The 56185-nt window shown below is 70.1% G+C and carries 53 protein-coding genes and 1 pseudogene (2 of these 54 only partly in view); 30 read left to right on the forward strand and 24 right to left on the reverse strand.

Going from position 1 to position 56185, the window contains the following annotated elements:
* Both ACFY1U_RS07875 and ACFY1U_RS07880 read left to right on the forward strand, forming a co-directional pair.
* Positions 1-603, forward strand: partial view of an NAD(P)H-quinone dehydrogenase gene (locus tag ACFY1U_RS07875; RefSeq protein ID WP_390693228.1) — the 3' portion only. The gene continues 846 nt to the left of window position 1, outside the view; 603 of the gene's 1449 nt are visible here — the last part of the coding sequence; its start codon lies off the left edge, out of view; the stop codon is at positions 601-603.
* Positions 604-769: 166 nt separating this feature from the next.
* Entirely contained in the window at positions 770-1720 is a 951-nt protein-coding gene (locus tag ACFY1U_RS07880) for a DeoR/GlpR family DNA-binding transcription regulator (protein WP_390693230.1), read from the forward strand.
* A 125-nt stretch (positions 1721-1845) separates the two neighbouring features.
* Here ACFY1U_RS07880 and ACFY1U_RS07885 read toward each other — a convergent pair whose 3' ends face one another.
* The gene (locus ACFY1U_RS07885) at positions 1846-2394 is read right to left on the reverse strand and encodes a TetR/AcrR family transcriptional regulator (RefSeq protein WP_390693670.1); all 549 of its coding nucleotides are present in this window, start codon (positions 2392-2394) and stop codon (positions 1846-1848) included.
* A gap of 335 nt (positions 2395-2729) precedes the next feature.
* Positions 2730-4502 carry an acetyl/propionyl/methylcrotonyl-CoA carboxylase subunit alpha gene (locus tag ACFY1U_RS07890; RefSeq protein WP_390693231.1) on the reverse strand — a complete coding sequence of 591 codons (1773 nt, stop codon included), beginning with the start codon at positions 4500-4502 and terminating at the stop codon, positions 2730-2732.
* 384 nt (positions 4503-4886) lie between these two features.
* Between ACFY1U_RS07890 and ACFY1U_RS07895 the strand changes: the two genes are divergently transcribed.
* Complete coding sequence (locus tag ACFY1U_RS07895) at positions 4887-5387, forward strand: hypothetical protein (protein WP_390693232.1); 501 nt, start codon at positions 4887-4889, stop codon at positions 5385-5387.
* Here ACFY1U_RS07895 and ACFY1U_RS07900 read toward each other — a convergent pair.
* The 4 genes from ACFY1U_RS07900 to ACFY1U_RS07915 form a co-directional block, all read right to left on the reverse strand.
* On the reverse strand, positions 5356-5976 hold the full coding sequence (locus ACFY1U_RS07900; RefSeq protein ID WP_390693233.1) for a Maf family protein: 621 nt from the start codon (positions 5974-5976) through the stop codon (positions 5356-5358). The genes ACFY1U_RS07895 and ACFY1U_RS07900 overlap by 32 nt on opposite strands.
* Before the next feature lie 31 nt (positions 5977-6007).
* The gene (gene mmpB / locus ACFY1U_RS07905) at positions 6008-6136 is read right to left on the reverse strand and encodes a morphogenic membrane protein MmpB (protein ID WP_390693234.1); all 129 of its coding nucleotides are present in this window, start codon (positions 6134-6136) and stop codon (positions 6008-6010) included.
* 213 nt (positions 6137-6349) lie between these two features.
* Positions 6350-6559, reverse strand: a complete 210-nt coding sequence (locus tag ACFY1U_RS07910; protein WP_390693235.1) for an acyl-CoA carboxylase epsilon subunit — start codon at positions 6557-6559, stop codon at positions 6350-6352.
* An 8-nt stretch (positions 6560-6567) separates the two neighbouring features.
* Positions 6568-8160 (reverse strand): acyl-CoA carboxylase subunit beta, encoded by a 1593-nt coding sequence (locus tag ACFY1U_RS07915; protein ID WP_390693236.1) that lies wholly within the window; start codon positions 8158-8160, stop codon positions 6568-6570.
* A 111-nt stretch (positions 8161-8271) separates the two neighbouring features.
* Between ACFY1U_RS07915 and ACFY1U_RS07920 the strand changes: the two genes are divergently transcribed.
* Together ACFY1U_RS07920 and ACFY1U_RS07925 are read left to right on the forward strand one after the other, a co-directional pair.
* Entirely contained in the window at positions 8272-9132 is an 861-nt protein-coding gene (locus tag ACFY1U_RS07920; protein WP_390693237.1) for a biotin--[acetyl-CoA-carboxylase] ligase, read from the forward strand.
* 122 nt (positions 9133-9254) lie between these two features.
* Positions 9255-10370, forward strand: a complete 1116-nt coding sequence (locus tag ACFY1U_RS07925; RefSeq protein ID WP_115906251.1) for an adenylate/guanylate cyclase domain-containing protein — start codon at positions 9255-9257, stop codon at positions 10368-10370.
* Positions 10371-10504: 134 nt separating this feature from the next.
* Here the strand turns inward: ACFY1U_RS07925 and ACFY1U_RS07930 are convergent, their stop codons facing one another.
* Entirely contained in the window at positions 10505-11047 is a 543-nt protein-coding gene (locus ACFY1U_RS07930) for a hypothetical protein (protein WP_390693238.1), read from the reverse strand.
* A gap of 174 nt (positions 11048-11221) precedes the next feature.
* Between ACFY1U_RS07930 and ACFY1U_RS07935 the strand changes: the two genes are divergently transcribed.
* From ACFY1U_RS07935 to hutH, 3 genes are all read left to right on the forward strand, one after another.
* Positions 11222-12040, forward strand: coding sequence for an enoyl-CoA hydratase/isomerase family protein (locus ACFY1U_RS07935; RefSeq protein ID WP_390693239.1), 819 nt, complete (start codon positions 11222-11224; stop codon positions 12038-12040).
* Positions 12041-12199: 159 nt separating this feature from the next.
* A complete protein-coding gene (locus tag ACFY1U_RS07940; protein ID WP_390693240.1) occupies positions 12200-13348 on the forward strand; it encodes a diguanylate cyclase domain-containing protein in 1149 nt (382 codons plus the stop codon).
* 145 nt (positions 13349-13493) lie between these two features.
* Positions 13494-15032 (forward strand): histidine ammonia-lyase, encoded by a 1539-nt coding sequence (gene hutH, locus ACFY1U_RS07945; RefSeq protein ID WP_390693671.1) that lies wholly within the window; start codon positions 13494-13496, stop codon positions 15030-15032.
* Between the two features lie 60 nt (positions 15033-15092).
* Here the strand turns inward: hutH and ACFY1U_RS07950 are convergent, their stop codons facing one another.
* Both ACFY1U_RS07950 and ACFY1U_RS07955 read right to left on the reverse strand, forming a co-directional pair.
* Positions 15093-15791, reverse strand: a complete 699-nt coding sequence (locus tag ACFY1U_RS07950; RefSeq protein ID WP_390693241.1) for a hypothetical protein — start codon at positions 15789-15791, stop codon at positions 15093-15095.
* Positions 15792-15875: 84 nt separating this feature from the next.
* Complete coding sequence (locus ACFY1U_RS07955) at positions 15876-16190, reverse strand: hypothetical protein (RefSeq protein WP_390693242.1); 315 nt, start codon at positions 16188-16190, stop codon at positions 15876-15878.
* Between the two features lie 109 nt (positions 16191-16299).
* Between ACFY1U_RS07955 and ACFY1U_RS07960 the strand changes: the two genes are divergently transcribed.
* From ACFY1U_RS07960 to ACFY1U_RS07985, 6 genes are all read left to right on the forward strand, one after another.
* Complete coding sequence (locus tag ACFY1U_RS07960) at positions 16300-16653, forward strand: hypothetical protein (RefSeq protein WP_390693243.1); 354 nt, start codon at positions 16300-16302, stop codon at positions 16651-16653.
* A gap of 165 nt (positions 16654-16818) precedes the next feature.
* Positions 16819-18093: an Ig-like domain-containing protein gene (locus ACFY1U_RS07965; RefSeq protein ID WP_390693244.1), complete on the forward strand. Its 1275-nt coding sequence runs from the start codon at positions 16819-16821 to the stop codon at positions 18091-18093.
* Between the two features lie 135 nt (positions 18094-18228).
* Entirely contained in the window at positions 18229-19683 is a 1455-nt protein-coding gene (locus ACFY1U_RS07970) for an ABC transporter permease (protein WP_390693245.1), read from the forward strand.
* A gap of 190 nt (positions 19684-19873) precedes the next feature.
* A complete protein-coding gene (locus ACFY1U_RS07975; protein WP_390693246.1) occupies positions 19874-20557 on the forward strand; it encodes an ABC transporter ATP-binding protein in 684 nt (227 codons plus the stop codon).
* Positions 20558-20769: 212 nt separating this feature from the next.
* Complete coding sequence (locus ACFY1U_RS07980; protein WP_390693247.1) at positions 20770-24057, forward strand: S8 family serine peptidase; 3288 nt, start codon at positions 20770-20772, stop codon at positions 24055-24057.
* Between the two features lie 80 nt (positions 24058-24137).
* Positions 24138-24908: a group II truncated hemoglobin gene (locus ACFY1U_RS07985; RefSeq protein ID WP_390693248.1), complete on the forward strand. Its 771-nt coding sequence runs from the start codon at positions 24138-24140 to the stop codon at positions 24906-24908.
* Positions 24909-25068: 160 nt separating this feature from the next.
* On the opposite strand, the gene ACFY1U_RS07990 is transcribed toward ACFY1U_RS07985, so the two are convergent.
* Positions 25069-25980 carry a helix-turn-helix domain-containing protein gene (locus ACFY1U_RS07990; protein ID WP_390693249.1) on the reverse strand — a complete coding sequence of 304 codons (912 nt, stop codon included), beginning with the start codon at positions 25978-25980 and terminating at the stop codon, positions 25069-25071.
* A gap of 171 nt (positions 25981-26151) precedes the next feature.
* Here ACFY1U_RS07990 and ACFY1U_RS07995 point away from each other — a divergent pair, with 171 nt between their 5' ends.
* On the forward strand, positions 26152-27192 hold the full coding sequence (locus tag ACFY1U_RS07995; RefSeq protein WP_390693250.1) for an NAD(P)-dependent alcohol dehydrogenase: 1041 nt from the start codon (positions 26152-26154) through the stop codon (positions 27190-27192).
* 115 nt (positions 27193-27307) lie between these two features.
* Positions 27308-27691, forward strand: a complete 384-nt coding sequence (locus tag ACFY1U_RS08000) for a VOC family protein (protein WP_390693251.1) — start codon at positions 27308-27310, stop codon at positions 27689-27691.
* Between the two features lie 69 nt (positions 27692-27760).
* Here ACFY1U_RS08000 and ACFY1U_RS08005 read toward each other — a convergent pair whose 3' ends face one another.
* The 3 genes from ACFY1U_RS08005 to ACFY1U_RS08015 form a co-directional block, all read right to left on the reverse strand.
* The gene (locus tag ACFY1U_RS08005) at positions 27761-28864 is read right to left on the reverse strand and encodes a serine hydrolase domain-containing protein (RefSeq protein ID WP_390693252.1); all 1104 of its coding nucleotides are present in this window, start codon (positions 28862-28864) and stop codon (positions 27761-27763) included.
* 8 nt (positions 28865-28872) lie between these two features.
* On the reverse strand, positions 28873-29382 hold the full coding sequence (locus ACFY1U_RS08010; protein ID WP_390693672.1) for a DUF4291 domain-containing protein: 510 nt from the start codon (positions 29380-29382) through the stop codon (positions 28873-28875).
* A 63-nt stretch (positions 29383-29445) separates the two neighbouring features.
* The gene (locus ACFY1U_RS08015) at positions 29446-30012 is read right to left on the reverse strand and encodes a hypothetical protein (RefSeq protein ID WP_390693253.1); all 567 of its coding nucleotides are present in this window, start codon (positions 30010-30012) and stop codon (positions 29446-29448) included.
* A 358-nt stretch (positions 30013-30370) separates the two neighbouring features.
* Between ACFY1U_RS08015 and ACFY1U_RS08020 the strand changes: the two genes are divergently transcribed.
* Together ACFY1U_RS08020 and ACFY1U_RS08025 are read left to right on the forward strand one after the other, a co-directional pair.
* Positions 30371-30994 carry a hypothetical protein gene (locus ACFY1U_RS08020; protein ID WP_390693254.1) on the forward strand — a complete coding sequence of 208 codons (624 nt, stop codon included), beginning with the start codon at positions 30371-30373 and terminating at the stop codon, positions 30992-30994.
* Positions 30995-31398: 404 nt separating this feature from the next.
* On the forward strand, positions 31399-31887 hold the full coding sequence (locus ACFY1U_RS08025; RefSeq protein ID WP_390693255.1) for a hypothetical protein: 489 nt from the start codon (positions 31399-31401) through the stop codon (positions 31885-31887).
* A 51-nt stretch (positions 31888-31938) separates the two neighbouring features.
* On the opposite strand, the pseudogene ACFY1U_RS08030 reads toward ACFY1U_RS08025, so the two are convergent.
* A pseudogene (locus ACFY1U_RS08030) lies at positions 31939-32094 on the reverse strand (DUF4291 family protein); the annotation flags it as partial.
* 178 nt (positions 32095-32272) lie between these two features.
* On the opposite strand from ACFY1U_RS08030, the gene msrA reads away from it, so the two are divergent.
* A complete protein-coding gene (gene msrA, locus ACFY1U_RS08035) occupies positions 32273-32785 on the forward strand; it encodes a peptide-methionine (S)-S-oxide reductase MsrA (RefSeq protein WP_351462256.1) in 513 nt (170 codons plus the stop codon).
* A gap of 16 nt (positions 32786-32801) precedes the next feature.
* Here the strand turns inward: msrA and ACFY1U_RS08040 are convergent, their stop codons facing one another.
* The gene (locus ACFY1U_RS08040; protein WP_390693256.1) at positions 32802-33920 is read right to left on the reverse strand and encodes a hypothetical protein; all 1119 of its coding nucleotides are present in this window, start codon (positions 33918-33920) and stop codon (positions 32802-32804) included.
* A gap of 162 nt (positions 33921-34082) precedes the next feature.
* On the opposite strand from ACFY1U_RS08040, the gene ACFY1U_RS08045 reads away from it, so the two are divergent.
* On the forward strand, positions 34083-35237 hold the full coding sequence (locus ACFY1U_RS08045) for a cystathionine gamma-synthase (RefSeq protein ID WP_390693257.1): 1155 nt from the start codon (positions 34083-34085) through the stop codon (positions 35235-35237).
* A 13-nt stretch (positions 35238-35250) separates the two neighbouring features.
* Here ACFY1U_RS08045 and ACFY1U_RS08050 read toward each other — a convergent pair whose 3' ends face one another.
* The 3 genes from ACFY1U_RS08050 to ACFY1U_RS08060 all read right to left on the reverse strand — a co-directional run bounded on the left by ACFY1U_RS08050 (position 35251) and on the right by ACFY1U_RS08060 (position 36706).
* Complete coding sequence (locus tag ACFY1U_RS08050; protein WP_390693258.1) at positions 35251-35499, reverse strand: hypothetical protein; 249 nt, start codon at positions 35497-35499, stop codon at positions 35251-35253.
* 25 nt (positions 35500-35524) lie between these two features.
* Positions 35525-36028 (reverse strand): sigma factor-like helix-turn-helix DNA-binding protein, encoded by a 504-nt coding sequence (locus tag ACFY1U_RS08055; protein ID WP_390693259.1) that lies wholly within the window; start codon positions 36026-36028, stop codon positions 35525-35527.
* Between the two features lie 171 nt (positions 36029-36199).
* Complete coding sequence (locus tag ACFY1U_RS08060) at positions 36200-36706, reverse strand: MarR family winged helix-turn-helix transcriptional regulator (RefSeq protein WP_390693673.1); 507 nt, start codon at positions 36704-36706, stop codon at positions 36200-36202.
* Positions 36707-36872: 166 nt separating this feature from the next.
* Between ACFY1U_RS08060 and ilvA the strand changes: the two genes are divergently transcribed.
* The 3 genes from ilvA (at position 36873) to ACFY1U_RS08075 (ending at position 40151) form a co-directional block, all read left to right on the forward strand.
* Positions 36873-38102, forward strand: coding sequence for a threonine ammonia-lyase (gene ilvA, locus ACFY1U_RS08065; protein ID WP_390693260.1), 1230 nt, complete (start codon positions 36873-36875; stop codon positions 38100-38102).
* Between the two features lie 196 nt (positions 38103-38298).
* Positions 38299-39309, forward strand: coding sequence for an ATP-binding cassette domain-containing protein (locus tag ACFY1U_RS08070; RefSeq protein WP_390693261.1), 1011 nt, complete (start codon positions 38299-38301; stop codon positions 39307-39309).
* Positions 39306-40151 carry an ABC transporter permease gene (locus ACFY1U_RS08075; RefSeq protein WP_390693262.1) on the forward strand — a complete coding sequence of 282 codons (846 nt, stop codon included), beginning with the start codon at positions 39306-39308 and terminating at the stop codon, positions 40149-40151. Before ACFY1U_RS08070 ends, ACFY1U_RS08075 begins: the two co-directional genes overlap by 4 nt.
* A gap of 67 nt (positions 40152-40218) precedes the next feature.
* Here ACFY1U_RS08075 and greA read toward each other — a convergent pair whose 3' ends face one another.
* Together greA and ACFY1U_RS08085 are read right to left on the reverse strand one after the other, a co-directional pair.
* On the reverse strand, positions 40219-40719 hold the full coding sequence (gene greA, locus ACFY1U_RS08080; RefSeq protein ID WP_390693263.1) for a transcription elongation factor GreA: 501 nt from the start codon (positions 40717-40719) through the stop codon (positions 40219-40221).
* Positions 40720-40888: 169 nt separating this feature from the next.
* Positions 40889-41287, reverse strand: a complete 399-nt coding sequence (locus ACFY1U_RS08085) for a DUF4307 domain-containing protein (protein ID WP_390693264.1) — start codon at positions 41285-41287, stop codon at positions 40889-40891.
* Between the two features lie 113 nt (positions 41288-41400).
* On the opposite strand from ACFY1U_RS08085, the gene mca reads away from it, so the two are divergent.
* Both mca and ACFY1U_RS08095 read left to right on the forward strand, forming a co-directional pair.
* On the forward strand, positions 41401-42282 hold the full coding sequence (gene mca / locus ACFY1U_RS08090; protein WP_390693265.1) for a mycothiol conjugate amidase Mca: 882 nt from the start codon (positions 41401-41403) through the stop codon (positions 42280-42282).
* Positions 42275-42523, forward strand: coding sequence for a hypothetical protein (locus tag ACFY1U_RS08095; RefSeq protein WP_344404406.1), 249 nt, complete (start codon positions 42275-42277; stop codon positions 42521-42523). Before mca ends, ACFY1U_RS08095 begins: the two co-directional genes overlap by 8 nt.
* Positions 42524-42550: 27 nt before the next feature.
* Here the strand turns inward: ACFY1U_RS08095 and ACFY1U_RS08100 are convergent, their stop codons facing one another.
* Positions 42551-45751, reverse strand: coding sequence for a tetratricopeptide repeat protein (locus ACFY1U_RS08100; RefSeq protein ID WP_390693266.1), 3201 nt, complete (start codon positions 45749-45751; stop codon positions 42551-42553).
* A gap of 139 nt (positions 45752-45890) precedes the next feature.
* Here ACFY1U_RS08100 and ACFY1U_RS08105 point away from each other — a divergent pair, with 139 nt between their 5' ends.
* The 5 genes from ACFY1U_RS08105 (at position 45891) to ACFY1U_RS08125 (ending at position 54629) form a co-directional block, all read left to right on the forward strand.
* Positions 45891-47924 (forward strand): thioredoxin domain-containing protein, encoded by a 2034-nt coding sequence (locus tag ACFY1U_RS08105; protein WP_390693267.1) that lies wholly within the window; start codon positions 45891-45893, stop codon positions 47922-47924.
* 190 nt (positions 47925-48114) lie between these two features.
* Positions 48115-49383 carry a glycosyltransferase gene (locus ACFY1U_RS08110; protein ID WP_390693268.1) on the forward strand — a complete coding sequence of 423 codons (1269 nt, stop codon included), beginning with the start codon at positions 48115-48117 and terminating at the stop codon, positions 49381-49383.
* Entirely contained in the window at positions 49380-51038 is a 1659-nt protein-coding gene (locus ACFY1U_RS08115; protein WP_390693270.1) for an ArnT family glycosyltransferase, read from the forward strand. The genes ACFY1U_RS08110 and ACFY1U_RS08115 overlap by 4 nt, the downstream gene beginning before the upstream one ends.
* Positions 51035-52213: a glycosyltransferase gene (locus ACFY1U_RS08120; RefSeq protein WP_390693271.1), complete on the forward strand. Its 1179-nt coding sequence runs from the start codon at positions 51035-51037 to the stop codon at positions 52211-52213. Before ACFY1U_RS08115 ends, ACFY1U_RS08120 begins: the two co-directional genes overlap by 4 nt.
* Positions 52214-52223: 10 nt before the next feature.
* A complete protein-coding gene (locus ACFY1U_RS08125; RefSeq protein ID WP_390693272.1) occupies positions 52224-54629 on the forward strand; it encodes a galactose oxidase-like domain-containing protein in 2406 nt (801 codons plus the stop codon).
* Positions 54630-54723: 94 nt separating this feature from the next.
* Here ACFY1U_RS08125 and ACFY1U_RS08130 read toward each other — a convergent pair whose 3' ends face one another.
* The 3 genes in view from ACFY1U_RS08130 to ACFY1U_RS08140 are tightly spaced (at most 33 nt apart) and all read right to left on the reverse strand, a layout consistent with a single transcriptional unit that may run on beyond the window.
* The gene (locus ACFY1U_RS08130; protein ID WP_390693273.1) at positions 54724-55455 is read right to left on the reverse strand and encodes a Mut7-C RNAse domain-containing protein; all 732 of its coding nucleotides are present in this window, start codon (positions 55453-55455) and stop codon (positions 54724-54726) included.
* A 33-nt stretch (positions 55456-55488) separates the two neighbouring features.
* Positions 55489-56133, reverse strand: coding sequence for a TetR/AcrR family transcriptional regulator (locus ACFY1U_RS08135; protein ID WP_390693274.1), 645 nt, complete (start codon positions 56131-56133; stop codon positions 55489-55491).
* A gap of 2 nt (positions 56134-56135) precedes the next feature.
* Positions 56136-56185 carry the final stretch of a DHA2 family efflux MFS transporter permease subunit gene (locus ACFY1U_RS08140; protein ID WP_390693275.1) on the reverse strand. 1492 nt of this gene lie beyond the right edge of the window, so only the last 50 of its 1542 coding nucleotides appear in the window; its start codon lies beyond the right edge, outside the window; the stop codon is at positions 56136-56138.

Here is a 56185-nt window from a genome sequence, read left to right on the forward strand (position 1 = left end):
GCGGTCGGCGCCATCCCCAACAGTGAGGGCATGGGCCTGGAGGAGGCCGGCGTCAAGCTGCGCGAGTCCGGGCACATCTGGACCGACAAGGTCTCCCGCACGACCGCTCCCGGTGTGTACGCCGCAGGTGACGTGACGGGCGTCTTCGCCCTCGCCTCCGTGGCCGCCATGCAGGGACGTATCGCCATGTACCACTTCCTCGGCGACGCGGTGGCCCCGCTCAATCTGAAGACCGTCTCGTCCAACGTCTTCACCGACCCGGAGATCGCCACCGTCGGCTACACACAGGCCGACGTCGACGCGGGCAAGATCGACGCCCGGGTGGTCAAACTCCCGCTCCTGCGCAACCCGCGCGCCAAGATGCAGGGCATCCGCGACGGCTTCGTGAAGCTTTTCTGCCGTCCGGGCACGGGCATCGTGGTCGGCGGTGTGGTCGTGTCCCCGCGCGCCTCGGAACTGATCCATCCGATCTCGATCGCCGTCGACAACAATCTGACGGTCGAACAGATCGCGAACGCGTTCACCGTGTATCCCTCCCTTTCGGGGTCGATCGCGGAGGTCGCCCGGCAGCTCCACACCCGCAAGACCGGCGGCGAGGTCTGACGGCCGAAACCGACTCCTCGCTGGTCACAGGGAGTTGTCGAGCATGCGTACGGCATAGGCGGGGCGGGTAGGCCCTATACCACTTCCCGTCCTCCTGTGCGAACAACTTCTGCTATTCGGCGCAAACAGCTGAAAGCAGACGGTCGTTGGGGTTACTGTCAGTTTCGTGTTCGCTGCAGAACGTCGCCAATTGATCCTCGAAATGGTGCGAGCGAATGGGGCCGTGTCGCTCCGTGAGCTCGCCCGCGTCGTCCAGACCTCCGAAGTGACCGTACGGCGGGACGTGCGCGCACTGGAGGCAGAAGGACTCCTCGACCGCCGGCACGGCGGTGCGGTACTGCCGGGCGGGTTCACGCGGGAGTCCGGCTTTCCGCAGAAGTCACATCTCGCGACCGCCGAGAAGACGGCCATCGCCGACCTCGCCGCCAACTTCGTGGAAGAGGGCGAGGCCATCGTGGTCGGGGCGGGTACCACCACCCAGGAGCTGGCCCGCCGGCTCGCCCGGATCCCCGGGCTGACCGTCGTCACCAACTCCCTGCTGGTCGCCCAGGCGTTGGCCCATGCCAACCGCGTGGAGGTCGTGATGACCGGCGGCACCCTGCGCGGCTCCAACTACGCCCTCGTGGGCAGCGGCGCCGAGCAGTCACTGCAGGGGCTCAGGGTGTCCCGCGCGTTCCTGTCCGGGAGCGGGCTCACCGCCGAGCGCGGGCTGTCCACGTCCAACATGCTGTCGGCGTCCGTGGACCGGGCGCTGGTGCAGGCGGCCGCGGAGGTCGTCGTGCTCGCCGATCACACCAAGCTCGGTACGGACACCATGTTCCAGACCGTGCCGACGGATGTGATCACCCGGCTGGTGACCGATGAGCCGCCGGTGCATGACGATCGGGCCGCCACCGAGTTGCAGGCGCTCGCCGATCAGGGCGTGCAGATCGCTGTGGCCGGGGCCTCGGGGAATGCGGGCGGTGATTCCGTCCCCCCGCGGCAGGCGCGCCGGGACGTGGCCCTGCCGGGGCCGCGGCGGGGGCAGCCGGCATCGGGCCTTCGGACGGCGGCGATGCTTGATCCCTCCGGGGGAGAGCGGGAACGGGCTCGGGTTGCCGATTTGCGGCGGCGTTAGGTTGTTTGCCTATTCGCCGTAGGGGCTCGTGTTGTTGGGCGGGTGCGGGTCATTCGTGGTTGCTCGCGCCCACGCGGCGGAGCCGCATATCGATACAGCCCCGCGCCCCTTAAAAGCCGCTGCCCTCACGTGGCTTTCAAGCCCCGCAGGGTGAGGGTCAGCAAGCGGTCTGCCAGGTCCGGGTCTCCCGGGGACTCCTCCGCTGCCAAGGCGATGGCGTTGGTGAGTTGGAGGAGGTCGGTGATGGTGACGTCCTCGCGGACCTTGGCTGCTTGCTGTGCGCGCTTCAGCAGGGCCGCGCCCGCCTCGTGCATCGGGGTGCTGCAGTTGGCCAGGGCCGAGGTGGTGTCGGAGGTCACGGACATGAGGGCCAGGGCCAGGCCGCGGTACTCGCCGGCGTGGGTGATGATCTCGCGCAGCCAGGTCACCAGGGCCGTGCACGGCTCGGGGGCGTTCAGGAGTTCGTGGGAGCGGTCCAGGAGGTCGCTCACCGCTTCCTCGAAGACGGCGCTCAACAGGGCGTGACGGTTGGGGAAGTGGCGGTACAGGGTGCCGATGCCGACGCCCGCGCGCCGGGCCACGTCCTCCAGGGACGCGTCCGTGCCGTGCGCGGCGAAGGCGGCACGAGCCTCGGTGAGCAGCCGCTCGTAGTTGCGGCGGGCGTCGGCACGCATGACGCGCGGTGGCGTCGGCGTCACCGCTGTGCCGCCGTTCGGCGCGGTCTCCGCCGACGTCGTGCCCACCACGCCTCCCACCTGCTCTCTCGCGCGCCCCCGTCTGCGTCCAGCATGCCATCACGGATGCGCGAGCGGGCCTCCCGGACGGGGCCGAGGCGGGGTGCCCTCGTCCCAGGCGGCAGTGCCCGTCTCAACGCGGCGGTCCGGCGAGGGCGTTCACCGTCTCAGGGAACCGGGGAAAGACGAGGCGCCCGGCGACTGACTGCTGCAGTCCGCCGGGCGCCTCGGGGTGTCGTACGGGACGACCGTGCCGTGTCAGGGCCTGCGCGCGGTCAGTCCTTGATCTCGCAGATCGCGGCGCCCGAGGTGAGGGAGGCGCCGACCTCCGCGCTCAGGCCCTTGATGGTGCCGGCCTTGTGAGCGTTGAGGGGCTGCTCCATCTTCATGGCTTCCAGGACGACGACCAGGTCGCCCTCCTTGACCTCCTGGCCCTCCTCCACGGCGACCTTGACGATCGTGCCCTGCATCGGCGAGGCGAGGGTGTCGCCGGAGGCGACCGGGCCGGACTTCTTGGCGGCGCGGCGCTTCGGCTTGGCGCCGGCCGCGAGGCCGGTGCGCGCCAGGGACATGCCCAGCGAGGACGGCAGGGAGACCTCCAGGCGCTTGCCGCCGACCTCGACGACGATCGTCTCGCGGTCCGTTTCCTCCTCGGCCTCGGCCTCGGCCGGGGCGGCGAACGCGGGGATCTCGTTGACGAACTCGGTCTCGATCCAGCGGGTGTGGACCGTGAACGGCTCGGCGGAGCCGGTGAGTTCGGGGGCGAACGCCGGGTCCTTGACCACCGCGCGGTGGAAGGGGATCGCCGTCGCCATGCCCTCGACCTGGAACTCCTCCAGGGCGCGGGCCGCGCGCTGCAGGGCCTGCTCACGGGTGGCGCCCGTGACGATCAGCTTGGCCAGCAGGGAGTCCCAGGCCGGGCCGATGACGCTGCCCGACTCGACGCCCGCGTCCAGGCGGACGCCCGGGCCCGACGGCGGGGCGAAGGTGGTGACGGTGCCGGGGGCCGGGAGGAAGTTGCGGCCCGGGTCCTCGCCGTTGATGCGGAACTCGAAGGAGTGGCCGCGCAGCTCGGGGTCGCCGTAGCCGAGTTCCTCGCCGTCGGCGATGCGGAACATCTCGCGGACCAGGTCGATGCCGGCGACCTCCTCGGTGACCGGGTGCTCGACCTGGAGGCGGGTGTTGACCTCGAGGAAGGAGATCGTCCCGTCGAGGCCGACGAGGAACTCCACGGTGCCCGCGCCGACGTAGCCCGCCTCCTTGAGGATGGCCTTGGAGGACGAGTACAGCTCGGCGACCTGTTCGTCGGAGAGGAACGGCGCGGGGGCCTCCTCGACCAGCTTCTGGTGGCGGCGCTGCAGCGAGCAGTCACGGGTGGAGACGACGACCACGTTGCCGTGCTGGTCGGCCAGGCACTGGGTCTCCACGTGCCGCGGCTTGTCCAGGTAGCGCTCGACGAAGCACTCGCCGCGGCCGAAGGCGGCCACCGCCTCACGGACCGCGGACTCGTAGAGCTCGGGCACCTCTTCGAGGGTGCGGGCGACCTTCAGACCGCGGCCGCCACCGCCGAAGGCGGCCTTGATGGCGATCGGCAGGCCGTGCTCCTCGGCGAAGGCGACGACCTCCTCCGCACCCGAGACCGGGTCGGGCGTGCCCGCGACCAGCGGGGCGCCGGCGCGCTGGGCGATGTGCCGGGCGGCCACCTTGTCGCCCAGGTCGCGGATGGCCTGCGGGGGCGGGCCGATCCAGATCAGCCCGGCGTCCAGGACGGCCTGCGCGAAGTCGGCGTTCTCGGAGAGGAAGCCGTATCCGGGGTGGACGGCGTCCGCGCCGGACTCGCGCGCCGCGTTCAGGATCTTGTCGATCACCAGGTAACTGGTCGCCGGGGTGTCACCGCCCAGGGCGAACGCCTCGTCCGCGGCGCGGACATGCAGAGCGTCGCGGTCCGGGTCCGCGTAGACGGCCACGCTCGCGATCCCGGCGTCCCGACAGGCCCGGGCCACGCGGACAGCGATTTCGCCACGGTTGGCGATGAGCACCTTGCGCACGATTGAGGCTCCCTCCTTGAAACAAGCCGAGTTTAGGGACTGGCTACACGGCACTACGACCCGTCCCCAGTGGTGAGCTTGCCCACACGGAGCGTGATGCGAGGCTTGCTCGACCTGCGAAATCCCTTGTCGCACCTCGGTACGCAGGACTCCTCCCGGAAACCCTAGCTCTCTCATGTGGTCAAGGTCTCTGTGAGAGCGTGCTGCGGGCCACTCGGTTTCTTTGTGGAGTCCCTACGAATGGCCCAACGATTCTTTGCCGCCCGCAGAACCCTTGTCCCGGGGTTTACCCGTTAGTAGCGTTCGCGATGTCTCGTACGTACTTGAGGTAACAACAGCCTGGGCCGATCCGCTCGGGCGGCAGTCGAAAGTGGGTGGGGACCGGTGGTGCGCAGACCGGTGGCGTGGGTCGTGGCGGTCGTGCTCTTCGTGGAGGCGTTCGGCATCGCGGCGCTGAACTGGTTCCTGGGGATCGTCGTCGACCGGCAGGACATGTCGCTGGCCGGCCTCGACCCCGACATGATGTCGGTGTCCTCGAAGATCGGCGGCATCGTCTTCGGCCTCTACTTCGCCCTGTGCGGCCTGGTCGCGCTCCTCGTGGCGGTCCGCAACCGCCCGCCGGCCGGCTTCGGGCGCATCCTGCTGATCAGCGCCGCGGTCGTGCACGGGCTGCTGGGGGCGTTCGTGTGGGGGCTGGTGGGCTGGACCGCGTTCCTGTTCATGGTGGTCGTGCTCGCCCTCATCGTGCTGCTCCTGATGACGTACGACAGCCCGGCCGAACCCACCGACGCGGTCCCGCCCGCGGCACCCGGTCCCGGGAACGACGGCGGCAAGGGTGAAGGGGGATCCCCCGTCAGCTCTCCGCCGGCGCCCACAACTCCGTGATGCCGACGCCCAGCTGGGCGAGGAGCCGGCGGACGAGGGGCAGGCTGATGCCGATCACATTGCCGTGGTCGCCGTCGATGCCCTCGATGAACGGCGCGCTGCGGCCGTCGAGCGTGAACGCTCCCGCGACGTGGAGGGGTTCGCCGGAGGCCACGTAGGCGGCGATCTCCTCGTCCGAGGGGTCGCCGAAGCGGACGACGGTGGAGGCGGTGCCGGACGCGTACCGCTTGTTCGCGGTGTCCCAGACGCAGTGCCCGGTCTGCAGGACGCCCGCCCGGCCGCGCATGGACTTCCAGCGGGCCGTCGCCTCCTCGGAGTCCGCGGGCTTGCCCAGGGCCTCGCCGTCCAGCTCCAGCACGGAGTCGCAGCCGATCACCAGGGCGCCGTGCGCCTCCGGCCTGGCGGCGACGACGGAGGCCTTTGCCTCCGCCAGAGCGAGCGCGAGTTCGGCCGGGGTGGGGGCGGTCACAGCGTCCTCGTCGACGCCGCTCACGATGACCTCGGGTGTCAGGCCTGCCTGGCGCAGGAGGTTCAGTCGGGCGGGGGACTGGGAGGCGAGGATGAGGCGGCGGCGGGGCGCGTCTGTCATGGGGTCAGGGTATCGGCGTGCCCGTCGCGGTTCACTTCAGGCCGATCACGATCATTGCCAGGAGCATGGCCAGTGCCATGAGAACGCCCAGGCGGCGCAACATGTCCTGCATGTCGCGGAGTTCCTTGGGGGGTTCGTTCTCAGGGTCGGACCACAGCATGCCACCAGCGTGGGGCTTGGGCCGGGGCGGTGCCTGAGTACGCGTACTCAAGTTTGGCCCGCAGACGTTGTTGTTCGTCTGCGGGCCGGTGGGGGCTTGTCGCGCCCACGCGGCGGAGCCGCATATCGATACAGTCCCGCGCCCCTAAAAACTGCAGTTCCCCGCGGCCCTGAAAGGCAGCGCAGTTCCGCGCGCCCCCCAAAGCAAAAGCCGTTACGCCGGCCAGTAGGTACGGCTCCATGCCGTCGGCCCCGGCTGGGGCAGGCGGTGGGAGGCGATCCTGGCCGGGTCGGACCAGGAGTCCCTGTCTCGTGTCGCGCCCGGCGGGACGGAGGCCTCCGCCGCGGCGCGGGCTCGGACCACCGCCAGGGCGGCGGCCAGCTCCTCCGGGGTCGGGTTGCCCCGTACGACCTTGATCGTCATGGCGGCTCCTAGAGGGGAATGTTGCCGTGCTTCTTCGGGGGCAGGGATTCCCGCTTGGTGCGCAGCTGACGCAGGCCGCGTACGACGTGCCGGCGGGTGTCGGACGGCATGATCACCGAGTCGATGTAGCCGCGCTCGGCCGCGATGTAGGGGTTGAGGAGGGCGTCCTCGTACTCCTGGATCAGCCGGGCGCGGGTCGCCTCCAGGTCTCCGGCGGTCTCCGCCTCCGCGATGGTGCGGCGGTGCAGGATGTTGACCGCGCCCTGGGCGCCCATGACGGCGATCTGGGCGGTCGGCCAGGCGAGGTTGAGGTCCGCGCCGAGGTGCTTGGAGCCCATGACGTCGTAGGCGCCGCCGAAGGCCTTGCGGGTGATGACCGTGATCAGCGGGACGGTCGCCTCGGCGTAGGCGTAGATCAGCTTGGCGCCGCGCCGGATGATGCCGGTGTGCTCCTGGTCGACGCCCGGCAGGAAGCCCGGCACGTCGACGAAGGTGATGACCGGGAGGTTGAAGGCGTCGCAGGTGCGCACGAAGCGCGCCGCCTTCTCGCTCGCGTCGATGTCGAGGCAGCCCGCGAACTGCATCGGCTGGTTGGCGACGATGCCGACCGGGTGGCCCTCCACCCGCCCGAAGCCGGTGAGGATGTTCGGCGCGAACAGCGGCTGTGTCTCGAAGAACTCGGCGTCGTCCAGGACGTGTTCGATCACCGTGTGCATGTCGTACGGCTGGTTCGCGCTGTCCGGCACGATCGCGTCCAGCTCGAGGTCCTCGGCGGTGACCGCCAGGTCCGCCTCCTCCGGGAAGACGGGGGCCTCGGAGAGGTTGTTGGACGGCAGGTACGACAGCAGCTGCTTGACGTACTCGATGGCGTCCTTCTCGTCGCCGGCCATGTGGTGGGCCACGCCGGACGTGGAGTTGTGGGTGCGGGCGCCGCCCAGTTCCTCGAAGCCGACGTCCTCGCCGGTGACCGTCTTGATGACGTCCGGGCCGGTGATGAACATGTGCGAGGTCTGGTCAACCATGACCGTGAAGTCGGTGATCGCGGGGGAGTAGACCGCGCCGCCCGCGCAGGGGCCGACGACCAGGCTGATCTGCGGGATGACACCGCTGGCGTGGGTGTTGCGGCGGAAGATCTCGCCGTACGCGCCCAGGGAGGCGACCCCCTCCTGGATGCGGGCGCCGCCGGAGTCGTTGATGCCGATGACCGGACAGCCGGTCTTCAGCGCGAAGTCCATGACCTTGACGATCTTCTGGCCGTAGACCTCGCCGAGAGCACCGCCGAAGACGGTGAAGTCCTGGGAGAAGACCGCGACGGGGCGGCCGTCGACGGTGCCGTAACCGGTCACCACGCCGTCCCCGTACGGGCGGTTGTTCTCCAGTCCGAAGTTCGTGGAGCGGTGCCGGGCGAACTCGTCCAGCTCGACGAAGGAGCCCTCGTCGAGGAGGAGCTCGATGCGCTCACGGGCCGTCAACTTGCCCTTGGCGTGCTGTTTTTCGACGGCGCGTGCGGAGCCGGCGTGCGTCGCTTCCTCGATACGACGCTGGAGATCCGCGAGCTTGCCCGCGGTGGTGTGGATATCGATCTCTTCCGGCTCGGACATCGGGATCGCGGCTCCCTGCCTGCTCAAAAGGGGGGACGGTTACTCATCCGTAGAGTAGTGGTGGCGCTACGAATCAGCAGTGCGGCGTTTCACACACCTAGGGTGGCTTGCATGACGCCGCGAGATGCTTCAGACGACAGCCGCTGGTCCGACCTGGACCGGCCTCCGCTCAACGCCGCCGCGCTGCGGCGCGGCCTGGTGCAGGAGGGCGGGCTGTGGCGCGAGGTGGAGGTGGTGCGCAGCACCGGCTCCACCAACTCCGACCTGGTCGCCCTGGCGGGCGCGGGCAAGGCGGGCGAGGGGCACGTCCTGGTCGCCGAGGAGCAGACCTCCGGGCGGGGCCGCCTGGACCGCCAGTGGACGGCACCGGCCCGCTCCGGCCTCTTCTTCTCCGTGCTGCTGAAACCGGCCGAGGTGCCGGTCGCCCGCTGGGGCTGGCTGCCACTGCTCACCGGGGTCGCCGTGGCGACGGGGCTGTCCCGCTCCGCGGGCGTGGACACGGCACTCAAGTGGCCCAACGACCTGCTTGTTTCCATCGGCGGCGAGGAACGCAAGGCCGGCGGCATCCTCGCCGAGCGGGCCGGGGACGACGGGGTCGTCATCGGGGTCGGCGTCAATGTCACGCTGCGGGAGGGCGAACTGCCGGTGCCGCAGGCGGGCTCGCTGGCCCTCGCCGGAGCGGTGAGCACCGACCGCGACCCCCTCCTGCGGGCCATGCTGCGCTCCCTGGAGGAGTGGTACGGGCGCTGGCGCGACGCGGGCGGCGATCCTTCGGTGAGCGGTCTGCAGGAGACGTACGCGGCGGGCTGCGCGACGCTGGGCAGGACGGTGCGCGCCGAGCTGCCGGGCGACCGGGCGATCACCGGGGAGGCGGTGGCGGTGGACGGCGACGGAAGGCTGGTGATCGCGACGCAGGACGGAGTGCAGGAGCCGGTGGGGGCCGGCGACATCGTGCACCTGAGGCCCGTCTGACCGAGGGTGGATGCACGGCTGCCTGCAGCTGTGCACGACTCCCGGGAGTGAGCTAGGGCACACCTGCCGTACAGTTGAGGCCGGTCGATACCTGACCGTGGCAGATCGGAAGGGCAGCAGGCGTGACCGTCGACGACACGGGCTCCGGCACGGGCGCGGACGGCCGGGTGGACCCCCACGCCGCCGATCCCGGCGAGGACCCGCTCGCCCTGCGTCTGGAACACCTGATCCTCGGCGCGGAGCGACGCTACACCCCCTTTCAGGCGGCCCGCAGCGCGGGCGTCTCGGTGGAGCTGGCCACCCGCTTCTGGCGGGCCATGGGCTTCGCCGACATCGGACAGGCCAAGGCGCTCACGGAGGCCGACGTACTGGCGCTGCGCCGCCTGTCCGGCCTCGTCGAGGCGGGGCTGCTGAGCGAGGCGATGGCCGTGCAGGTGGCCCGGTCCACCGGGCAGACCACCGCCCGGCTCGCCGAGTGGCAGATCGACTCCTTCCTGGAGGGCCTGACCGAGCCCCCGGAACCCGGGATGACGCGCACCGAGGTGACGTACCCGATCGTCGAACTGCTCCTGCCCGAACTGGAGGAGTTCCTCGTCTACGTGTGGCGGCGCCAGCTCGCCGCCTCGGCCGGGCGGGTCGTGCAGGCCGCCGACGACGAGGAGATGGTCGACCGGCGACTGGCCGTCGGCTTCGCGGACCTGGTCGGCTTCACCCGCCTGACCCGCCGTATGGAGGAGGAGGAACTCGGCGAACTCGTCGAGGCCTTCGAGACCACCGCCGCCGACCTGGTCGCCGCGCACGGCGGCCGGCTGGTCAAGACGCTGGGCGACGAAGTGCTCTACGCGGCCGACGACGCGGGCATCGCCGCCGAGATCGCGCTGCGTCTCATAGAGACCATGGCGAACGACGAGACGATGCCCGAGCTGCGCGTCGGCATCGCCTTCGGCACGGTGACCACCCGTATGGGCGATGTGTTCGGTACGACGGTGAACCTCGCCTCCCGGCTGACGTCGATAGCCCCGCGTGACGCCGTCCTGGTCGACGCCGACTTCGCCCAGGAGCTGATCCGCACCGGGGAGGCACCGGCCTCCGAGGCCGAGGCGGCCGAGGCGGCTGCCGCGGCGGAGAAGGAGGGGGAGGAGCCTCCGGTGTACCGGTTTGCCCTGCAGCCGATGTGGCAGCGGCCGGTGCGGGGGCTTGGTGTGGTGGAGCCGTGGCTCCTGACGCGGCGGGGTTGAGCACCCCGCCGGGTATGCCTGGGTTGCGGCTCCGCCGCGGGGTGCGTTTTTCGGATGCGGCTTCGTTGTGGCTGGTCGCGCCCACGCGGCGGAGCCGCATATTGGTACAGCCCCGCGCCCCCATGGGGCGCTCCTCAGCGCCTGGCGAGTGAGTCCACGCACAGGCCGATGACCGGTACGCACAGGTCGGACTCGTCTGGCTGTGGGGTGGGCGGGGGCGTCGTCCGGGCGGGTGTCGGAGTCGGGCGTGGGGCGGGAGTCTGTGTCTCAGGCGGCTGCTGAGTGGTCGTGGGCGTCGGGGTGTTCGGTGTGACCGGGATGGTTGTGGTGTCCGGGGTGGGCGGCAGGCTCGGTGACGGGGGCGCCGTTTGCATGGGTGCGAGGGTGGAAGGTGCCGTCGTGGTCGCCCCGCCCATTGCGTAGGTCGCCGACGGGCTCACCCGGGGTGCGGCCTCGACGGCGGCCACGGCCTTGCTCGACTGGTCGGTGCCCGGATCCTGGCCGGGATCCGCCTCCGTGGTTCCCAACCCCGCGCTTCCCGGATCCGGTGCCATACGGACGAGGCTCAGGGCGCCGGCCGCCAGTGCCAGACCGCTGACCGCGAACAGCAGTTTGCGGGGGCGGGGCCTGCGATGACGGCCGCGCCTCACCGATGTCTCCGCCGTCATCGTCATCATGTCCCCTCCCCCTTGCGCCCGCGCTCCCCTGTGCGCCGTGGCGGACGCACCGTATGCGCTCCCATGGGCGGTGTGGCGGGAGTTGGGCGGGATGTCACCCGAACGGGGACAACGGAACGAAACCCTGCAATGATCGGGCCGACGGTTGTTAACCCGCGTTAACCGGAGGGTGTCATGGGCGAGGAGCGGTTCGGGGAGTTCGTGGTGGTGCGGCGACACGGCGACGAGGGCGTCGGGGACGTCGGGCATGTCGCGGAGCTCGTCCTCGACCGGCCCAAGGCCATGAACGCGGTGTCGAGCGAGATGGCGCGGTCGATCGCCGGGGCCTGCGCGGCACTCGGTGCGGACCGTGACGTACGGGTGGTCGTGGTGACGTCCACGCACGAGCGGGCGTTCTGCGTCGGGGCCGACCTCAAGGAGCGGAACTCCTTCACCGACGCCGATCTGCTCCGGCAGCGGCCGGTGGCGCGGGCCGCCTACACCGGGGTCCTGGAGCTGCCGGTGCCGACGATCGCGGCAGTGCACGGGTTCGCCCTGGGCGGCGGCTTCGAGCTGGCCCTGTCGTGCGACCTGATCGTGGCCGACCGTACGGCGGTGGTGGGGCTGCCGGAGGTGTCCGTGGGCGTCATCCCGGGCGGCGGCGGTACGCAGCTGCTGCCGCGCCGGGTGGGGGCCGCCCGGGCGGCCGAGCTCATCTTCACCGCACGGCGTCTGCAGGCCGCGGAGGCACGGGAGTTGGGGCTCGTCGACGAGCTGGTGGAAGAGGGCCGCGACCGGGAGGCGGCGCTCGACCTGGCCGCCCGCATCGCCGCGAACTCCCCGGTCGGCCTGCGGGCCGCCAAGCGTGCGTTGAGGCTGGGGCACGGACTCGATCTGCGAGCCGGGCTTGAGGTCGAGGATGCGGCATGGCGGTCGGTGGCGTTCTCGGGGGACCGGGCGGAGGGGGTGGCGGCGTTCAACGAGAAGCGGAGGCCGGAGTGGCCGGGGGAGTAGTTGTTTCGTCCATCAGCCCGTCCGGGGGCACCCCCTCCGGGGGAGTGTGAGGACGAGGCCGTTCAGGCCGAACGGGGGCCCGGGGGCGGAGCCCCCAGCAGGTCACCCCACCGCCGCACCAATGTCCCGAAACCCTCAAAACCTCCCTAACCTGGAGTAATGGGTGAGGACAAACGGCTCGCAGCGGTCGTCGCGCTGGCGCAGGGCATGGCGGCGGCGCATGGCTCGCGCGAGGCGTGGCGGGCGGCGGCGGCCGGAGGGTGCCGTGCGCTCGGCGGGAGCTTCGCCGCGTTGTCGGTGTGGGAGCGGGAGCTCGGCCGGCTGCGGGTCCTCGCGAACGTGGGGGACCGGGCCGAAGGGGAGGAGGAGTTCCCCGAGGACGAGTCGTACCCCGTGCACCAGTTCCCCGAGATCACCGAGTTCCTGCACGAGCGGTGGGCCGGCGGCGGCGAGCCCGACGCCTGGGTCGAGACGGCGCAGGGGCCCACGGCAGGCGGCCGCCCCGGCTACCTCCACCAGCGCGTCGCCGCCCTGCGCCGCCGGGGCCGCGGCTGCTGTGTCGTCGCCCCGATCGTGCTGCACGGGCGCGCGTGGGGCGAGCTCTACGTGGCCCGCCCCGCCGGTGCTCCCGTCTTCGACCGGGGCGACGCCGACTTCGCGACCGTTCTGGCCGCCGTCGTCGCCGCCGGGATCGCCCAGGCGGAGCGGCTGGAGGAGGTGAGACGGCTCGCCTACACCGACGCCCTCACCGGTCTCGCCAACCGCCGTGCGGTCGATGCGAAGCTGGACGAAGCCGTCGAGCGGCACCGCGCGGACGGCACGGTCGTCAGCCTCGTCGTCTGCGACCTCAACGGCCTCAAGCGCGTCAACGACACCCAGGGGCACGCCGTCGGCGACCGCCTCCTGGAGCGTTTCGGCTCCGTCCTCTCCCTGTGCGGCGCGATGCTCCCCGGCACGCTCGCCGCCCGCCTCGGCGGCGACGAGTTCTGTCTGCTCTCCGTCGGCCCGCCCGCCGACGAGGCCGTCAAGGCGGCCGACGAACTGTGCCGCCGTGCCGCCGAGTTGGAACTGGGCGACGGGGTCGCCTGCGGGGTGGCTTCCACGGAGGATCCCATCGGGCCCGTGCGGTCGGCCCGGCGGCTGTTCCGGCTGGCGGACGCGGCCCAGTACCGGGCGAAGGCGCTCCGCTCGGGTGGGCCGGTGGTGGCTGGGCGGGCGGGGCCCGACGACCCCGTGGTGCGGTTGGCCGACGAGCCTTCGCCTCAGGTGCCGGCTGAGCGGCGGCGGTTCCGGGGGCGGCCGGGGTGACGTGCTGGGGGGCTCCGCCCCCAGGCCCCCGTATCGGCCTGAACGGCCTCGTCCTCAAACGCAAGAGTTACCCGCGTGTAAGGGGCGTACCCGCAACCCAGTAGTGACATCTTCGTCTTCACTGCGTACGCTCCTGAATATGGATATGCACACTGTGGTGGTGGGGACGTCCGGGGTGACCGCGTCCGACGTCCTTGCCGTGGCGCGCGGCGGTGCCCGGGTCGAGCTTTCCGCGGAGGCGGTGGCGGCCCTCGCCGCCGCCCGGGAGATCGTGGACGCGCTGGCGGCCAAGCCCGAGCCCGTCTACGGCGTCAGCACCGGCTTCGGCGCCCTGGCGACCCGGCACATCAGCCCGGAACTCCGCGCTCAGCTGCAGCGCAACATCGTCCGCTCGCACGCCGCCGGCCTCGGGCCGCGGGTGGAGCGGGAAGTCGTACGGGCCCTGATGTTCCTGCGGCTGAAGACCGTCTGCTCGGGGCACACGGGCGTGCGGCCCGAGGTCGCGCAGACCATGGCCGACGTGCTCAACGCCGGGATCACCCCGGTCGTCCACGAGTACGGCTCCCTCGGCTGCTCCGGCGACCTCGCACCCCTGTCCCACTGCGCCCTCACGCTGATGGGAGAGGGAGAGGCGGAAGGACCGGACGGGACCGTCCGCCCCGCCGGTGAGCTGCTCGCCGAGCACGGGATCGCCCCCGTCGAACTGCGGGAGAAGGAGGGCCTCGCCCTTCTCAACGGCACCGACGGCATGCTCGGCATGCTGGTCATGGCCCTCGCCGACCTGGACGCCCTCTACAAGTCCGCCGACATCACGGCCGCCCTGTCCCTTGAGGCGCTCCTCGGGACGGACAAGGTGCTCGCACCCGAGCTGCACGCCATCCGCCCGCACCCGGGGCAGAGTGCCTCCGCCGCCAACATGCTGGCCGTACTGAAGGGTTCGGAGCTCACCGGGCACCACCAGGACGACGCGCCGCGCGTCCAGGACGCCTACTCGGTGCGCTGCGCCCCGCAGGTCGCCGGCGCCGGACGGGACACCATGGCGCACGCACGGCTCGTCGCCGAGCGCGAGCTGGCCTCGGCCGTGGACAACCCGGTGGTCCTGCCCGACGGGCGCGTCGAGTCCAACGGCAACTTCCACGGCGCCCCGGTGGCGTACGTCCTGGACTTCCTCGCCATCGCCGCCGCTGACCTGGCGTCGATCGCCGAGCGCCGCACCGACCGGCTGCTCGACAAGAACCGCAGCCACGGCCTGCCGCCGTTCCTGGCCGACGACGCGGGTGTCGACTCGGGGCTGATGATCGCCCAGTACACGCAGGCGGCGCTGGTCAGCGAGATGAAGCGGCTGGCCGTACCGGCGTCCGCGGACTCGATCCCCTCCTCCGCCATGCAGGAGGACCACGTCTCCATGGGCTGGTCGGCCGCCCGCAAGCTGCGTACGGCCGTCGACAACCTCACACGCGTGGTCGCCATCGAGCTGTACGCCGCCACCCGCGCCATCGAACTGCGCGAGGGCCTGGCCCCGGCGCCCGCCTCGCAGGCGGCCATCGCGGCCGCACGGGCGGCGGGGGTCCAGGGCCCCGGCCCGGACCGGTTCCTGGCGCCCGATCTGGCCGCCGCGGACGCGTTCGTGCGCGACGGGCATCTGGTCGCCGCGGTGGAGCGGGTGACGGGACCGCTCGCCTGACCGCTCCGGTAGGTACGAGGGCCGCCGCTGTCTCCCCCCGGCGGCGGCCCTCCCCGCGGGTCAGCTCTGTGCGAGCTTGGCCGCCTGCGCCTTGACGATCTCGGCGGGCACGCCGTACTTGTCGTGCCGCACCACCTCGGCGTGCACCGTCGTCGTGTCGCCGTCGGCCTTGCCGGTCACGGCGAACGCCACCGACGCGTCATCGCTGCCGGAGGACTTCTCCTCGGCGACCTTCGTGAACTTCTGGGTGTCCTGGCCCTTGGCCGAGACCGTGAAGCCGTTCGCGCAGCCGCTCACCGCGTCCGACACGGACTTCATCGTGTCCTGGGCGCCCCCGCCGTCGTACGAGGACAGCGAGACGATCGTCAACTTGGACTCCTGGACGTCCTGGAGGCCGTTCATCGCGGCGTCGAGGTCCTTGTCCGAGGTGCCCGTCGGTGTGGGCTTGTCGCTCTTCTCCGTGGCCATCCGGTTGACGTACGCGCTCGTGTCGCCCGGCGCGAACCCGGTGAGGACGCAGGCGAGCGGTGCGCTCCCCCACTCTCGGCTTCGCTCGAGCGGGGGGACCCCGCCGGTGTCCGCCGACTTGACGTCGTAGCCGTCGAGGTCCGCCCCGCTGATGATGAGCTTCTTCAGCTCGGCCGCGCTGAGCGCCTTCGCGGCCGCAGTCGACGAGGAGGAGTCCTTGGAGCCGGAGCCCTTGGAGTCGTCCGAGTTCCCGCCGCAACCCGTGATGAGGGCGAGCGACAGCACGCTCACGGCAGCCGTGGCGCCCGCACGCACCCTCGATGATCTCTTGATGCGCGGACTACGAAGGTGGAGTCAAGGAAGCGTCAATCACATTCAAAAGCCGAGGCGCTCCCGGCGCACCGAATACGCCACGAATCCGGCGCCGACCCCGAGGAAGAGAGTGCCGCCGATGACGTAGGGAGTGGTGTCGGGGCTTCCCGTGTCGGCGAGTTGGGCCTGGGTGCCGGAGCTGTCCGTGGTCTCCGAGACGGCCCGCGCCTGCGCTGTGACCTGCGAGGCCGGGGCAGCCGACGACGCTGTTCTCGCCGGTTCTTCCCCGGTCGCCTTGGCGGAGGGAACGAACCACAGGGCGCACAGGACGGTGCCTGCGGCGGTGGCGGTCAGCAACGGACGTCGAGCGGATGACACGGAATATCGATCCCCTTGTGGCGCTGGCGAATTGGCCGTGTGGGGCGATGTTAGTGAAAGGCGCGGGTCACAGGAAAGTCACGGGAGCCCCGGGCCTTACGCTCCGGGCATGAACACTGAAGAGACATCACGTTTTGTCCGCCTTCGAGTGGAACTTGTCCTCGAAATCGAGGACGCCGGCGAACTGACCAAGGCTGCGCTGCGGCGCCTCGCCGCCGACACCGACTTGCCGGCCGACGAGCGGGCGCACGCCGAGGGCGTTGTGACGGAAGACACGGCGGAGGCCCTGGCTTCTCTGGTCGACCCGTTCGACCTGGTGAGCGACGTGCCGGGGGTCGACCTCGCGCAGGCCTCCTGGTCGAGCGAGCCCATCGACTACGACCCCGATTCGCCGGATTGGGACCTGGACGAGGATGATGTCGACGAGGACGACGAGGACGAGGGGGCTGCCGGCGTCTCCTGAGCGGCTTGGGAAAACGTGACCCCGGGTGGCAATCGCCGTCCGGGGTTTCTTCGTCTGAGACGTGGCGTGGCCCACACCTGCGGGATATGTGGAACGGGACGTACCGGCCGTAGCGTTGAAGTTCGTTAACGGGGGCTCTCGGGGCTTTTTGGGGATACGGCAACAATGGAGAAGCGTGTGATGACGAACAGTAAGCGGCGCAGGGGCCTGACGGTCGCGTCCGCACTGCTCGGCGGGGTTCTGGTGCTCTCGGCCTGTTCCGGTGGCGGCGGTGGCGGCGGCGACGCCTCCGGCAGCAAGGGCAAGGACACCTCGCAGGCCAAGGCCGACGAGGCGGCGGCCCAGAAGGCGTCCGAGGCGAACATCAAGATCACGCCGAAGGACGGCTCCGACAACGCCTCCATCAACAACTCCGCGGCCGTCACCGTCAGCAAGGGCACGCTCACGGGCGTGACCATGACGACCGAGAGCGGCACCGCCGTCGCCGGCACGCTCTCCGCCGACAAGACCAGCTGGAAGCCGAACGCCCAGCTGGAGCGCTCGACCACCTACAAGGTCGCGGCGGTGGCGAAGGACTCCGCCGGTCGTGTCGCGCACGAGAACGCCTCGTTCACCACGGTCGCCCCGGCCAACAGCTTCATAGGCACCTTCACGCCGGACAACGGCACCACCGTCGGCGTGGGCATGCCGGTGTCGATCAACTTCGACAAGGCGATCACCAACAAGGCCGCGGTCCAGAAGGGCATCACGGTCTCCTCCACCAGCGGCCAGGAGGTCGTCGGACACTGGTTCGGCGCCAACCGCCTCGACTTCCGCCCGGAGAACTACTGGAAGGAGAACTCCACCGTCACGCTGAAGCTCGCGCTTGACGGTGTCGAGGGCGCCTCCGGTGTCTACGGCGTGCAGCAGAAGACGGTCACCTTCCACATCGGCCGCAACCAGGTCTCGTACGTCGACGCCAAGACCAAGCAGATGAAGGTCACGCAGGACGGCAAGACGATCAAGACCATCCCGATCTCGGCCGGTTCTCCGGAGCACACGACGTACAACGGCATCATGGTGATGTCCGAGAAGTACAAGCAGACGCGCATGAACGGCACGACCGTCGGCTTCACGGACAACGACGGCAAGGCCGAGTACGACATCAAGGACGTGCCGCACGCCATCCGCCTCACCAACTCCGGCACCTTCCTGCACGGCAACTACTGGGGCGCGAAGTCCATCTTCGGCTCGGTGAACACCAGCCACGGCTGCGTGGGCCTCTCGGACACCAAGGGCGCCAACGACACCAGCACGCCGGGCTACTGGATGTACAGCCACTCGATCGTCGGTGACGTCGTGGTCGTCTCCAACACCGGCGACAAGATCGTCCAGCCGGACAACGGCCTCAACGGGTGGAACCTCAGCTGGGCGCAGTGGAAGGCCGGTTCGGCCATCTGACCCACCGTCGGTTCACAGCTTCCCGATGCCGCCCCCAGGGGCGGCATCGGTGTTTCCGGGCCCCGCACCGCCTTCTCATGCGTCTCTTATCGGCGCCTTATCGAGTCATCACGGGGCGTCCCTAGCTTGCGGCGCATGTTCTTCACCTACCTGAGGCGCGAACTGCGCCGCCGCAGAAAGGCGGCCCTCGTCGTCGCCTCCGGTCTTGCCCTCGGCATCGCGCTCGTCATCGTGGTCAGCTCCGTGTCGTCCGGCATGGGCAAGGCGCAGGACAAGGTCCTCCAGTCGCTGTACGGGCTGGGCACGGACATGACGGTCACCAAGGCTGCGACGCCCACGGCGGGCAACTCCCAGCGTCCGCGCTTCCAGTTCGACGCGCGGGGCAACGACGACACCTCGACGCAGAGCAGCGACCGGGTCATCGTGCAGGGCTTCACGACCCTGGCCGCCTCGACCGTCACCGAGGTCGGGGACCAGAAGGGCGTCTCGTCTGCGGTGGGCGGACTGAGCCTCAACGTGCTGAAGGTCGACGGGCAGTTCACCCGCGGGCAGTTCCAGCAGAACCAGAACTCCGGGGGCGGCCAGGGCGGACGCGGCGCGGGCGGCGACACCGGGCAGCCGCAGGGCGAGGTGCGGGGCGGCGGCGCGGACTTCGACATCAACCAGTACACGGTGTACGGCACCGACGTCACGAAGACGGCACTCGGCCCGCTGACCTCGTCGAGGATCACCAGCGGCCGTACCTTCAAGACGACCGAGACGGACGCGAAGGTCGTCGTGGCGGACTCGGCGTACGCCAAGGAGAAGAAGTACAAGGTCGGTTCGACCGTCACCATCAAGGGCGTCAAGTTCAAGGTGATCGGCATCGCGACCGCGGACAGCGGTGACGCGGCGGCCAACCTGTACATCCCGCTGCGGCAGGCGCAGACGCTGGCCGGCGAGAAGAACAAGATCACCACGGTCTACGTCAAGGCGACCGACTCCCAGCAGATCGACTCGGTCAAGTCGACGATCCAGAAGAACGTCTCGGGTACGACGGTCACGACGTCCACCGACCTTGCGAAGACGGTCTCCGGGTCGCTGTCCACGGCGTCGTCCCTCGCGACCAACGTCGGCAAGTGGCTGTCGATCGCCGTGCTGGTGGCTGCGTTCCTGGTGGCGGGGCTGCTGACGTCCTCCGCCGTTTCGCGGCGGGTGCGGGAGTTCGGCACGCTGAAGGCGCTGGGGTGGAAGTCGGGGCGGGTGACCCGGCAGGTCGTCGGCGAAGCCATGGTCAACGGGCTGCTGGGCGGTGCGCTCGGTATCGCGCTCGGTCTGGCGGGGGCGTACGTCGTGACCAGCGTCAGCCCCACGCTGCAGGCGCAGTTGGGCGGCGGTACGGGCGGGCTGGGTGGTCCTGGGGGCGGCTTCGGCGGGCCCGGGCGGCGGGCGGCGAAGACGCTGGAGGTCGCGCTGACGGCACCGGTGAGCGTGACGACCATTGCGCTGGCGGTTGCCCTCGCGGTGGCCGGCGGTCTGATCGCCGGTGCCTTTGGAGGCTGGCGGGCGTCGCGCTTGCGTCCGGCGGATGCGCTGAGGCGCGTCGAGTAGCTGAACGTCTGCTGCGGCTGGGGCGGGTAGGGCGGGTCTGCTCGGCTGCCGGCGGCTGAGCGGCTTTCAGGGGCGCGGGGCTGTATCGATGTGCGGCTCCGCCGCGTGGGCGCGATCAGCCCCCACCCGCCCGCAGCAAAGACACGACGCGCACCACCCCAACCCCCATACACAACCCGGGAGTCACCTCATGTACGAACTGAGAAACCTCACCAAGCGCTACACCCGGGGCAAGGACACCGTCCACGCCCTCGACGGAGTCGACCTCTCCATCGCCGACGGCGACCGCCTCGTCATCCAGGGCCCCACCGGCGGCGGCAAATCCACCCTCCTCCAGATGCTCGGCGGTCTCGACCGCCCCACCTCCGGCGAAGTCGTCCTCGACGGCACCGACCTGGCCAGGCTCTCCGAGGCCAAGCTCACCAACGTCCGCAGCGAGAACATCGGTTTCGTCTTCCAGTCCTTCAACCTCATCCCCACCCTCACCGCCCAGGAGAACGTCGAAACCGCTCTCGTACCCCTCGGCGTGAAGGTGAAGGAGCGACGCGAGCGGGCCGCGGAGGCGCTGACCTCGGTCGGACTCGGCGAGCGGCTGGGACACCTGCCCGGCGAGATGTCCGGAGGACAGCAGCAGCGCGTCGCCATAGCCAGAGCACTCGTCAAGCAGCCGAAGGTGCTGCTCGCCGACGAACCCACCGGAAATCTCGACGAGTCGATGCGCGACGAGATCATGGAGGTGCTGGAGCGCATGTGGAAGGAGCTCGGGCTGACCTTCATCATGGTCACCCACGACTCCGCGATCGCGAAGAAGGCCCCGCGGCTGGCGACGATCCGTAAGGGCAAGCTCACCGTCAAGGAGAACGGGGGCGCGTAACTGCGCGGTACGGTAACGGCTTTGGGACCGGCTCGTAACAGTCCCCAGGCTCGCCTCTTACCTCCCTCTCAACTATTGAGCTACCTGATCACCCCCCGGCATACTGCGTGTTCCGGGGGGTGCACGCGTTCATGTGTGCGGGACCGCCCCCGGCCGGGTGACAGGGGAAAACGCCCGGTACTTCATCTCCAGGGGGAGACTTGCGCAGACAAGTGAAAAGAGCATGCGCGGCCACCGTTGCCACGGCGGCCGCCGTGGCCCTGGCGGCGGGCATGACCAGCCCGGCGTCCGCGAGACCGGAACAGTCGACGACTGCTCCGCAGACTCAGCTCACGTCCAAGCACCGCATCACCCTGATCACCGGCGACCGCGTGGTCGTCGACTCCAAGGGCCGGGTCGTCGGCCTGGAGCGGGCGAAGGGGCGCGAGCACATACCCGTTCAGTTCCGCAAGGCCGGCGGGCACACGCTCGTCGTACCCGCGGACGCGGCCCGGATGGTCGCCACCGGCAAACTGGACCAGCGGCTGTTCGACATCACCGAGCTCAACAAGTCCGCGACCCGCAAGTCCCAGGCCAAGGGCCTGAAGGTCATCGTCGGCTACCAGGGCGCGGCGACCGCCGCGAAGGCCGACGTCCGTGACGCCGGCACCCTCCGCAGGACCCTCAAGTCCCTGAACGCGGACGCCGTTCAGACCCCGCAGAAGGAAACCCCCGAGCTGTGGGACGCCGTCACCAACGGCGGCAAGGCAGCCTCGGGCATCGCGCACGTCTGGCTCGACGGCACCCGCAAGGCCAGCCTCGACAAATCCGTCCCGCAGATCGGCGCGCCGAAGGCATGGGCCGCCGGCTACGACGGCAAGGGCGTCAAGATCGCCGTACTGGACACCGGTGTCGACGCGACCCACCCGGACCTGGCGACCCAGGTCATCGAGTCCAAGAACTTCTCCACCGCCGCCGACGCCACCGACCACTTCGGGCACGGCACACACGTCGCCTCCATCGCGGCGGGCACCGGCGCCAAGTCGGGCGGCAAGTACAAGGGTGTCGCGCCCGGCGCGAAGATCCTCAACGGCAAGGTCCTCGACGACACCGGCTCCGGTGACGACTCCGGCATCCTCGCCGGCATGGAGTGGGCCGCCGACCAGGGCGCCGACATCGTGAACCTGAGCCTCGGCGGCCAGGACGCGCCCGGCATCGACCCGCTCGAGGCCGAGGTCAACAAGCTGTCCGAGCAGAAGGGCATCCTCTTCGCGATCGCCGCGGGCAACTCCGGCCCCGAGTCGGTCGGTTCGCCCGGCAGCGCCGAGGACGCGATCACCGTCGGCGCGGTCGACGACCACGACAAGCTGGCCGACTTCTCCTCGACCGGCCCGACCGTCGACGGCGCCATCAAGCCGGACGTCACCGCGCCCGGCGTGGACATCACGGCGGCCGCGGCCAAGGGCAGCGTCATCGACCAGGAGGTCGGTGAGAACCCGCCCGGCTATCTGACCATCTCGGGTACGTCGATGGCGACGCCGCATGTGGCGGGTGCCGCGGCGATCCTGAAGCAGGAGCACCCGGACTGGAAGTTCTCCGAGCTCAAGGGCGCGCTGACCGGCTCCGCGAAGGGCGGCAAGTACACGGCGTTCCAGCAGGGCGCGGGCCGTATCGCCGTCGACAAGGCCATCAAGCAGTCGGTGATCGCCGACCCGGTGTCGGTGAGCTTCGGTGTGCAGCAGTGGCCGCACACCGACGACAAGCCGGTCACCAAGCAGCTGACGTACCGCAACCTCGGTACGAAGGACGTCACGCTCAACCTGTCCGCCGCCGCCACGAACCCCAAGGGCCAGGCGGCCCCCGCGGGCTTCTTCAAGCTCGCCGCGACGAAGCTGACCGTCCCGGCGGGCGGCAAGGCGTCCGTGAACCTGACGGTCAACACCAAGCTGGGCGGGACGCTCGACGGCGCGTACTCCGCGTATGTGACGGCGACGGGCGGCGGCCAGACCGTGCGGACCGCGGCCGGTGTGCAGCGCGAGATCCAGTCGTACAGCGTGACGTTCAAGCACATCGGGCGTGACGGGCAGCCGACCGGGAACTACAACGACCTCCTGATCGGCTACTCGGGCCTGGCGGAGGGCCGCGGCTACCCGGTGACCGTCTCGGACTCCGGTACGACCACGATGCGTCTGCCCAAGGGCGACTACCTGCTGGACGCCTGGATCGCGAAGGACTTCGTGAACTTCGAGGGCGGCCTCGACTGGCTGGTCCAGCCGAAGCTGAGCGTCACCAAGAACACCACGGTGACGATCGACGCCCGTAGGACGAAGGCGGCCGACATCACGGTGCCGGACGCGGCGGCCAAGCAGCAGCTCGGGATGATCAGCTACAGCTACGACCCCGCGGGCGGCTTCGGCTTCGGCCTGAAGTCCTTCGCCGACGTGCGCATGGCGCCGCTCGGCGGCGAGGTCACGGGCCTGCACCAGACCTGGAACGGCCAGTGGACCAAGGGCGACGACGCCGAGTACGACGTGGCCACCACCGCCAAGGTCAAGAAGATCCAGGGCGACAAGGTCCGCCACTTCACGGCGAGCGAGCTCGCCACGGTGAAGAACAACCTCGGTTCGGGAACCCCCGGCAAGACCGGCGCGCTGCAGCCCGTCGGGCTGTTCCCCGAGGACGCCGTCTTCGCGAACGGCGTCGAGCAGAAGCTGCCGGGTGCGCGCACGCTGTACCTGTCGACGTCCGACAAGATCCAGTGGACGTGGGACTTCGTGCAGATCAAGGGCCATGACGCGAGCGGTCTCCCGATCCCGGAGGCGTCCGCCACGCTCGGCGACCCGCAGACCTTCAAAGCCGGCCAGAAGTACACGAAGACCTTCAACACGGCGGTCTTCGGCCCGCACCTGAACAAGTACTTCGGGCTCTTCCGCGAAGGCAACAGCATCTACGGCTCCCTGCCGCTGTTCGCCGACGGGGCGGGCCACGCCGGCTCCTCGGACCTCACCGCGGTCGCCACGACCCTCTACCGCAACGGCACCAAGGTCGGCTCCAACGACGACCCGCTGTTCGGTGAGAAGGAGTTCAAGGTCCCGTCCGGCGAGGCCGAGTACAAGCTGACGACGTCCGTGAAGCGCAGCGTCCTGGTCGCCGAGGCCTCCACTCGCATCGACGCGAGCTGGACGTTCCGCTCGAAGAGGACCTCCGACGTGGCCACCCTGCCCGCGTCCATGGTCCGCTTCAACGCGACCACCGGCCTGGACAACAAGGTGGAGGCCGGCAAGACGGTGACGATCCCGGTCACCGTCGAGGGCGCCGCCAAGGGCGGCAACCTCAAGTCGCTGTCCGTGTACGTGTCGTACGACTACGGCCAGACCTGGACGAAGCTCGACGTCGTGGGCGGCAAGATCAAGGTGAAGAACCCGGAGAAGGGGCAGGCCATCTCCTTCCACGCCAAGATCACCGACAAGCAGAACAACAAGTCGACGATCTCGATCTACAACGCGTACTACGCCAAGTGAGCCGCAGGTTCGCTGAGCGCTGAGCGAACCGCCCGCCGGAACTACAGCTTCCGGCGGGCGGTCCGTGTTTCCGTGGGCGCATGACCACACAGACCGTCGAGTACATCCGCTACCGCATCCCCGAAGACCGCTCGGCGGAGTTCCTCGCCGCCTACACCCGGGCCGCGGTCCAGCTGGCCGCGGCACCGCAGTGCGTGAACTACGAACTCGCTCGCTGCGAGGAGGACTTCGAGCACTACATCCTGCGCATCACCTGGACGTCGACCGAGGACCACCTGGAGGGCTTCCGCAGCTCGGACCTGTTCTCCGACTTCCTCACGGAGATCCGCCCGTACGTCGGCGACATCGAGGAGATGCGCCACTACAAGCCGACGACGGTACGGGGTACGGGCTCCTCGGTGCCGACGCTGTACGACTGGGCCGGGGGCGCCTCCGCCTTCACCCGTCTGACGTCGGTCTTCTACGACAAGGTCCTCAAGGACGACCTCCTCGCCCCGCTCTTCGCCGACCTCGCCCCCGACCACGCGGAGCACGTCGCCCTCTGGCTCGGCGAGGTCTTCGGCGGACCCGCCACCTACTCCCTGACCCAGGGCGGCCACGGCCACATGGTCGCCAAACACTTCGGCAAGCACATCACCGAGCCGCAGCGCCGCCGCTGGGTCAACCTCATCGAGGACGCGGCGGACGAGGCCGGCCTCCCTACGGACGCCGAGTTCCGGTCGGCGTTCTTGGCGTATGTGGAGTGGGGGACGAGGCTGGCGGTGTACTTCTCCGGCCCGGACGCCAAGCCGCCGGCGGAGCAGCCGGTGCCGCGGTGGACGTGGGGGACGATGCCGCCGTATCAGGGGTGACGTCTTTGAGCGCCGGTGAGTAATCCAGCCCGTCGTGGGGGTCCCCCCGCTCGAGCGAAGCCGAGAGTGGGGGAGTTTGAGGACGAGGCCGTTCAGGCCGACAGCGGGGGTCTGGGGGCGGCAGCCCCCCAGCAGCGGCGCGCCAACCGCAGGGCACCCCTCAGCCGGACGTCGCCGACTGCCCCGCCCGAGTCGCGTCCGCCCCCCAACTGGCCAGCAGCCGCAACGCCTCCGCCGACGCGGACCCCGGCTCGGCGTGGTACGTCGTCAGCGCCTGACCGTCGTCGTCCGCGGACCGGAACGACTCGAACTGGAGCGTCAGATCACCGACCAGAGGGTGGTGCAGACGCTTGACCCCGTAGCCCTTCTCCTTCACGTCGTGCGTGGCCCACAGCCGCCTGAACTCCTCGCTCTTCACGGAGAGTTCGCCCACGAGGGCGGACAGCCGCGGGTCGTCCGGACAGCGGCCCGCGTCCATCCGCAGAAAGCTGACGATGTCGCTGGCCTTCTGCTCCCAGTCGATGAACAGCTCCCGGTACTCCGGCCTCAGGAACACCAGCCGCGCCCAGTTCCGCTCGTGCGCCGGCAGATCCCCCCAGTCGCCGAAGACGGCCGCCGCCATCCGGTTCCAGGCGAGGATGTCCGACCGCCGCCCGGAGATGTACGCCGGCACCCCGTCCATGGAGTCCAGCAGCTGCCGCAGCGCACCCCGCACCTGCTGCGACCGCGCCGCCGGCTTCTTCTTGTGCTGCTTCGGCTTCGCGAGGTGCGTGAGGTGCGCGTGCTCGGCGTCCGTCAGCCTGAGCGCCCGCGCGATGGCGTCGAGCACCTCCGCCGACACGTTCCGCCCGTTGCCCTGCTCCAGGCGCGTGTAGTACGCCACCGAGACGCCCGCCAGCTGCGCCAGCTCCTCGCGGCGCAGCCCCGGCACCCGCCGGTGCCGGCCGAAGTCCGGCAGCCCCACGTCCTCCGGCTTCAGCCGGGCGCGCCGGGTGCGCAGGAACTCACTGAGCTCGGCCCGCCGGTCCAGAGCCCCCGCGGGCTCGGGTACGGGATGGGGCTGTTCGTCCATGCCTCAAGTATTCACTGTCGTACGCACACCATCCTGACCCCGCCAGTGGTAGGCACAGCGGACGTACGCAGAAGCGTGGGCTGGGTGAGGTCCGTGCGGTCCGGCATGCTGAACGACATGCCCGGTCAGAAGGCAGCCGGGCGCGTAATGACTGCTAGGAGACCCTTCGGCATGACCACTGTTGCCGCTTACGCCGCCCCCGCCGCGAAGGCTCCGCTGGAGCGCACCACGATCGAGCGCCGCGAGGTCGGTGAGTTCGACGTCCTGATCGACATCAAGTTCGCCGGTATCTGCCACTCCGACATCCACCAGGCGCAGGAGGGCTGGGGCGAGGCGATCTTCCCGATGGTCCCGGGCCACGAGATCGCGGGCATCGTCTCCGAGGTCGGCGCCGGCGTCACCAAGTACCAGGTCGGCGACCGTGTGGGCGTCGGCTGCCTGGTCGACTCCTGCCGGGAGTGCGAGAGCTGCAAGGCCGGCGAGGAGCAGTACTGCACCGGCGGCAACGTCGGCACGTACAACTCCATCGGCAAGGACGGCGAGCCCACCTACGGCGGCTACTCGGAGAAGGTCGTCGTCGACGAGAACTTCGTCGTCCGCATCCCCGACGCCCTGTCGCTGGACGTGGCCGCGCCGCTGCTGTGCGCCGGCATCACCACCTACTCCCCGCTGAAGCACTGGAACGCCGGCCCCGGCAAGAAGGTCGCCATCCTCGGCATGGGCGGTCTCGGCCACATGGGCGTCAAGATCGCCCACGCGCTCGGCGCCGAGGTCACGGTCCTCTCCCAGTCCCTGCGCAAGAAGGACGACGGCCTGAAGCTGGGCGCCGACCACTACTACGCGACCAGCGACGAGCAGACCTTCAAGGACCTGCAGGGCTCCTTCGACCTGATCATCTCCACGGTCTCGGCCCCGCTCGACTTCGGCGCGTTCCTGTCGCTGCTGAAGCGGGACGGCGCGCTGGTGAACGTCGGCGCCCCCGAGGAGCCGATCGCCCTCAACCTCTTCTCGGTGATCGCCGGCCGCAAGACCCTCGCCGGCTCCATGATCGGCGGTATCGCCGAGACCCAGGAGATGCTCGACTTCTGCGCCGAGCACGGCTTCGGCGCGGAGATCGAGGTGATCAGCGCCGACCAGATCAACGAGGCGTACGAGCGGGTGGTGGCGAGCGACGTCCGCTACCGCTTCGTGATCGACACCGCGACGATCTGACGGGTCCGATCGGTGGGGCCCCGGCGGAACGTGCCGCCGGGGCCTCTCGCCGTTCTGAGGCGAGAATCACCCCGTCTGTCCTGCGGAGTATCTTGGGCGTGAGGAGGCCCACACGATGAACGTGCAGCTGAACCACACCATCGTCGCCGCTCATGACAAGAAGGCGTCGGCCCAGTTCCTCGCCGACATTCTGGGGCTGGATCCCAGCCCGCCGTTCGGCCCCTTCATCCCCGTCCAGATCCCGAACGGGGTGACCCTCGACTACATGGAGGCGGACGGCGACATCACGCCGCAGCACTACGCGTTCCTGGTGTCCGAGGACGACTTCGACACCATCTTCAGCCGCATCCAGGACGCCGGGCTGACCTACTGGGCGGACCCGTACCACCACCGCCGCGGCGAGATCAACCACAACGACGGCGGCCGGGGCGCGTACTTCGACGACCCCAACGGCCACAACCTGGAGATCATCACCAGGCCGTACGGCAGCGGGAGCTGATCTGAAGGTCGGGGCACCGATGGGCAGCCCCGGCGCGTCCGTCCGGGACGCGCCGGGGCTCAGGCATGTTCAGGCCCGCAGTCCCACGAGACCGTCGTAGGCGGACATGACGATCTCCAATCCCCGGTTGTCGTCGGCGGGTTCGCGCATCTGGTTCGTCACGTACGCCACCACCATCCGCGCCTCGGGTTCGATCATCACCAGCGACCCGCCCCAGCCGCCCCACCCGTAGGTGCTGCCGAAGAGCCCGTAGCCCAGCCCCCAGCGCACCGGCATGCCCAGCACCCGGTCGTCGCCGCTGAACTGCTCCTCCCGGGCGCGCTCGCACCCAGCCTGCGACAGCAGCCGCACTCCGCGCAGCGTCCCCGAGCAGGCCATTGCCGACTGCACGAGCGCGACGGACCGGGCGTTGCCGAATCCGCTCGCCGCGGGGATCTGCGCACGGCGCCAGGCCACGCTGTTGCCGTCCCGGACCCGCAGGGCGGTCCCGGCGGCGGGGGTCGCCCTGCCGGGCGCACTCGCGGTGTACTCCTCGTCCCGTCCCGGCGGCGGCACCGTGAGCGCCACGCGCCGGTCGTGCTCGGCGGCCAGCCCGATGTGGAAGTCGGCCCCCAGCGGCCCGGCGATCTCCTGAGCGAAGAACTCGCCCACGCTCCGCCCGCTGACCCGCCACACCACCTCGCCCACGAGGAATCCCTGGGTGAGCGAGTGGTACCCGGCCGCGCTGCCCGGCTCCCACTGCGGGGCCTGCGCGACGAGCCGTGCCGTGGCGGCCGGCCAGTCGTAGATCTCCTCGACGGGCCCGTCCCAGTCGGGCAGACCGGCGGTGTGCGACAGCAGATGCCGGACGAGGATCCGTTCCTTTCCCGCCGCGGCGAACTCCGGCCAGTACCGGGTCACGGGCGCGTCCAGGTCGATCTCGCCGCGGTCGGCGAGGACGAGCGCGCACAGCGCCGTCATGGTCTTGGTGACGGAGAAGACGTTGACGATCGTGTCCCGCTCCCACGGCACGGTGCGCCCGGCGTCGGCGAACCCGCCCCACACGTCCACCACCGGCTCCCCGTCCACGAAAACGGCCACCGAGCCGCCCGTGTCCCCGGCGTCCAGCAACTCCGCCAGCCGGTTGGGCACCGCGGTGAACAGATCGTCGTACGAGCCCTGGATGTCAGCCATGCGTGGCATTAGCCCGCATCGGCACACGGCGCGGCAACTGAATTTGCGGGCGTCCGCTGTCGCTCGCCGAGCGGGCGGCCGGACGGGGCCGACGGACGCAGATGGGCCAGGAGTTCGTCCGCCGCAGGGTAGGGGCGCTCCCGCGGAAGCAGCCGGGCCGCCGAGCCGAGGTCGCCGCCGTCCACGTACGCGCGTATCTCCCGGGCCAGCGGGGTCACATCACTGATGGCGACCGTCCACTCGTCCGCGTAGCGGCGTACGGCCTCACCGGAGAGACCGAGCTGCAGCGACCGGTACGGCAGCGGCTGCAGCCGCAGATCCCGCTCGGGATCCCACTGCACACGAGCCGGCGCCCTCTTCAACGCACGCTGCCAGGTGGCACGGTCGGCATGCACCTGAGGTTCGTAGCTCGACAGACACGCCTGCCGCAACGCCCACTCGAAGCCGCCCCGGCCGATCTCCACGGCGAGCACGGTCTCCTGGCCTGCCTTGGTACCCCAGCCGCAGCGGTACATCATCCAGAGGAACGACGGCTTGATCCACGTCAAGCCTCGCTCGCAAACCTTTGCGGGAGGCCGGGTTCAGGCCGGTCTGCGTGTCCACAGACACAGATCGCTGCTCGTCGCCACGGCTATGGTCTGACCGGAGGGAGAAAAGCCGGCGGCTCGGAACTCGGAGTAGTCGGCGTGGAAGATGTGCCACCACTGCTCTCCGTGCGGACCGGTGTGAGGCAATCCCCCGTCCCGGGACAGCAGGACCCGATCATGGGGCCAGGCCGGGGTGACGACCTCCAGGGTCCAGCCGTCCGCGGTCACCGTGTCAAGTCCTCCCCCGAAGAGCCCGGCTATCCGCACCCTGCTCCCGGCGATCGGACCCAACCCAGGGCATGACAGGTCGGAGGATGCGTCGGGAGTGTCCTCGTCCGGGTCCGGGTCGGGGTCGTGGTCCCGGGCAATCTTCTCCCCGGTGACGGCGTCGAAGAGCCCGTGACCTTGGTGCGAAACGACCATCACCAGGTCGTGACCGCTGTCGGGGTGCGACGCGAAGCCGATCCCGAGAAGTCCACCGACAGGCACGCCGTACTGGAAGACACGCTGCCAGGGTTCGGGCGCGGGCACCACAGGGGCGGCGAGGAGCCGATCCCGCATGGCCTCTTGGTACGCGGAAAGTACCGGTTCACGCCTTCGTCGCTTCACGGCGCCTCCTCCTTGGTCCACTTCATCAACACTCCATGATCCATACGCCGGGCCGCGATGCACCGTTCGGCGATCACCGCGCCAGCGTGCCTTCGGTCTCGAAGGCCGGGGAGGCCCAGGGCGACCAAGGCGTGGTGGCTCGTGCAGGGAGAACTGCCGGTCGGTGAACTACGCGAGTACGGGATCGACCAGCCGACAGTGCTTCAAAGGCTGCATCCTGCGCATCTACGGAGACACGGCCCGCCTCCGTCGCTGACCTGCCGACAAACTCGGGTGCCTGTCCAGCGCGGCGCTGTTACGGTGCCGCACCGTGAGTACGGACATCCATGGCGGCATCGAGTTTCGTCACCCTGGCGTCGGCACCGACTACTACGACGGCGAGCCGTGGGTAGCGGCCATGGATCTTTGGCCGCTGTATGACCAGACCGACTACGCGGCTTTCGGCTGCCTCTTCGGAGTGCGCAATTACGCGGGCTTCCGACCTCTCGCGCCAGACCGCGGCCTTCCCGCCGACCTGTCGAGCGGGATGCGTTCGCAGTTGGGGTCCTGGGTTGCAGCGGACGACCTTCATGGCGCGACCTGGGTCAGCTGGGCGGAGCTCGCTTCGATGGATCTCACGACCGCGCCTGATCACTTCATCGGCCGGCTGACCTGGCGCACGAAATCGCTGCCATCGACATTGCATCAACAACTCGTGTCCGATTCCTGGCCGTCGGAGACTCTGTCCGCGGTAGGCACCCCACCCGCGGACCTGCACAGCGCGACAGGACGCGTGGAGTGGACCACCGACGAAGTGATGTGCACATACGAACCGCTGACGGTCGGCGCCGTCCTGGGACCTGAAACGCACTGGCCACATGTCTTCGCCGTGATGAAGGCCATGGCAGGCCGCTTCGGCGATGACGGCGTCCGCCTGGTCGTGGCGTTCGACTGACGGCAGAACCACTCATCTCATACGACTCAGCAGCACTGTCGGGCCCTCGGGCCCCCACTAGCCACCCGCGATCCTCTCCAGGCAGCCACCTGGCTCGCCTCGCACGTCGGCCCTCCACCCCGGCCGGCCTTCTCCGGCAGGCCATCAGGAGCATGGGCGGTGTCTGTGAGGTCTTGCTCGGCTGGCGGTACGTTCTGCCCGGCGAACGGCCACCCCTGGCAGTATCTTGACCGCGACATCAACGGCCACGGCGGGACCGGCGTCTCCTGCCCGATCGGTGTGGCTCCGACCAAGGGGGGAGTGTCGCCATCGAGCCTGATTACCTGGCGGCTTTGTGGCTGGAACGGCATCCGTCGGGCCCTCCCGTCGCTCACACGTTCCGCACCAGGTACGCGGATCGCTGGGTGCGCTTCCACAGCCTTCCTGGCTCGAAGCGTTACCCGGAGTCTGAGGACGAGTACGCGATCGTGCTGGACCGGTACAACACGATCCTCGACGAGTTGTTCGCGGGCACGGACGTGTTCGTGGTGACCATGGACTGGTCGAACACACTGACCGGGCCTGCGGGCCACCCGACGCCACGACAGACACTGCACCCCGACGGCATCCGCTGGTGGACAGAGTCGGAGCAAGACGACCCCGACCCCGAGTTCCACACCCACACACGTCTGTACGCCGACCAGCGCCGGTGGAACCGTGGCTGCCTCGACGGGCTGTTGCGAGCCGTCGCGGACGAGGCGCTCGTCGAAGTCTTCGTTGCCGACACGGAACTGCAGCGCATCCACCATCCCTACGACGGCGGCGCAGACGTCATCCTTGCCACGCCTGCAGAGCGTGACTGTGTGCGTGGCCAACACACAGACTGGCTTTCCAGCCACCCAGCCGGCCTCTGAGAGCCGCAGCCGCTCCCCATTGCCCGGCTGACGCGCAGTGGTCTGTCAACGCGGCTTGATGACCCAGGTCATCCGGTCCCGCTTCCACGTGGCAGGGAAACGTCCCTTGCGGACCGCGGGCCCGCCGATTTCCGGTGGGTAGGCCTGGTAGACGATGATCGTGGACTCTGTGTAGACCGCACGGATGCCGCGCTGTGGATCTTCCATGGCCTACAGCGTGAGGGACCGCCGCCCCGCGCGGCGACCGGTTTTCGAACGGGGGGTGGCCGGGCGGTCGTGGAATCGCCTGGAACCCTCGCGCGTTGAGGGGGGTGGGCTCGGGATGCCGATGGTGTGCGAGCCGCGTCGCCCGAGTGACCGAGCTGAGAGATTTTGGAGGGCTGCAATGGCTGCGCAGACGCAGAGGGCCGTGCTGGCGGGCGGATGCTTCTGGGGGATGGAAGAGCTGATCCGCCGGCTTCCGGGCGTGACGGCGACCCGCGTGGGATACACCGGGGGTGACGTGCCGAACGCGACGTACCGCAACCACGGCACGCACGCGGAGGCCATCGAGATCCTCTTCGACCCGGAGAAGACCGACTACCGCGCGCTGCTGGAGTTCTTCTTCCAGATCCACGACCCGAGCACCAAGAACCGTCAGGGCAACGACATCGGCCTCAGCTACCGCTCGGCGATCTACTACGTGGACGACGAGCAGAAGCGGATCGCCGAGGAGACGATCGCGGACGTGGACGCCTCCGGCCTGTGGCCGGGCAAGGTCGTCACCGAGGTGGAGCCGGTCGGCCCCTTCTGGGAGGCCGAGCCCGAGCACCAGGACTACCTGCAGCGTTACCCGGACGGCTACACCTGCCACTTCCCCCGCCCGGGATGGCGGCTGCCCGCCCGCACGGAGGGCTGAGCCCCCGGGCCGGCCCTCAGCGCGGCAGCGTCGCCGGGCTGCCGCCGTTCGCCTCGTAGCCCGCCACCGCCAGCGCCCGGTAGACCGCGAACTCGGCTGCCGGGTCGGCGGACAGGGTCCAGGGGAGGGCGCCGACGTGGCCGTCGATGTGTATGAGCTGGTTCATGGCCTCGGCCCAGCGCTCCGCGCGGACCAGGAAGAAGACCAGCAGATGGCGTACGTGCGCCAGCATCGGGTCGTCGGGGCGGGCCGAGTGGACGGCGTGCAGCGCGCCGTGGATCGCCTTCGTCACGGTCTCGCTCTGGTAGAAGCTGCTGACCAGGTTCACCTCGGGCAGGTGCTCGAAGACCGCGAACAGGGGCATCGCCGCGAGGAGGGAACCCTGCGGTGCGCGCGCGGCGGCCGCCTCCGCGAAGGAGTTCGCCAGCTCGCGCGAGCCGTGCCACTTCTCGCACCAGTAGTGCAGGGCGGCCAGATGCGCGCCCATGTGGGCCGGGGCGCGGTCCAGGATCCGCAGCCAGAGCTGCTCGAACTCCGGCTGCGAGTAAGCCAGCCCGCGGGCCACCGACAGCTCGATGATGTACGGGACCGGGTCCCCGGGGGCGAGCAGCGCCGCATCGCCGCACGCGGCCCTCGCCTCCTCCATGATGATCCGGAACTCGTCCGTGCCCGGCGTCGACGTCCGCCACGCCTGCTGGACCAGGAACTCCGCGTGCACCGCGGCGCCGCCCGCGTCCTTGGGCTGCTCGGCCCGCCACACCCTGAGCCACTGACCACCCGGGGTCTCGCTGACCCCGCCGGGCCGCCGCTGCAGCTCCAGCGACGCGGCGCCCGCGAAGGCCTGCACCCGCTGCCAGCGCAGCTCGCCCTCCGACTCCGTGCCCGCCAGCAGCTGGGAGGCCGCGCGGTGGTCCTGCGTGCGCTGCACCAGTTCCAGGACGTCCAGCAGGTCCTGGTCGGGGCCGGGCATGCGGAGGTCCAGCTCCTCCTCCCGCACGAATCCGTAGTTCGCGGGGTCGGCGGCGTCCGGGTGACCGGCCGGGACCTGCTCGATCATGCCCCGCCTGCGCCGCAGGACGGGGAGCAGCACGAAGCCCAGCATGACGGCGGCGATCAGGACCCAGAGAAATTCCATGGCTCAAGCGTTCCAGACGCCGGTGACAATTGGCGAACCTGGTCGGCGACCTGTGGAAAACTCCCTGAACCCGGCGCCGGAACCGAGGGAAAACCCGGCAGTGAGGCCTCCCGCGCCTCGCCGTCCGGCGCGCGCCCCGCGAGCGCACTACCCTCGGTGCCCATGAGCGACAGGCACATCAGTCAGCACTTCGAGACCCTCGCGATCCACGCGGGCAACACCGCCGATCCCCTCACCGGCGCGGTCGTCCCGCCGATCTACCAGGTCTCGACCTACAAGCAGGACGGCGTCGGCGGTCTGCGCGGCGGCTACGAGTACAGCCGCAGCGCCAACCCCACCAGGACCGCCCTGGAAGAAAACCTCGCGGCCCTCGAGGGCGGCCGTCGCGGCCTCGCGTTCGCGTCCGGACTGGCGGCCGAGGACTGCCTGTTGCGTACGCTGCTCAGCCCCGGCGACCACGTGGTCATCCCCAACGATGCGTACGGCGGCACGTTCCGTCTGTTCGCGAAGGTCGCCGCAAGGTGGGGGGTGGAGTGGTCGGTCGCCGACACCAGCGATCCGTCCTCCGTACGGGCCGCCATCACCCCGAAGACCAAGGCCGTGTGGGTGGAGACCCCCTCCAACCCGCTGCTCGGCATCACCGACATCGCCGCGGTCGCGCAGATCGCCCGGGACACGGGCGCGAAGCTCGTCGTCGACAACACCTTCGCCACGCCCTACCTGCAGCAGCCGCTGGCGCTCGGCGCGGACGTCGTCGTGCACTCGCTGACCAAGTACATGGGCGGCCACTCCGACGTCGTCGGCGGTGCGCTGGTCGTCGCCGACGAGGCGCTCGGCGAGGAGCTCGCGTACCACCAGAACGCGATGGGCGCGGTTGCCGGCCCCTTCGACTCCTGGCTGGTGCTGCGCGGCGCGAAGACGCTGTCCGTGCGTATGGACAGGCACAGCGAGAACGCCACCAAGGTCGCCGACATGCTCACCCGGCACGCACGCGTGACGCGTGTTCTCTACCCGGGCCTGCCTGAGCACCCCGGTCACGAGGTCGCCGCCAAGCAGATGCGGTCCTTCGGTGGCATGGTCTCCTTCCGCGTCGAGGGCGGCGAGGAGGCGGCCGTCGAGGTCTGCAACCGCGCCAAGGTGTTCACGCTCGGCGAGTCCCTGGGCGGCGTCGAGTCGCTGATCGAGCACCCCGGGCGGATGACCCACGCGTCCGTGGCCGGCTCGGCCCTGGAGGTGCCCGCCGATCTCGTACGCCTCTCCGTCGGCATCGAGAACGTCGACGACCTCCTGGAGGACCTGCAGCGGGCGCTCGGCTAGGCGACCCGCCCGCTCACCAGCCCGTGTACGGGGGAGTCGTCTGCGAGGGCGGCTCCTCCCACGGGCGGGCCATCACGGCCCACACGAGGAACGCCACACTCGCGGCGCACAGCAGCAGCCACATCAGGCGGCGGGCGAGCGTCCTGCGGCGCAGGCTGCGGGCACCCCGGCGCACGACCTCCCCGTACAGGTCCGGCGGCACCGGCGGCGGCACCTGCTCCATGATCCGGCGTGCGGCGGCCTCGCGCTCGGTCCGGTTCATGCACGTCCCCCTCCACCCGCGCGCCTCATGACGGCGCCACCTTCGCCCCGCCGACCGCCGGTGCGGGGCTCCGCGGCGGATGCACCAGCGTCGTCGTGGCCCGGTCGCAGATCGCGCGGACGCGTTCCGTCGGCAGACCGAGCAGCGCCGCCGCCTGCTCCTCGCCGACCCCCTCGTACAGCCTGAGGACAAGGATCAGACGCTCCTGCGGTGTCAGCCGGGCCAGCGGACTGCCCGGATGCGGGCGGGCCCGCCAGAAACCGCCGTACTGGTGCCATGCCCCGCGTGCGAAACGGCTCGCCAGGTACTGGCGGGCACGGTCGTACGGGTCCTCCCCGCGCAGCCGGTCCCAGCACGCGTACGTGTGCGCGAGGGCCAGCGTCAGCAGGCGCCGCGCGCGCGGGTTGTCGTCCGGGGCCTCCGCCGTGAGCAGCGTGGCGGCATGCAGCAGCCGCCCTGCCGCGCCCGCTACGAACGCCTCGAACTCCCGGGCCCGGCGGGTACCTTGGAACGCCTGCCGCTGTCGCACCGCGCCTCCCGCCCTGACGCGACCCTGACCGAACGGGACCCGGCCGCGTACGGGGTGCACAACCGCGTACGACGGGGCCCGGTCTCATCTGAGGCCAGGGGTGGCCTTTCGGTCAAGAGCTGCGCGGCACGCGCGTGTACCGAGCATGGCGGGCGCGCCCGCCGGCGGCGGCTACGAGGCCGAGGACGCCTCCGGCGCCGGCATCCCCTGGGCCCCCATCCGGGAGGAGAGAGCGGTGTTGAAGCGCGTCAGGAGCGTGCAGAACGCCTCGCGCTCCTCCGGCGCCCAGTCGTGTGTCAGCTCCGCCATCAACTGGCGCCTGGAGGAGCGCACTTCCTCCAGGCGTGACTGGCCGCGCGGGGACAGCTGGAGCACCACCGCGCGCCCGTCCTCGGGGTGCGAGGTGCGCTTGACGAGCCCGGTGTCCACGAGCGGAGCCACCTGCCGGGTGACCGTCGAGGAGTCGATGCCCATGCTCGCCGCGAGCGCCTTGACGCCCATCGGGCCTTCCTTGTCGAGGCGGTTGAGCAGCAGGTATGCGGCGCGGTCCATGGAGTTGCGCACCTGCCCGACGCCGCCGAGCCGGGTCTGTTCGGCACGGCGGGCGAAGACCGCCACCTCGTGCTGCAGCGTGTCGAGGAGACCGGTGTCACCGACGGTCGTCATGTCCATCGACATTTCAGGTGTTGTGGGCATGGCCGGAGGCTCACTTCATGAAGGGGGGCTGTCTTGAATGGGGGACAGAGTACGCGGCCGGGGGGCAAGCCGTACCGGCGCTGCGCAAACCAGTCTCGGACGTTGGTCACAGCGACCGTGCGCGCCTGTGAACTGCGATGCTTGGGTCATGAGCTACAGCACGGCTGACTCCTTTCGGCCCGTGACCCTCGACGACGTGCGGGGCGCCCAGAAGATGCTCTCGGGCGTGGCCCGGGTGACGGCGATGGAGGGCAGCAGGCATCTGTCCCAGCTGGTGGGCGCCCCGGTGCACTTCAAGTGCGAGAACCTTCAGCGCACGGGTTCGTTCAAGCTGCGCGGCGCCTACGTCCGGATCGCCGGACTGCTGCCCGAGGAGCGGGCCGCCGGGGTGGTGGCGGCGAGCGCGGGCAACCACGCGCAGGGCGTCGCGCTGGCGTCCTCGCTGCTCGGCGTGCGGGCGACGGTGTTCATGCCGCAGGGCGCCCCGCTGCCGAAGATCAGCGCCACCCGCGAGTACGGCGCCGAGGTGCGGCTGCACGGGCAGGTGGTCGACGAGACGCTGGCCGCCGCGCAGGCGTACGCGGCCGAGACCGGCGCGGTGTTCATCCACCCCTTCGACCACCCGGACATCATCGCGGGGCAGGGCACGGTCGGCCTGGAGATCCTTGAGCAGTGCCCGGAGGTGCGCACCGTCGTCGTCGGCATCGGCGGGGGCGGCCTCGCGGCCGGTATAGCGATCGCGGTGAAGGCGCTGCGGCCGGACGTACGGGTCGTGGGCGTGCAGGCGGAGGGCGCGGCGGCCTACCCGCCCTCGCTCGCGGCCGGGCGCCCGGTGTCGGTCGAGCAACCGGCGACCATGGCCGACGGCATCAAGGTGGGGCGTCCCGGCGACGTGCCGTTCGGCATCGTCCGGGAGCTGGTCGACGAGGTCCGCACGGTCTCCGAGGACGCCCTGTCCACCGCGCTGCTGCTGTGCCTCGAGCGGGCCAAGCTGGTCGTCGAACCGGCCGGTGCCAGCCCGGTGGCGGCGCTGCTGAGCGAGCCGGGAGCCTTCGAGGGCCCGGTGGTGGCGGTGCTGTCCGGCGGGAACGTCGACCCGCTGCTGATGCAGCGCGTCCTGCGCCACGGCATGGCGGCGCAGGGCCGCTACCTGGCCGTTCGGCTGCGGCTGACGGACCGGCCGGGGGCGCTCGCGACGCTTCTCGGGGTGTTGTCAGTGGTGGACGCTAACGTCCTCGATGTGAGCCACGTACGGACCGACCCACGGCTCGGGCTCACGGAGGCGGAGGTCGAGCTGCACCTGGAGACCAAGGGCCGGGAGCACTGCGCCGAGGTAGGCCGGGCGCTGCGCGAGGCGGGCTACACGGTCATCGACTGAGCCGCCCGGCACCCCGGGCTGGGCGGGAACCCCAGCTCAGAGGCTCTTCGTCGCTCGATCGAGTAAATGCGTTGAGAGACGCGATACATCGCGTTATGGTGAGTGTCGTGGCGGCCGCCTGCCGCGGCACCCGACAGGCGGAGCAAGTGCGCGAACCAAGGCTTTCCGAAGATTCCCTGACGACGTGGAGACTCATATGCCAGGCGCCATCTATGCCGAAGGCCTGGTCAAGACCTTCGGCGACGTAAGGGCTCTGGACGGCGTCGACCTCGATGTCCCCGAGGGCACCGTGCTGGGCCTGCTCGGGCCGAACGGCGCGGGCAAGACGACGGCCGTCCGCTGCCTGACCACTCTGCTGCGCCCCGACAGCGGCAGGGCGGTCGTGGCCGGCCTCGACGTCCTCAAGCAGCCCAACGAGGTGCGGCGCTCCATCGGCCTGTCCGGCCAGTTCGCCGCGGTCGACGAGTACCTGACCGGCCGCGAGAACCTCCAGATGGTGGGCCAGCTCTACCAGATGAAGGCCAGGGCCGCGAAGGCCAGGGCCGGGGAGCTGCTGGACCAGTTCGACCTCGCGGACGCCGCCGACCGGCCCGCGAAGACCTACTCCGGAGGCATGCGCCGCCGGCTCGACCTCGCGGCGGCCCTGGTCGTCTCGCCGCCCGTGATGTTCATGGACGAGCCGACGACCGGCCTCGACCCCCGCAACCGCCAGCTGCTGTGGGAGGTCATCAAACAGCTCGTCTCCGGCGGCACGACCCTGCTGCTCACCACCCAGTACCTGGAGGAGGCCGACCACCTCGCGCACGACATCGTGGTCGTCGACCACGGCCATGTCATCGCCCGCGGCACCTCCGACCAGCTCAAGGCCCGCACCGGCGGCGAGCGCGTCGAGGTCGTGGTGCACGAGCGCGAGCACATGACGACCGCCGGCGAGGTCCTCACCGGTTTCGGCAAGGGCGAGCTCACCGTCGAGGAGCACACCCGCAAGCTCACCGTGCCGGTCACCGGCGGCGCGAAGCTGCTCGCCGAGGTCATCAGGGAGCTGGACACCCGCGGCATCGAGATAGACGACATCGGCCTGCGCCGCCCCACCCTCGACGATGTCTTCCTGTCCCTGACGGGACACGTGGCGGAGGTCAAGGACGAGGAGAACGGCACGCCGGCGGAGACCAAGGACCGCAAGCAGAAGAAGGAGGCAGCCAAGTGAGCGCCGTCACCGACGCCGTGCGGGTCGCGCCGCCCGCGAACCCGGTCAGCCAGTCGATCCGCGACTCGCTGGTCGTTGCCAAACGCAATCTGATCCGTATGTCACGGATCCCCGAGATGGTCATCTTCGGCCTCATCCAGCCGATCATGTTCGTGGTGCTGTTCAGCTATGTGTTCGGCGGTTCCATGAACATCGGCGGCACCACGGACCCCCAGGTCTACCGCGAGTTCCTGATGGCCGGCATCTTCGCCCAGACGGTCACCTTCGCCACCGCGGGTGCGGGCGCGGGCATCGCCGACGACATGCACAAGGGGCTCATCGACCGTTTCCGCTCGCTGCCCATGGCGCGCGGCGCGGTGCTGACCGGACGGACGCTGGCCGACCTGGTGCAGACGGCGCTCACGCTGTTCGTGCTGGCCATGGTCGCCCTGCTGGTCGGATGGCGTACCCACACCAACTTCGGCGAGGTGCTCGGCGCCTTCGGACTGCTGCTCCTGACGGGGTACGCGTTCACCTGGATCGGCGCGGTCATCGGCCTGTCCGTGCGCACACCCGAGGCGGCCACCTCCGGCGGTCTGATCTGGCTGTTCCCCGTCACGTTCATCTCGAACGCGTTCGTGGACTCCAGCCGCATGACCCCCTGGCTGCGTCACATCGCCGAGTGGAACCCGTTCAGCGCGACGGTCCAGGCCTGCCGCAAGCTCTTCGGCAACCCCGGCGTCTCGCCCTCGGACGCCTGGCCCATGGCGCACCCCGTGTGGGCCTCGTTGATCTACTCGGTCCTGATCATCGTCATATTCAGGACGCTGGCGGTGCGGAAGTACCGCTCGGCGACGGCGTGACCGACGGAATGACGACGCCCCCGGCGTCACCAGGACGCCGGGGGCACCGAAGGACGTGCAGACCGGATCAGCCGGCGTAGGGCTCGGCCTTCAGGATCGTCACCGAGGCCTTCTTGCCGTTGGGCAGCTCGTACTCCGCGTCCTCGCCGACCTTGTGGCCGATCACGCCGGAACCCAGCGGGGACTGCGGCGAGTACGTCTCGATGTCCGAGCTCGCGTACTCGCGCGAGGCGAGCAGGAAGGTCATCGTGTCGTCCTCGTCGCCGTCGAAGGCGATCGTCACGACCATGCCGGGGGCCACGGCGCCGTCCGCCGACGCCGGGGCCTCGCCGACCTTGGCGTTCTCCAGAAGCTGGGTCAGCTGGCGCACACGGAGCTCCTGCTTGCCCTGCTCTTCCTTGGCCGCGTGGTACCCGCCGTTCTCACGCAGGTCGCCCTCCTCGCGCGCGGCCGCGATCTTGGCGGCGATCTCCGTGCGCGCAGGACCAGACAGGTACTCCAGCTCGGCCTTGAGCTGGTTGTACGCCTCCTGGGTCAGCCAGGTGACGTTCTCGCTGGTCTGGGTCACAGGTGCTCCTCGTAGGTACTGGGAATACAAAGCATCGCCCTACCCAGAAGAATGGTCCTTCACGGATGGGCGAAACCACGAGCCTAACAATTCAGCGGCTGAAGGGGGAGGACATAAGCCATCAGAATTACATCAATGCAGGTCACGGCCTGTGTATTTCCGGCTGACGTCAGTCGGCGTGGCAGCCGAGCAGTTCCGCCGTGGTGCCCTCGGACGTCGTACGCAGCGTGACGACCCGGTCGATGCGGGTGGCGTGTCCGCCGAAGTGGAAGTCGGCCCGGCCCACCTCGGCCCCGTCCTTCGACTGGGAGCGGATGGTGCAGTAGCCGGAGGTGCCGGCGTCCTTGCGGACCTCCAGATGCACCTTCACCGCGTCCTTCTGCGCGTCGAAGGCGATCACTTCGGCGCTGATCTTGTTCTGGGCGACGTAGTGGTAGGCGAAGTAGCCGATCAGCGCGAGCAGGAAGGTCCCGAGCACAGCCCCGGCGATCTTGAGCTTGCGGTCGGCGCGCTCGTCCGAGGAGCGGCCGTAGCGGCCCTCGGGCAGCCGCGTGCTCGCCGTACTCATGATCGTCCTCTCCGAAACCGGGCCCCGGAATTTTTCTCCCCCCGATTCGGTCACTATAGAAGCCGCCGATCGCGCCGGTTCACACCGGGCGCCGACTTACCGAGGATTGAGTCTTGACTGACCAGCTGCGACTGATGGCCGTGCATGCCCACCCCGACGACGAGTCGAGCAAGGGCGCGGCCACCATGGCGAAGTACGTGTCCGAGGGGGTGGACGTGCTGGTCGTGACCTGCACGGGCGGGGAGCGCGGCTCCATCCTCAACCCCAAGCTGCAGGGCGACAAGTACATCGAGGAGCACATCCACGAGGTACGCAAGAAGGAGATGGACGAGGCCCGCGAGATCCTCGGGGTGAGCCAGGAGTGGCTCGGCTTCGTCGACTCCGGTCTGCCCGAGGGCGACCCGCTGCCGCCGCTGCCCGAGGGCTGCTTCGCGCTGGAGGACGTCGACAAGGCGGCCGGCGAGCTGGTGAAGCAGATCCGTTCCTTCCGTCCCCAGGTGATCACCACCTATGACGAGAACGGCGGCTATCCGCACCCCGACCACATCATGACCCACAAGATCTCGATGGTGGCGTTCGAGGGCGCGGCGGACACCGAGAAGTACCCGGAGTCCGAGTTCGGCCCGATCTACCAGCCGCTCAAGCTCTACTACAACCAGGGCTTCAACCGCCCCCGCACCGAGGCGCTGCACAACGCGCTGCTCGACCGGGGCCTGGAGTCGCCGTACGGGGACTGGCTCAAGCGCTGGAGCGAGTTCGAGCGCGTCGAGCGCACGCTGACCACGCATGTTCCGTGCGCCGAGTTCTTCGAGATCCGTGACAAGGCGCTGATCGCGCACGCCACGCAGATCGACCCCGACGGCGGCTGGTTCAAGGTCCCGATGGAGATCCAGAAGGAGGTCTGGCCGACGGAGGAGTACGAGCTGGCGAAGTCCCTCGTCGATACCTCCCTCCCCGAGGACGACCTCTTTGCGGGCGTCCGCGACAATGCCTGACATGAGCGCAAGCGTGAGCCTGGCAATGACGCACCTCGTCCCCCTCGCCAAGGAGGTGGACGAGAACAAGGTCACCCCCGGCGTCCTCGGCTTCATCGTCTTCGCGGCGATGGCCCTGGCGGTGTGGGCCCTGATGAAGTCGATGAACCGGCACATGGGCAAGGTGAAGTTCAAGGAGCCGGCCGACGCGGACGCCGGGTCCGCGGAGTCCTCGGCCGACTCCGAGGCGCGCCGGAGCTGACGCAGCGGGAGCGGGGGTGGCCGGCGGTCAGTGACTGGCCGGTACCGCCACCCCCATCACCTCCCGCGCATGCCGGCTGGGCACCATCCCGAGCCGCCAGGCCTGCCAGCCCTCCTCCAGGTTGACGCCCCGCTCCAGCAGCAGCTGATACGCCTCCACGTAGTCGTCGAGCTTCCGGTCCCGCAGGGGATGGCCGGTGCGGGAGAGCTGGGCCAGCTCCTCCTGGGCGACGGCCGTGCCGATCTCCACGCCGCCGGGTGCCGCGTAGGGGAGCAGGGTGCAGCGTAGGAAGCGCGCCCAGTCCGCGCCGCGCTGGTCGCCGTACGAGGTGAACAGGTCCACCGCGTCGTCGCACAGCGCCAGCGCCTGCTGGTTGCGGGCGTTGCCCGCGTCCACGACCGCGAGTTCCAGGCAGGTCCATGCCTCGCCGTGGGCGACGCCGATGCGCTGGAAGTCGGCCCGGGCGTCGACCAGGAGCTGGCGGGCGAAGCCGGAGTTCCTGAGTGAGCCGGTCTGGGCGGCGCGCTGGTCGCGGGTGACCCGAGCCGAGTGATGGCGGGCGCAGGCCAGGCCGTAGACGTCGCGCATACGGGAGAACATCGTGCGGGAGCGTTCCAGTTCGCGGACCGCGTGGTCGAGGTTGCCGGTCTCCTCCAGGGCCTGGCCCAGGTAGTAGACCGTCCAGGCCTCGCCGCGGGCGTCCTCGTTCTCCCGGTGCCGGGACGCCGCCTGCCGCAGGCCGTCCACCGCCTGGGACGGGTCGCCGGCGACCAGGCGGGCGCGGGCGAGCTGGGTGAGGGCCCAGGCCTCGCCGCGGGCGTCGCGGGTGCGGCCGTAGCGGTCGAGGGCCGCGTTCAGCTCGGACTCCGCGCGCGGGACGTCGCCCATGCGCAGGGACAGCTGGCCGAGCTGGAAGTGGGCCCAGGCCTCGCCGTGCACGGACTCACCGGCGCGGTGCAGGACCAGGGACTCGGCGAGCAGGCGCAGTGCCTCCTGGACCTGGCCGCGGTCCCGTTCCACGGCGGCCAGGGCGTGCATCGTCCAGCCGCGGTCCGTCGCCAGTTCGGGGGCGGCCTGCAGTTCCAGCGCCTCGCGGAGCTTCGCCGCGGCCTCCGTGAGGTTGCCCTGGTGGTGCAGGGTGATGCCCAGGGAGCACAGGGCGCGGGCCGCGCCCGCGTCGTGGTGGGCCTCCATGTACAGGTCGACCACGGAGGTCAGCGTCGTCCGCGCCTTGTCCAGCTCGCCCAGCTGACGGGCCGCGATGCCGGTGCGCCACTGCACCGAGCGGACCAGCAGCCCCTGGTCGACGGCCTGCGCCAGTTCGCTGATCTCGCCCAGGCGGTAGAGGTCGCCGCGCAGCAGGCAGTAGTCGCACAGCGCGCCCAGCAGGTTCAGCACCGCCGCCTGGTTCACGCCTTCCGCGTGGCGCAGCGTGGAGGTGATGAAGCTCGACTCGTCGTCCAGCCAGCGCAGCGCCTCGTCCAGGGAGGTGAAGCCGTGCGGGCTGAAGCGGTCCGAGCGGGTCGACATGTTGCCGTCGACCAGCCGCAGCACCGAGTCGGCCAGGTCGGCGTAGTTCACGATCAGGCGCTCCTGCGCGGCCGTGCGCTCGCCCGCCTCCTCCTCGTCCAGCAGGCGGGCGTGGGCGAAGGTCCGCACCAGGTCGTGGAGGCGGTAGCGGCTGCCGCGCACATGGTCGATCAGGCCGGCCCGGGAGAGCGCCACCAGATGCCGGGTCGCCTCCGTCTCGTCCGTCGCGAGCAGGGAGGCGGCCGCGGCGGCACCGAGGGAGGCCCGCCCGGCCAGGGCCAGCCGGCGCAGCAGCCGGCGGGCCGCCTCCGACTGGTCGGTGTAGCGCAGCCACAGCACGCGCTCGATCGGCTCCACGGGGCCGTACGCCGCCAGATCCGTGGCCAGCTGCCGCGGGGAGCGCGAGCCCAGCGACGAACCGGCGATGCTCAGCGCCAGCGGCAGCCCGCCGCACAGCTCCCGGATCCGGTCCGCCGCATCGGCGTCGTACGGCCCCGAGCTGTCCTGCGCCGCCGCGTCCAGCAGTTCCTCCGCGCCCGCCGCGTCCAGCGCCTCGACCGGCAGCTCGTGGACATGGGCCTGCAGGTCGGAGGGGAGTTCGAGGGGCTCGCGGGCGGTGACCAGGACCAGGCTGTCTGAGCGCTCGGGGACGAGCGTACGGATCTGTTCGGGGTCCGAGGCGTCGTCCAGGACGACCGTGACCGGCAGGCCCGTCAGATGCTGGTGGTACAGCTCGCTCAGCCGCTTGACCTGCTGGTCGGGGGAGGAACGCTCACGGAACAGCAACTGTTCGCGGGGCGCGCCGAGCCGGTTCAGCAGGTGCAGCAGGGCGTCCCGGGTGGACAGCGGCGGCTCCTTGGGGCTGCCGCCGCGCAGGTCGACCACGCAGGCGCCGCGGAAGTAGTCCTTCAGGTCGTGCGTGGCGCGCATCGCCAGGGTCGTTCGGCCGCTGCCGGGTGCCCCGTGCAGGATCACCACCGTGGGCCGGGTGTCCGTGCTCGCGCGGGACGCCTGCACCCACTGCCGTATGCGCGCCATCTCCTGCCGCCGCCCCGCGAACGCTCCGGCGGGCTCCGGGAGCTGGGCGAACGACTGCGCCAGCACGTTCCGCCCGCGGGCCGCCGCGCTCTTGTCGGTGCCGCGCAGCTGTGGTCCCGGCTTCTTCGGGCCGGTGGACGCGGCGCGCACCCGCTGCTGGTCGAGGAACGGCCGGATGCCACGCACCTCCAGTGCCGTCAGCCACTGCAGCCGCAGCTGCTCGGGACCGCCGGGCTGGTTTGCGGCGCCGGCCCGGTGGTGCGCCGCGGGAAGATGGGAACCGGCCACCTTGATCACGGTCGCGGCGGCGCCGACCACGCCGACCGTCACGCCCACCCCCACCGCCGTGCCGGTGTCCGTGCCGAAGGCCAGGTCGGCCACCGCCGCCGCGACCGCCGCAACGACCGCCACCAGCAGGGGAGTCCCGGAGCCCTCCTTCGCGTAGCGCTGTCCGAAGGTGAGCCGGTCGCCCTCCGCCTCGTCCAGCGCGCGTGTGTAGGCCTCGTACTCCTCGGCGGCCGTCTGGGCCATCGTGTCCAGCGCGCCGCGCGAGCGCGACAGCAGCACCGCTCCGTCGGTGCGTCCGCCCGAACGTCGTACCTCTTCCTCCACGGCCCGGGCCAACAGCCGTTCGGCATCCGCCCGATGGCTGTCCCGCATGTCACGTCCCCCTCCGGCGGCAACTCCTTTGCGTACGAGTGTCCTTCGGGGAAGGCGTGAGCGACAGAGGGCAGCGATCACCGGCGTCCGGTGCATGCCTGGCGCGTGCCGCTGGGGGTACTGCGGCAGGATGGACCTCATGCCGAACCGACTGGCTCACGAGACGTCCCCCTATCTGCTCCAGCACGCGGACAACCCCGTCGACTGGTGGCCCTGGTCGGCCGAGGCCTTCGAGGAGGCGCGCAAGAGCGGGAAACCGGTCCTGCTGAGCGTCGGGTACTCAAGCTGCCACTGGTGCCATGTCATGGCCCACGAGTCCTTCGAGGACCAGGCCACCGCCGACTTCCTCAACGAGCACTTCGTCAGCGTCAAGGTCGACCGCGAAGAGCGCCCCGACGTCGACGCCGTCTACATGGAGGCCGTCCAGGCCGCCACCGGCCAGGGCGGCTGGCCCATGACCGTGTTTCTCACGCCGGACGCCGAGCCCTTCTACTTCGGCACCTACTTCCCGCCCGCCCCCCGCCACGGCAGCCCCTCCTTCCGGCAGGTCCTGGAGGGCGTCCGCGCGGCGTGGTCGGACCGGCGGGACGAGGTCGCCGAGGTCGCCGGGAAGATCGTGCGGGACCTCGCCGGACGGGAGATCTCCTACGGCGACGCTCAGGTCCCGGGCGAGGAGGAGCTCGCGCAGGCGCTGCTCGGGCTGACCCGTGAGTACGACCCGCAGCGCGGCGGTTTCGGCGGCGCGCCGAAGTTCCCGCCGTCCATGGTGATCGAGTTCCTGCTGCGCCACCATGCCCGCACCGGCGCCGAGGGCGCCCTGCAGATGGCCGTGGACACCTGCGAGCGCATGGCCCGCGGCGGCATCTACGACCAGCTCGGCGGCGGCTTCGCCCGCTACTCCGTCGACCGTGAGTGGGTCGTCCCGCACTTCGAGAAGATGCTCTACGACAACGCCCTGCTGTGCCGGGTGTACGCGCACCTGTGGCGGGCCACCGGTTCGGAACTCGCCCGCCGGGTCGCGCTGGAGACCGCCGACTTCATGGTGCGTGAACTGCGCACCGCCGAGGGCGGGTTCGCCTCTGCTCTCGACGCCGACAGCGACGACGGGACGGGCCACCACGTCGAGGGCGCGTACTACGTGTGGACGCCCCATCAGCTCACCGAGGCCCTCGGTGAGGAGGACGGCCGGCTCGCCGCCCACTACTTCGGCGTCACCGAGGAAGGCACCTTCGAGCACGGCCAGTCCGTACTCCAACTCCCGCAGCGCGACGGCCTGTTCGACGCCGAGAAGATCGCCTCCATCCGTGACCGGCTGCTCGACAGGCGGAGCGAGCGTCCCGCCCCCGGCCGCGACGACAAGGTGGTCGCCGCCTGGAACGGGCTCGCCATCGCGGCCCTCGCCGAGACCGGTGCCTACTTCGACCGCCCCGACCTGGTCGAGGCCGCGGTCGGCGCCGCCGATCTCCTCGTACGGCTGCATCTGGACGAGCAGGCCCGCCTCGCCCGTACCAGCAAGGACGGCCGGGCCGGCGCCAACGCAGGCGTGCTGGAGGACTACGCCGATGTAGCCGAGGGCTTCCTCGCGCTGGCGTCCGTCACCGGCGAGGGCGTCTGGCTGGAGTTCGCCGGGTTCCTGCTCGACCATGTCCTGGCCCGTTTCGTCGACGCGGAGTCCGGCAGCCTCTACGACACCGCCGCCGACGCCGAGCAGCTGATCCGCCGGCCGCAGGACCCCACCGACAACGCCACACCGTCCGGCTGGACCGCCGCCGCGGGCGCCCTGCTGAGCTATGCGGCGCACACCGGTGCCGAGCCGCATCGGGCCGCCGCCGAAAGGGCGTTGGGCGTGGTCAAGGCGCTCGGGCCGCGGGTGCCGCGCTTCATCGGCTGGGGGCTCGCGGTCGCGGAGGCCCTTCTCGACGGGCCGAGGGAGGTCGCGATCGTCGGCCCCGCGCTGGACGATCCCGCCACAAGGACCCTGCACCGCACGGCACTTCTGGGCAGCGCCCCGGGCGCGGTCGTGGCCGTGGGACTCCCGGAGGGTGACGAGTTTCCGCTCCTTGCCGACCGGCCGCTGCAGCAGGGTCAACCTGCGGCTTACGTCTGCCGTAACTTCACCTGCGATGCCCCGACCACCGATCCGGAACGGTTGCGGGCCGCGTTGACCAGCTGAAACGGCAGCGGGCAAAGGGCAGTTACGTAAGCGGTGTTCCAATTGTTCACTCTCGGGACCCGTTGTGAAGAAATGCGTTCTTCATATAAACAGCCTGCGGACTTCACAGATCACCCCTAATGTCTACACAGTTACGCGACAGATGTGACGTCTGTTGCGGCAGGGGGCATTGGGGATCTGGGGGGATCTGTTGCTGACGTCTGTCTTCATCGCTGCCGTCTCGCTGGCCTTGTTCTGGATGGCGGCCTTCACCCTGTGGTGGCAGATGCACGCGTGGCGAACGCCCGAAGTGCTCGCCTCCACCCGGTTCAGCAGGCCCGACGGGGACGAACACGTGTCGTTCTCGCTGCTGTTGCCGGCCCGGCACGAACAGGCCGTGCTGGACCACACCATCCAGCGGCTGCTGGAGTCCACCCACACCGACTTCGAGATCATCGTGATCGTGGGGCACGACGACCCCGAGACCACGGCGGTGGCCGAGGCGGCCGCCGAACGCGACCCGCGCGTCCGTGTGGTCGTCGACACCCATGAGAAGAAGAACAAGCCGAAGGCCATGAACACGGCGCTGCCGCACTGCCGCGGCGATGTCGTCGGGGTCTTCGACGCCGAGGACCAGGTACACCCCGAACTCCTCGCGCACGTCGACCACGCCTTCCGCACCACCCACGCGGACGTGGTGCAGGGCGGCGTCCAGCTCATCAACTTCCACTCCAGCTGGTACTCCCTGCGCAACTGCCTGGAGTACTTCTTCTGGTTCCGCTCCCGGCTGCACCTGCACGCCCAGAAGGGGTTCATCCCGCTCGGCGGCAACACCGTCTTCGTACGGACGGACGTGCTCAGGGAAGCCGACGGCTGGGACCCCGACTGTCTGGCCGAGGACTGCGACCTGGGCGTACGGCTGTCCAGCGTCGGCAAGAAGGTCGTCGTCGCCTACGACTCCGACATGGTGACCCGCGAGGAGACGCCCGGAAGCCTCATGTCGCTGCTCAAGCAGCGCACCCGCTGGAACCAGGGCTTCCTCCAGGTCTACCGCAAGAAGGACTGGAAGCAGCTGCCGGGCTTCGGACAGCGGCTGCTCGCCCGGTACACACTGATGACGCCGTTCCTGCAGGCCTTCTCCGGGGTGATCATCCCGCTCAACGCGGCGGTCGCGCTCTTCCTGGACGTGCCCGTCGGGATCGCCTTCCTCACCTTCCTGCCGCTGGTCACCGCGGCGGTCACCTTCGTCTTCGAGGTCGTCGGACTGCACGACTTCGGCAAGCAGTACGGGCTTCGCGTCCGCCTCGTCCACTACCTGAAGCTGGTCGTGGGCGGCCCCTTCTACCAGGTCCTCCTCGCCGGGGCCGCGATCCGCGCCGTATGGCGTGAGCAGCGCGGCCGCAACGACTGGGAGCTGACCAGCCACGTCGGCGCACATCTGAACGACACAACGGTGATCCGAGAGGACGTACCTGCGTGACCTCCACCCTTCCCGCGGTGACCACCCCGAAGGTCCCCGCGCAGCGGCAGCCTGCGCCCTCAACCGGTTCGACCGGCCCGACGGCGCCGCCCAGACGCCTCCGCTCCTCCCGCCCCGACCTCCTGCTGTGCGCCGCGCTCCTCGTGGCGATCCTCGTCGTGCAGGGCTGGAACATCGCCGACTACCCGACGCTCAGCGACGACGAGGGCACCTACCTCGCCCAGGCCTGGGCGGTCCAGCAGGGCAAGGGTCTGGCCCACTACACCTACTGGTACGACCATCCGCCCCTCGGCTGGATCCAGATAGCCCTGCTCACCTGGATCCCGTCCCGGCTCAGCTCGGCCTCGATGACCGTCGGCTCCATGCGCGTGGTCATGCTGATCGTCTCCGCGGTCAGCGCGGTCCTCGTCTACGTCCTCGCCCGCCGCCTGTCGCTGCCGCGCTGGGCCGCCGGGCTCGCGATGGCCCTGTTCGGCCTCTCGCCGCTCTCCGTCGTCCTCCAGCGCGAGATCTTCCTCGACAACCTCGCGGTGATGTGGACGCTCCTCGCCTTCACCCTCGCCGCCTCCCCGAGCCGCCACCTCTGGCACCACTTCGGCGCGGGCCTCGCGGCCGCCACGGCCGTACTCACCAAGGAGACGATGCTCGTCGTCCTGCCCGCGCTGTTCGTCACCATGTGGCGGCACAGCCACCGGGACACCCGGAAGTTCGCGGTGACGGGAGCCGTCACGGCCTGCACCCTGATCGGCCTGAGCTATCCCCTCTTCGCCCTGCTGAAGGGCGAGTTGTTCCCGGGCGGCGGGCACGTCTCCCTCTTCGACGGCGTCAAGTACCAGATGACCAGGCCGGGTTCGGGCTTCATCCTCGACCGTGGCTCCGGCTCCTGGGGCGTCCTGCACTCGTGGCTCTACTACGACCGCGTCCTGCCGCTCGGCGGCCTCGCGGGCGCGCTGCTGCTGGTGGTCTCCTTGCGCTGGTCGGTCACCGCCCGCGCGCTGGCCGGACCTGCCCTCACCATCGCGATCCTCACCGCGCTCGCCCTGCGGCCGAACGGCTATCTGCCCGCGATGTACATCATCCAGGCGCTGCCCTTCCTCGCCCTCGTCCTGGCCGGAGGCGCCGCCTCCGTCGCCCAGGCGGTGCTGCGCAGGTGGCGGCACCCCGACGAGCAGCGCTGGAAGACCGGCGGCCGGTACGCCCTCGCGGCCGTCCTCGCGATCGCCGCCGGCGCGTACGTCGTGCCGCGCTGGTACGACGGCGACCACACCGCCGTCACCGCCGACGCCAACGCCCCCTACCGGTCCGCCTCCAAGTGGCTGGCCACCGAGGTCGCGCACCCGAAGGACACCCGTGTCCTGGTCGACGACGCGCTCTGGCTGGACCTGGTGCACGAGGGATACCGGCCCGGGCTCGGCGTCATCTGGTTCTACAAGGCCGACCTCGACCCCGCCGTGACGAAGACGATGCCGCACGGCTGGAAGGACCTCGACTACGTGGTCGCCTCCCCGACGGTGCGGCGCGACGCGGTGGACCTGCCCAACGTCAAGGCGGCCATGGAGCACTCCGAGCCGGTCGCGACCTTCGGCAAGGGCCCCGACCGTATCGAGATCCGGCAGATCCAGACGGCCGGCAGCGCCGAGGGAGGCGTCCGATGACCCATGAGTACACCGCACCCGGGGAACTCGACGATCCCGCCGTACGCGGCGCCGAGGTCGCCGAGCCCGGCGCCGTCACCATCGTCGTACCGACGTTCAACGAGTCCGCGAACATCCGTGAACTCCTGCACCAGATCACCGAGTCGGTGCCGTCCCGGCTGCCCTGCGAGGTCGTCTTCGTCGACGACTCCACCGACGACACCCCCGAGGTGATCCACGAGGCGGCCAGGGACTGCCCGTTCCCGGTGACCGTGCTGCACCGGGAGGAGCCGGTCGGCGGGCTCGGGGGCGCGGTCGTCGAGGGCATGAAGGCGGCGGGGTCGGACTGGATCGTCGTCATGGACGGCGACTGCCAGCATCCGCCGTCCCTGGTGCCGGAGCTGGTGGCCACCGGCGAGCGCGCGAACGCCGGGCTGGTCGTCGCCTCCCGGTACATCAAGGGCGGCAGCCGCGCCGGACTGGCCGGCAGCTACCGGGTGGCCGTCAGCCGAGGGGCCACCTGGCTCACCAAGGCCCTCTTCCCTCGCAGACTGCGCGGCATCAGCGATCCCATGAGCGGCTTCTTCGCGATCCGGCGCGCCGACATCAGCGCCGAGACCCTCAAGCCCCTCGGCTACAAGATCCTCCTGGAGCTGGCGGTCCGCAGCCGCCCCCGCCAGGTCAGCGAGGTGCCGTTCGTCTTCCAGGACCGTTTCGCGGGGGAGTCCAAGTCGTCCGCGCAGGAAGGCTTCCGTTTCCTGCGCCACCTCGTCGGTCTGCGCACCGCCTCGCCCATCGCCCGCATGGTGGCCTTCGGCCTGATCGGCGCGAGCGGCTTTCTGCCGAACCTGGTCGGCCTGTGGGCCCTGATGGCCGCAGGCATGCACTACGTGCCCGCCGAGATCCTCGCCAACCAGTTGGGCGTCGCCTGGAACTTCGTGCTCATCGAGCATCTGCTGTTCCGCGACCGCCGTGCCCACCGGCGCTGGTGGGACCGCGTCGGCCGGTTCGCGCTGCTCGCCAACGCCGACCTGGTGCTGCGCATCCCGCTGATCGCGCTGTTCGTGCACCGGCTGGGGCTGGACGCCCTGTCCGCCACCGCGCTCGCGCTGGTGACGACGTTCGTCCTGCGCTTCGTGGGGACCGAAGCGCTGGTCTATCTGCCGCGCAGGGGGCGCGGAAGAGCACCACAGTAAGGAGAGCCGTGTGAAGAAACACCGTAGGAGAACCGCACTGGTCGGGGTGGGGGCCCTGACCGCCGGTCTGCTGCTCACCACACCCGAGCCCGCCGAGGCCGCCAACCTCGTCAAGAACCCGGGCTTCGAGACGGACGGCACCGACGGGATGCCGTACTGCTGGGAGAAGTCCGGCTGGGGCGACAACGACTTCAGCTTCCAGACGACAGCGGACGCCCACTCCGGCTCCAAGGCGATGAAGGTGACGCTGACCCGCCGCGTGAACGGCGACCGCAAGGCGCTGATCACCGAGTCGACGGACTGCGCGCCCGTGGTGACGGCGGGCAAGCAGTACGACCTCTCGCTCTGGTACAAGACGACCACACCGGACGCCAACGTCACCCTGTTCCGGCACGACGCGACGGCCGGCTGGCAGTACTGGACCGACCTCAAGACGCTGGAGATGCAGTCCAGTTGGACCCAGGCAACCGTCCGGACCCCCGAGATCCCGGCCGGCACCGACCGCATCACCTGGGGTGTCTCCGTCTACGGCACCGGCTCGGCGACCACCGACGACTACACGATGGACCAGGTCCCCGACGTCACCCCGCCCGCCACCTGCACCGGCACGGCGGACGAGTGCGCCAACGGCCGCTGGGACGTGCTGCCCACCCAGAACCCGGTCCGCTCCATGCACTCCGTGGTCCTCAACAACGGCAAGGTGCTGCTGATCGCGGGCTCCGGCAACAGCGAGGAGAACTTCAACGCGGGCACCTTCACCTCCGCCGTCTACAACCCGGCCGACGGCTCCTACAAGGTCATCCCGACCCCCAAGGACATGTTCTGCTCCGGGCACATCCAGCTGCAGGACGGCCGGGTCCTGGTGCTGAGCGGCAACAAGGCGTTCCCCGCGGCGGACGGTTCGCACGGCTACGAGGGCTACAAGGACTCGTACATCTTCGATCCGACGACCGAGACCTACAGCAAGACCAACGACCTCAACGACGGCCACTGGTACCCGTCGGCGACCGAGCTCGGCAACGGTGACGTCGTCTCCTTCGGCGGCCTGCGCGAGGACTCGACCGGCTCGGTGACCGCCGAGTACTGGTCGCAGGCCCAGCAGAAGTGGCTGGCCCTGTGGCAGGTCAACCAGACCTGGTCGTACTGGGGTCTGTACCCGTCGATGATCCTCATGCAGGACGGCCGCCTCTTCTACTCGGGCAGCCATGTCTTCGGCAACAACATTCCGGGGACCGGTTCGGCGATCTACGACTACAACGCCAACACGGTCACGCAGATCCCGGGCCTGCAGAACAAGGACCAGCGCGACCAGTCCGCGAGCGTGCTGCTGCCCCCGGCACAGAACCAGAAGGTCCTCACCATCGGCGGCGGCAACATCGAATCCAACCCGGACGCGAACCGCCTGACGGATGTCATCGACCTCAAACAGGCCAACCCGTCCTACGTCGCCGGGCCCCCGATCCCGCAGGGCACGGTCGACCTCGGCAACGGCAAGGTCCCCGAGACCGGCGCCCAGGGCAAGATGTACGTCTCCGCCGTGCTGCTGCCCGACGGCAAGGTCCTGGAGACCGGTGGCGGCCTGCACAACCGGGCCAACCCGGTCTACGAGGCGTCGATCTACGACCCGGACAGCAACACCTTCGACCCGGTGGCCGCGGATCCGGAGGCCCGCGGCTACCACTCCTCCGCGTTCCTGCTGCCCGACGGCCGTGTGATGGCGACCGGCGACAACCCGGGCAACGGCACCTGGAACCACAACGTGTCGATCTACACCCCGCCCTATCTCCTCAAGGGCGAGCGCCCGACGATCACTTCGATGATCAACACGGAGTGGCACTACGGCGACACCCAGCGGATCACCGTCGACCACCCCATCGTCAAGGCCGAGTTGATCCGCCCGGCCGCCGTCACCCACTCCTCCGACCCGAACCAGCGGTTCGTCGACCTGCCGCTGTCCGTCGACGGCAACAACGTCGACCTGAACGTGACGAGCAACCCCAATGTGGCCCCGCCCGGCTGGTACATGCTCTTCGCGGTCGACGCCAACGGCGTTCCGTCGGTGGCCAAGTGGGTGCACCTCCAGGGCCCCCAGGCCCTGAGCGCCACCACCGCCGACGCCCACGTCCACTCCTTCGCCAACTCCCTGTCGGGCAAGGTCGCGGGGCCCGGCAAGAAGCGCACCTCGGTGAAGGTCCCCGTCACCATCTCCGGCTGCGACCGGCACTACGGCTCGGTCAACGTGTGCGTGCCGACCGTGTTCCCGCCGGGCGTGAAGGCGACGGCCAAGTCCCGCTGTGAGTGGCTGAAGAAGAACGACTACGGCCGCCTGGAGGTCAACGGCAGGGACGATCCGCTGGGCCTCGACCCGAACAAGGACGGCCTCGCCTGCGGAAGGAAAGACCTGACGAGGCGCTGAGCGACCCAAAGGGGCGCGGGGCGGAGTCGATCTGCGGCTCCGCCCCGGGGCGCGACCAGCCACAGACGGCCCGCAGTTCCCCACGGCGCTTTTTTCAAGGGCTGTCCCAGCGGAGCGCCAGGGCGCGCTCCACGATGGCCACCAGCTGCTCGTGGTGCGCGCCCTTCCAGTACGCGCGGCCGCAGTCCCGGCACTGCGCGAAGACGTCGTACGACCGGTGCGTGCCGCCGTGCAGCTGGTCGGCCACCTCTTCCTTGGTGGCCTCCTTCAGCAGGCCGTTGCAGGCGGTGCACCTGGTCCAGGGCCTCAGTTCGGGCCGGAACCGGTCGAGGACGTCCCGGAGTTGCTCCTCGGGCCGGGTGCTGTAGACATACCCTCCGGCCCACAGCTCGCGGCGGCGCAGCAGGCCCCGGTCGCGGCTGAGCATGACCCGCTGCTCGGCGGCCGAGCGGGCGGCGAGAGCCGGATCGCCGATGTCCGTCGACTCGTACGCCGTGTCCACACCCAGCAGGCGCAGCCGGCGGGCGAGCGTGCCGAGGTGGACGTCGAGGAGGAAGCGCAGCGGAGCGCCGGGGACCTGCTGGGGGCGCTCGACGGGCCGGACCTGCACGGTGTCGCCCGCGGCGGGTACGTACGAGTGCGGCACCTCGCGGCCGTTGACCCACAGTGTCCCGACCTCGGTGAGCGGGACACCGGCCGACTCGACGACGTGGCCGAGGGAGGAGACGCCGTCGGTGGTGACGCGGGTGGCTCCCCGGCGGCGCTCACTGGGCACGAACAGGGCCAGATCGGGGGCGAACTCGACGTGGATCTCGGGACCGTTCACCTGGTCAGGATGTCACGCGGGGGCGTGGCGGGCTCAGGGCTTTTCGGTGGGGAGGCCGTGCTCCAGGACGTCAAGGGCCTGGTCCACGAGGGCGCGCAGGTCGCCCTCGCAGCCGTTCTCGGCCCAGTACATGTTGACCTCCATCAGGCCACCGATCAGGGACATCGAGTAGACGCGCACCTCGAAGCTCTCCGGGCCGAGGCCGAAGCGCTCGGCGATCGCGCCGCGCAGTGTCCGCGCGGTCTCCGACATGCTCTCGTAGATCCGGGAGCGGACGGCGGGGACCTGGATCGCGAGATGCGCCCGCATCCGGACCGACTCGGGGTCCTCGGCCATCAGCGCGTCGATGGCGATGTGCATCACGTGCCGCAGCGAGTCCATCCACGACTCGTCGGCGGGCCGGGAGCGCAACTCCTCGACCATCAGCGGGTCGTACTCGTCCGAGAGGACGATGTCCTCCTTGGTCGGGAAGTACCGGAAGACGGTCGACGGCGACACCTCGGCCCGCTCGGCGATCTGCTCGATGGTCGTGGCGTCGTAGCCCTGCTCCTTGATCAGTGCGTATGTCGCGGTGCGGATCGCCTCGCGGGTCTTGATCTTCTTGCGTTCCCGCAGGCCCAGCTGGGGGCGGTCGGCGGGGGAGGAGAAGGAGGAGCGTGCGGCCGTCATGGGGTTCATTGTCAGGCATCCTCCGCGGCGCCGACCAAGTCGGGTTCGGCGCTGTCCGCCC

The organism is Streptomyces sp. NPDC001351 (assembly GCF_042896045.1).
Classification (GTDB): Bacteria; Actinomycetota; Actinomycetes; order Streptomycetales; family Streptomycetaceae; genus Streptomyces.

What these genes read in the sequence shown, in the direction of transcription:
- ACFY1U_RS07885 (WP_390693670.1), bottom strand. Translation starts at nt 2,394, where the DNA reads ATGCGTGCCGACGCCCGCCGCAACTACGAGCGGCTGCTCACCGAGGCT.
- ACFY1U_RS07900 (WP_390693233.1), bottom strand. Translation starts at nt 5,976, where the DNA reads ATGACAGACGCGCCCCGCCGCCGCCTCATCCTCGCCTCCCAGTCCCCC.
- mmpB (WP_390693234.1), bottom strand. Translation starts at nt 6,136, where the DNA reads ATGCTGTGGTCCGACCCTGAGAACGAACCCCCCAAGGAACTCCGCGAC.
- ACFY1U_RS07910 (WP_390693235.1), bottom strand. Translation starts at nt 6,559, where the DNA reads ATGACGATCAAGGTCGTACGGGGCAACCCGACCCCGGAGGAGCTGGCC.
- ACFY1U_RS07915 (WP_390693236.1), bottom strand. Translation starts at nt 8,160, where the DNA reads ATGTCCGAGCCGGAAGAGATCGATATCCACACCACCGCGGGCAAGCTC.
- ACFY1U_RS07920 (WP_390693237.1), top strand. Translation starts at nt 8,272, where the DNA reads ATGACGCCGCGAGATGCTTCAGACGACAGCCGCTGGTCCGACCTGGAC.
- ACFY1U_RS07930 (WP_390693238.1), bottom strand. Translation starts at nt 11,047, where the DNA reads ATGATGACGATGACGGCGGAGACATCGGTGAGGCGCGGCCGTCATCGC.
- ACFY1U_RS07935 (WP_390693239.1), top strand. Translation starts at nt 11,222, where the DNA reads ATGGGCGAGGAGCGGTTCGGGGAGTTCGTGGTGGTGCGGCGACACGGC.
- ACFY1U_RS07940 (WP_390693240.1), top strand. Translation starts at nt 12,200, where the DNA reads ATGGGTGAGGACAAACGGCTCGCAGCGGTCGTCGCGCTGGCGCAGGGC.
- hutH (WP_390693671.1), top strand. Translation starts at nt 13,494, where the DNA reads ATGCACACTGTGGTGGTGGGGACGTCCGGGGTGACCGCGTCCGACGTC.
- ACFY1U_RS07960 (WP_390693243.1), top strand. Translation starts at nt 16,300, where the DNA reads ATGAACACTGAAGAGACATCACGTTTTGTCCGCCTTCGAGTGGAACTT.
- ACFY1U_RS07965 (WP_390693244.1), top strand. Translation starts at nt 16,819, where the DNA reads ATGGAGAAGCGTGTGATGACGAACAGTAAGCGGCGCAGGGGCCTGACG.
- ACFY1U_RS07970 (WP_390693245.1), top strand. Translation starts at nt 18,229, where the DNA reads ATGTTCTTCACCTACCTGAGGCGCGAACTGCGCCGCCGCAGAAAGGCG.
- ACFY1U_RS07975 (WP_390693246.1), top strand. Translation starts at nt 19,874, where the DNA reads ATGTACGAACTGAGAAACCTCACCAAGCGCTACACCCGGGGCAAGGAC.
- ACFY1U_RS07985 (WP_390693248.1), top strand. Translation starts at nt 24,138, where the DNA reads ATGACCACACAGACCGTCGAGTACATCCGCTACCGCATCCCCGAAGAC.
- ACFY1U_RS07990 (WP_390693249.1), bottom strand. Translation starts at nt 25,980, where the DNA reads ATGGACGAACAGCCCCATCCCGTACCCGAGCCCGCGGGGGCTCTGGAC.
- ACFY1U_RS07995 (WP_390693250.1), top strand. Translation starts at nt 26,152, where the DNA reads ATGACCACTGTTGCCGCTTACGCCGCCCCCGCCGCGAAGGCTCCGCTG.
- ACFY1U_RS08000 (WP_390693251.1), top strand. Translation starts at nt 27,308, where the DNA reads ATGAACGTGCAGCTGAACCACACCATCGTCGCCGCTCATGACAAGAAG.
- ACFY1U_RS08005 (WP_390693252.1), bottom strand. Translation starts at nt 28,864, where the DNA reads ATGGCTGACATCCAGGGCTCGTACGACGATCTGTTCACCGCGGTGCCC.
- ACFY1U_RS08010 (WP_390693672.1), bottom strand. Translation starts at nt 29,382, where the DNA reads ATGATGTACCGCTGCGGCTGGGGTACCAAGGCAGGCCAGGAGACCGTG.
- ACFY1U_RS08015 (WP_390693253.1), bottom strand. Translation starts at nt 30,012, where the DNA reads ATGCGGGATCGGCTCCTCGCCGCCCCTGTGGTGCCCGCGCCCGAACCC.
- msrA (WP_351462256.1), top strand. Translation starts at nt 32,273, where the DNA reads ATGGCTGCGCAGACGCAGAGGGCCGTGCTGGCGGGCGGATGCTTCTGG.
- ACFY1U_RS08040 (WP_390693256.1), bottom strand. Translation starts at nt 33,920, where the DNA reads ATGGAATTTCTCTGGGTCCTGATCGCCGCCGTCATGCTGGGCTTCGTG.
- ACFY1U_RS08045 (WP_390693257.1), top strand. Translation starts at nt 34,083, where the DNA reads ATGAGCGACAGGCACATCAGTCAGCACTTCGAGACCCTCGCGATCCAC.
- ACFY1U_RS08050 (WP_390693258.1), bottom strand. Translation starts at nt 35,499, where the DNA reads ATGAACCGGACCGAGCGCGAGGCCGCCGCACGCCGGATCATGGAGCAG.
- ACFY1U_RS08060 (WP_390693673.1), bottom strand. Translation starts at nt 36,706, where the DNA reads ATGTCGATGGACATGACGACCGTCGGTGACACCGGTCTCCTCGACACG.
- ilvA (WP_390693260.1), top strand. Translation starts at nt 36,873, where the DNA reads ATGAGCTACAGCACGGCTGACTCCTTTCGGCCCGTGACCCTCGACGAC.
- ACFY1U_RS08070 (WP_390693261.1), top strand. Translation starts at nt 38,299, where the DNA reads ATGCCAGGCGCCATCTATGCCGAAGGCCTGGTCAAGACCTTCGGCGAC.
- ACFY1U_RS08085 (WP_390693264.1), bottom strand. Translation starts at nt 41,287, where the DNA reads ATGAGTACGGCGAGCACGCGGCTGCCCGAGGGCCGCTACGGCCGCTCC.
- ACFY1U_RS08095 (WP_344404406.1), top strand. Translation starts at nt 42,275, where the DNA reads ATGCCTGACATGAGCGCAAGCGTGAGCCTGGCAATGACGCACCTCGTC.
- ACFY1U_RS08100 (WP_390693266.1), bottom strand. Translation starts at nt 45,751, where the DNA reads ATGCGGGACAGCCATCGGGCGGATGCCGAACGGCTGTTGGCCCGGGCC.
- ACFY1U_RS08105 (WP_390693267.1), top strand. Translation starts at nt 45,891, where the DNA reads ATGCCGAACCGACTGGCTCACGAGACGTCCCCCTATCTGCTCCAGCAC.
- ACFY1U_RS08120 (WP_390693271.1), top strand. Translation starts at nt 51,035, where the DNA reads ATGACCCATGAGTACACCGCACCCGGGGAACTCGACGATCCCGCCGTA.
- ACFY1U_RS08135 (WP_390693274.1), bottom strand. Translation starts at nt 56,133, where the DNA reads ATGAACCCCATGACGGCCGCACGCTCCTCCTTCTCCTCCCCCGCCGAC.